The sequence below is a fragment of the Streptomyces sp. NPDC088254 genome (assembly GCF_044740925.1).
In the GTDB taxonomy this organism is placed as follows: Bacteria; Actinomycetota; Actinomycetes; order Streptomycetales; family Streptomycetaceae; genus Streptomyces.
The window spans coordinates 225,014-282,221 of record NZ_JBIURQ010000009.1; the positions used below are offsets into that span (position 1 = coordinate 225,014).

The following is a 57,208-nucleotide window of genomic DNA, read 5'->3' on the forward strand; positions in this document are numbered from 1 at the left end:
TGCCCGGCGAATGCCCGGCAACGGAGACCCGGCTGCCCGGTGCCGGATCAACGCGCGCGAGGGCCATGACGACGATGCGCGGCCGACGCGGCCGACCGGCACGAGGCCCAGGCGCGGCAGTCGCCGCCGCTCGGCACAGGGCCGAAGCACGGGGGCGGGGGCCCGCGAGGCGGGGGCAGGCAACGTAGACGCGGCTGCCCGGCGAATGCCCGGCAACGGAGACCCGGCTGCCCGGTGCCGGATCAACGCGCGCGAGGGCCATGACGACGATGCGCGGCCGACGCGGCCGACCCGGCCGACCGGCACGAGGCCCAGGCGCGGCAGTCGCCGCCCCGGCACGGCGCCGGCTTACAGGGGGCACGGCCGGTCAGGGGTGGCCGAGAGGGGTGTGGCTCGGGGGCAGGTCCACGATGAAGATCGTGAGGCGGCGGGCCGTGCGGGGCCTGAGGCGTCCGCGCAGGGCGCTCAGGGCGCCGAGGGCGAGAGCGACGTAGCCGTGGATCACGTCGACCCGCGGCCGTCGCCGTGGGCTGACCCGGGCCAGGAGGCCGAGCCCCCGGCGACCCAGTCGTACGGCCACGGAGGCCACCTCGGCGGCCAGGGCGACGGGGACACGGGGACGGGCCGCGCCGGGCGCGAGGGCGGGGAGCGGTCGTCGCCCCCGGGGCCTCGCCCCGGGGCCGGCCTGCGGCTTCGCGGCGGCCATGGCGTGCACGCGTGCGGGGGCCGTCCGGCGATGAAGCATGCGTATACCCATGGCGGCATCCTGACGGCCCGGCGTCCCGGGGGCGTTCTGACGGGGGCCGGCCGGGTGAGGCTCCTCGGGAGCACGCCGGGCCTGCCGACGGGTGACGGAGGGCTTCGGGGGCGGCGTCCGTCGCCCCCTGCGTCCGCCCGTGCCGTCCGCAGGGGGCGGGGTGGGGCTCCCCCGCCCCCGCAAGGAGCGTCGCGTGCCGGTGGTCAGTGGGCCGCCGACTCCCAGTCGTGGCCCGAGCCCACCGAGACGTCCAAGGGGGCCCGGAGGCGGACCGCCGTGGACATCTCGCGGCGGACCAGTTCCTCCACCGCCGCGCGCTCGCCGGGTGCGATCTCCAGGACGATTTCGTCGTGGACCTGGAGCAGCATCCGGGACGTCAGGCCGGCCTGACGCAGTGCGCCGTCCACCTTCAGCATGGCGATCTTGACGATGTCCGCGGCGGTGCCCTGGATGGGGGCGTTGAGCGCCATCCGCTCGGCCGCCTCGCGTCGCTGGCGGTTGTCGCTGTTGAGGTCGGGGAGGTAGCGGCGGCGGCCGAAGAGGGTCGCCGTGTAGCCGGTGGCCCGCGCCTCGTCGACCGCGCGGCGCAGATAGTCCCGTACCCCGCCGAAGCGCTCGAAGTAGGCGTCCATCAGGGCGCGGGCCTCCGCCGCCTCGATGTTGAGCTGCTGAGAGAGCCCGAACGCCGACAGCCCGTACGCGAGCCCGTACGACATCGCCTTGATCTTGCGGCGCATCTCCGCGTCCACCGCCGACTGCTCGACGCCGAAGACCTGGGAGGCCGCCGTGGTGTGGAGGTCTTCGCCCGAGGTGAACGCCTCGATCAGGCCCTCGTCCTCGGAGAGGTGGGCCATCACGCGCAGTTCGATCTGGCTGTAGTCGGCCGTCATCAGGGACTCGAAGCCCTCGCCGACGACGAAGCCACGGCGGATCGCCCGGCCCTCGTCGGTGCGGACGGGGATGTTCTGCAGGTTGGGGTCGGTCGACGACAGACGGCCGGTCGCGGCGACGGTCTGGTTGAAGGTGGTGTGGATGCGGCCGTCGGCGGCGATCGTCTTGATCAGGCCCTCGACGGTGACGCGGAGCTTCGCCTGCTCTCGGTGGCGCAGCATGATGACCGGCAGTTCGTTGTCGGTCTGCGTCGCCAGCCAGGCCAGCGCGTCGGCGTCCGTGGTGTAGCCGGTCTTCGTCTTCTTCGTCTTGGGCAGGGCCAGCTCGCCGAAGAGGACTTCCTGGAGCTGCTTGGGCGAGCCCAGGTTGAACTCGTGCCCCGCCGCCGCGTGCGCCTCCTTCACCGCCTGCTGGACGGCGCCGGCGAACATCTGCTCCATGGCCTCCAGGTGCGACCGGTCGGCGGCGATGCCGTGCCGCTCCATCCGGGCGAGGAGGACGGACGTGGGCAGCTCCATGTCGCGCAGCAGGTCCGCGGCGCCGACCTCCTCCAGCCGACTCCGGAACGCCTCCCCGAGGTCGAGGATCGCGCGGGCCTGCACCATCAGCGCCTCCGCCTCGGCGCCGTCGTCCGCGCCGAAGGCGAGCTGCCCGTCGGCGGTGGCGGCGGGGGCCAGCTCCCGGTGCAGGTACTCCAGGGACAGCGCGTCCAGGTCGAAGGAGCGGCGGCCCGGCTTGACGAGGTAGGCGGCCAGGGCGGTGTCCATGGAGACGCCGGCGACGCTCCAGCCGTGCTCGGCGAAGACCCGCATGGCGCCCTTGGCGTCGTGCAGGACCTTGGGGCGGTCCTCGGCGGCCAGCCAGGCCGCCCACGCGCGGTCGTCGGCCTCGTCCAGCTCGGACGGGTCGAACCAGGCCGCGGCTCCGCCGGCCGCGGCGAGGGCGACCTCGGCGACCGAGCCGGTGCCCAGCGCCCAGGTGTCGACGGTGGCGACGCCCAGCGGGCCGTCGCCGTGCTCGGTGAGCCAGCCGGTGAGCTCGCCGGTGCCGAGGACCGTGCCGTCCAGGTCGACGCCGGCGGCGACGACCGGGCTCACCTCGGCCTCCTGGCCGCCGGGGTCGACGGCGAGGAGCCGCTCGCGCAGCGAGGGGTTGCGGATCTCCAGGGTGTCCAGGACCAGCGCGACGGCCGTACGGTCGTACGGGGCGCGCGCGAGGTCGGCGACCTCCTTGGGCAGCTCCACGTTCCGCTCCAGCTCGGTGAGGCGGCGGTTGAGCTTGACGGACTCCAGGTGGTCGCGCAGGTTCTGCCCGGCCTTGCCCTTGACCTCGTCGACACGCTCGACCAGCTCGGCGAACGAACCGAACTGGTTGATCCACTTCGCGGCGGTCTTCTCGCCGACCCCGGGGATGCCGGGCAGGTTGTCGGACGGGTCGCCGCGCAGGGCCGCGAAGTCCGGGTACTGCGCGGGCGTCAACCCGTACTTCTCGACGACCTTCTCCGGGGTGAACCTCGTCAGCTCCGAGACGCCCTTCGTCGGGTAGAGCACCGTGGTGTGCTCGCTGACCAGCTGGAAGGAGTCGCGGTCGCCGGTGACGATGAGCACCTCGAAGCCGTCGGCCTCGGCGCGGGTGGCGAGCGTGGCGATGACGTCGTCGGCCTCGAAGCCGTCGATCGCGAACCGCGAGACGTGCATCGCGTCGAGCAGCTCGCCGATCAGCTCGACCTGGCCCTTGAACTCGTCGGGGGTCTTGGAGCGGTTCGCCTTGTACTCGGTGAACTCCTGAGAGCGCCATGTCTTGCGGGACACGTCGAAGGCGACCGCGAAGTGCGTCGGCGCCTCGTCACGCAGGGTGTTCGCCAGCATCGACGCGAAGCCGTAGATCGCGTTCGTCGGCTGGCCCGTCGCGGTGGTGAAGTTCTCCGCGGGCAGCGCGAAGAACGCGCGGTAGGCCAGCGAGTGCCCGTCCATGAGCATCAGGCGGGGCCGGTCGCCGCCGGTGTTGGTCTCGGTCTTCTTCGCTGCTGTCTCTGCCACGCCCCCGATCCTGCCACGCCCCACTGACACCCGGCCCCGCGCTCCTCCCCCACCGCCCTCTCGCTGTCAGTGCGGCGTGCGAGGATCGCTGTCGGAAGAGACCCGTGCCAGCGAAGGGGAGCGCGCGATGGCAACGAAGCCGCCCAAGGCCGATCCGGTTCAGGACGCGCCGCAGGTCGCCGAGCCGAAGCACGCGGCGGCGGGCCTGCCGGCGGTCGGGCACTCACTGCGGATCGCCCAGCGGCAGATGGGCGTGCGGCGCACCGCGCTGACGCTGCTGCGCGTCAACCAGAAGGACGGCTTCGACTGCCCGGGCTGTGCCTGGCCGGAGCCGGAGCACCGGCACACCGCGGAGTTCTGCGAGAACGGCGCGAAGGCGGTGGCCGAGGAGGCGACGCTGCGGCGGGTCACCCCGGAGTTCTTCGCCGCGCACCCGGTGGCCGACCTGGCCGCCCGCAGCGGCTACTGGCTCGGCCAGCAGGGGCGGCTGACGCACCCCATGTACCTGCCGGAGGGCGGCGAGCGCTACGAGCCGGTCAGCTGGGAGCGCGCCTTCGACATCGTCGCGGAGGAGATGTCCGCCCTCGCCTCCCCCGACGAGGCCGTCTTCTACACCTCCGGCCGCACCAGCAATGAGGCCGCGTTCCTGTACCAGCTGTTCGCGCGCGAGCTGGGCACCAACAACCTGCCGGACTGCTCCAACATGTGCCACGAGTCGTCGGGCTCGGCCCTGTCGGAGACGATCGGCGTCGGCAAGGGCAGCGTCCTGCTGGAGGACCTCCACCGGGCGGACCTGATCATCGTGGCCGGCCAGAACCCGGGCACCAACCATCCGCGCATGCTCTCCGCCCTGGAGCGGGCGAAGGCGAACGGCGCGAAGATCATCAGCGTCAATCCGCTGCCCGAGGCGGGCATGGAGCGCTTCAAGAACCCGCAGACCGCCAAGGGCCTCACGGCCGGCGCCGCGCTCAACGACCTGTTCCTGCAGATCCGCATCGGCGGCGACCAGGCCCTCTTCCGCCTGCTCAACAAGCTGATCCTGGAGGCGGAAGGCGGTGTGGACGACGCGTTCGTCCGGGAGCACACCCACGGCTTCGAGGAGTTCGCCGAGGCCGCCCGCGCCGCCGACTGGGACGAGACGCTCGCCGCGACGGGACTCACGCGCGCGGAGATCGAGAGCGCCCTGCGGATGGTCCTCGCCTCCGAGCGCACCATCGTGTGCTGGGCGATGGGCCTGACCCAGCACAAGCACTCCGTGCCCACGATCCGCGAGGTCGTCAACTTCCTGCTGCTGCGTGGCAACATCGGCCGCCCGGGCGCGGGCGTGTGCCCGGTGCGCGGCCACTCGAACGTGCAGGGCGACCGCACCATGGGCATCTTCGAACGTCCGGCGCCGGCGTTTCTTGACGCCCTGGAGAAGGAGTTCGGCTTCGCGCCCCCGCGCGCGCACGGCTTCGACGTGGTGCGGGCGATCCGCGCGCTGCGCGACGGCGAGGCGAAGGTGTTCTTCGCGATGGGCGGGAACTTCGTCGCCGCCTCCCCCGACACGGAGGTCACCGAGGCGGCCATGCGGCGCGCGCGGCTGACCGTGCACGTGTCGACGAAGCTCAACCGCTCGCACGTGGTCACGGGCGCGCGGGCGCTCATCCTGCCCACCCTGGGCCGGACCGAGCGCGATGTGCAGGAGGGCGGCGAGCAGTTCGTGACCGTGGAGGACTCCATGGGCATGGTGCACGCCTCCCGGGGCCGCCTGGAGCCGGCGAGCGCGCGTCTGCTGTCGGAGCCGGCGATCGTGTGCCGTCTCGCACGCAGGGTGCTCGGCGAGGACAGCCGGGTGCCGTGGGAGGAGTTCGAGAAGGACTACGCGACGATCCGTGACCGCATCGCGCGCGTGGTCCCCGGTTTCGAGGACTTCAACGCGCGCGTGGCGCGTCCCGGCGGCTTCGCCCTCCCGCACGCCCCGCGCGACGAGCGCCGCTTCCCCACGGTCACCGGCAAGGCCAACTTCACGGCCGCGCCGGTGGAGTACCCGAGGGTGCCCGAGGGCCGGCTGCTGCTGCAGACGCTGCGCTCGCACGACCAGTACAACACCACGATCTACGGCCTGGACGACCGCTACCGGGGTATCCGAGGCGGACGCCGGGTGGTCCTCGTCCACGCCGAGGACGCGCGGGAGCTCGGCGTGGCCGACGGCTCGTACGTCGACCTGGTGAGCGAGTGGCGGGACGGCACGGAGCGGCGGGCGCCCGGTTTCCGGGTCGTCGTGTATCCGACGTCGCGCGGGTGTGCGGCGGCGTACTACCCGGAGACGAACGTCCTGGTGCCGCTGGAGGCCACCGCCGACACCAGCAACACACCGGCCAGCAAGTCCGTGGTGGTCCGTCTGGAACAATCGACGACCGACTGAGCGTTTGCTCAGCCAGTAGGGCAGTCGTTCTGCCGTACGGGTCACGACGAACGGAGCAGGTCCGCGATGGGCGAGCAGCAGCACGTGAAGTTCCCGCAGGAGGTCCTCGACGAGTACGCGGCGCTCGGCGTCGACCTGACGGCCCTTTTCTCCGCCGGTCACCTCGGCACGCGCATGGGCGTGCAGATCGTGGAGGCGTCCCCGGAGCGGGTCGTGGGCACGATGCCGGTCGAGGGCAACACCCAGCCGTACGGTCTGCTGCACGGCGGCGCCTCCGCGGTCCTCGCCGAGACCCTCGGCTCGGTCGGCTCGATGCTGCACGGCGGCAGCTCCAAGATCGCCGTGGGCGTCGACCTCAACTGCACGCACCACCGCGGGGCCCGCTCCGGCCTGGTCACCGGCGTGGCCACGCCCGTCCACCGCGGCCGCTCGACGGCGACGTACGAGATCGTGATCACCGACGAGTCGGACCGCCGCGTCTGCACGGCCCGTCTGACCTGCCTCCTGCGGGACGTGAACCCGGGCGACGAGGTGCCGGCGGGCGCGAAGGGCTGACACCTCACCCGTCAGCAGCCGTTGCCTGCCGCCGCCGGACGGCCTAGCGTCGGCACATGGCAACGGGAGGGCCCCTCTCGCCGAGGGCGGCGTGTCTGCTCGCGCTGGCCTTCACGGTGAGCTTGTCGACGGCCGGCTGCGGCGGTTCGGGCGGCCCCGCGGCCGGCAGCACGCCGTCGCCCGCCACGCCGCCTCCCGAGGCGCTGTGCGCCCGAATCGTCGCCCACTGGTCGCGTGAGGTGCTGGACAGCGGCACGTACGGGGACTACCAGTCGATGGGGCTGTCCAACGGGCAGTACGACATCCTGCGCACGGTCGTGGACGCCGCGCGGGCCGCCCGCAGGAGCCAAGGGGCCCGAGCGGCGGACGAGTTGATCGACCGTCAGGCCCGTGCGGGCTGCGTCCGGTGGTACCGCTCGGGCGGACCCGGCGACGGGCCGTGGAGTTGAGCGGTACAGGCCCCGTGGAACCCGGAGAGGGCACCCGCCGGGAGGCCGAGGACGAGCCGTCCACGGCGCTTCCCGCACGCCCTCCGGGCCGTGCGGCCCGCCTGTACGCCCGCCGCCGACGGGCCGTCCTCGCCGCCGCGGCGACCGCGGCACTCCTCACCGGCGCGGGGCTCCTCTACGCGACCCGCCCCGAGGGACCCGAACCGCCCCCCACCCCACCGCCGCCGTCCCCGTCGCAGGTCGTGGACATCCGCTACGTGGGCCTGCGCGCCGGGCAACCGGCCGGCCGCTCCCACTCCTTCGCGTTCGAGGTGCTGCTGAGCGTGGCCTCCGGCCCGCCGGTCACCACGACCCGCCTGTCCCAGCCGTACGCCGGAATCACGCTGGCCTCCGCCCCGCGGACGCCTTTCCGCACCGCGCCGGGCTCCGCCCGCAAGATCGTCATCACGATGCGGGTGACCGAATGCGGGAAAGTGCCCAAGGACGCCGCCCTCCCTTTCCTCGACGTAACTCTGCGTAATACGCACGCAATGGAAGACCACAGCTACATCCTGGGCCCCCGCTATGCGCGGGACCTCTCCCATGTCCTGCAAGTCGCCTGTAGCAACGATTTCGGGTAATCACCAAAACGCCCGAGACGCCTGAACCCCTCGGCGCGCGTCCTGCGATTTCTCACTATGCGGACAGGGCGAATCAGGCTGAATTCCTCTCTTCCACCCCCTGAGTACCGCTCTGCATTACCTCGTGTCATAACAAGAGCGTCACAGCCTTGGTCAGGACCTCCTCCACGTTCCCTTCACCCGTTTAGAGTCACGCCCAGTCACCGCACGGCCGGAAAACCCCTTCCCGACCGAGCGTTCGACTCGGCCTCTTCCAGGGGGGAGGGCCGTGCCAGGGAAAGGACTGGATCGTGCGTCAACGTTCGTTCATCGCCATCACCGCCGCGCTGGCTGCCGGAGCACTCACCCTCACCGCGTGCGGCTCGCGCGGCGACGACGGCGACAAGGGCACCGACTCGGGCAGTGGCGGCACCACCGTCACCATCGGCGTCGACGCGCCCCTGACCGGCGACCTGTCCGCGCTGGGCCTCGGCATCAAGAACTCCGTCGACCTCGCCGCCAAGACGGCCAACAAGGAGAAGACCGTCGCCGGCGTGACCTTCAAGGTCGAAGCCCTCGACGACCAGGCGCAGCCCTCCTCGGGCCAGCAGAACGCCACCAAGTTCGTCGCGGACAAGAAAGTCCTCGGAGTCGTCGGCCCGCTGAACTCCTCCGTCGCCGAGTCGATGCAGAAGGTCTTCGACGACGCCAAGCTCGTCCAGGTCTCGCCGGCCAACACCAACCCGGCGCTCACCCAGGGCACCGACTGGGCCAGCAGCAAGAAGCGCGTTTACAAGTCGTACTTCCGCACCGCGACCACGGACGCCATCCAGGGCCCGTTCGCCGCTCAGTACGTCTTCAACGACGCCAAGAAGAAGAAGGTCTTCGTCATCGACGACAAGAAGACCTACGGCGCCGGCCTGGCCTCCACCTTCACCGCGGAGTTCAAGAAGCTCGGCGGCACCGTCGTGGGCACGGAGCACATCGACCCCGACACCAAGGACTTCTCCGCGGTCGCCACCAAGGTGAAGACCGCCGGCGCCGACGTCGTCTACTACGGCGGCGAATACCCGCAGGCCGGCCCGCTCAGCAAGCAGATCAAGGCCGCCGGCGCCAAGGTCCCGCTGGTCGGCGGCGACGGCATCTACAGCGCCGACTTCATCAAGCTGGCCGGCGCCAGCGGCACCGGCGACCTCGCCACCTCGGTCGGCGCACCGGTCGAAGAACTCCCCTCCGCCAAGGAGTTCGTCGCCAACTACAAGACCGCCGGCTACAAGGAGGCCTACGAGGCCTACGGCGGCTACTCCTACGACTCCGCCTGGGCGATCATCGAGGCCGTGAAGAAGGTCGTCGAGGCCAACGACGGCAAGCTCCCCGACGACGCCCGCGCCAAGGTCACCGAAGCCATGCAGGGTGTCTCCTTCGACGGCGTGACCGGCAAGGTCTCCTTCGACGAGTACGGCGACGCGACCAACAAGCAGCTCACCGTCTACGCCGTCGAAGGCGGCGCGTGGAAGGCCGTGAAGTCCGGCACCTACACCGGCTGACCCACACCCGCACCCATCCATGAGCCGCGCGGGGCGCCGCACCACTGGCGCCCCGCGCGGACTCACATCCGGTCACATCCCTCGATTATCCGAAGTCTCGGAGGACATGCGGTGAACGAACTGCCGCAGCAGCTGGTCAACGGCCTGCTACTGGGATCCATGTACGGGCTGGTCGCCATCGGCTACACAATGGTCTACGGCATTGTCCAGCTCATCAACTTCGCCCACGGCGAGATCTTCATGGTGGGCGGCTTCGGCGCCCTCACCATGTACCTCTACGTGCTGCCCGACGGCACGTCGATGTGGGTGGCACTCCCCCTCATGCTCGTCGGCGGCATCCTCGTCGCCGTCCTCGTCGCCGTAGGAGCGGAACGGTTCGCCTACCGTCCGCTGCGCACAGCGCCGCGCCTGGCCCCCCTCATCACGGCCATCGGCCTCTCGCTCGCCCTCCAGCAGGCGGTGTGGGCCTGGTACCCGGACGCCCGGTCCGCGATCACCTTCCCGCAGATCGAAGGCGGCCCCTTCGAGATCGGCAGCGTCACCATCCAGACCGGTGACCTCTTCCTGCTGATCGCCGCCCCCATCAGCATGGCGATCCTCGCCTACTTCGTCATGAAGACCCGCACCGGCCGCGGCATGCAGGCCACCGCGCAGGACCCGGACACCGCCAAACTGATGGGCATCAACACCGACCGCATCATCGTGGTCGCCTTCGCCCTCGGCGCCGCCTTCGCCGCCGTCGGAGCCGTCGCCTACGGCCTGAAGTACGGCGAGGTCCAGTTCCGCATGGGCTTCATCCTCGGCCTCAAGGCCTTCACCGCCGCCGTCCTCGGCGGCATCGGCAACATCTACGGCGCCATGCTCGGCGGACTCGTCCTCGGCGTCGCCGAAGCACTCTCCACGGCCTACATCTCCGACATTCCCGGCATGGAACAGTTCGGCAGCCAGTCCTGGGCCAACGTTTGGGCGTTCGTACTCCTCATCCTCGTGCTGCTGTTCCGGCCACAGGGCCTGCTCGGCGAGCGCGTGGCGGACAGGGCGTGACACCGATGACCACACAGACCACCGCGACCCAGACGCCCGACCACACCACGGGCACCGCCACCCACAGCCTCGTGGGCATCCCGCCGCACATCGGCCGCGCCCTCGCCACCGGTGGCGGCGTCCTCACCGTCGCCTCCACCTTCCTCGCCTGGACCTGGACCTCCGCCTTCCCCGGCGACCTCACCGTCTACGGCTACCCCGGCGGCCTCCAAGTCCTCGTCCTCATCGGCGGCGCGCTCACCACGCTCTTCGGCCTCGCCTCCTACGGCGTCAAGGGCCTGCGCTGGCTCGTCCCCGGCAGCGCCGACAGCGCGCTCAAACTGGCCGCGCTCGGCGCCTTCGCCACCGCCTGGTACACCATCCTCGCCATCAGCTCCAAGCTCGGCGGCCTCGTCAACCTCGAGCCCGGCGGCTGGATCGTGGCGGTGACCACCCTCGTCACCCTGCTCGGCGCCCTCGCCCTGCCCTTCGAACGACCGGCCACCGACCCCGCCGACCCCGAGGACAGCACCTGGGAGCAGTTCCGCCACAACAGGCGGAACAACTGGACCGTCGTCAAGGCCGCCGTAGCCAGCGGTCCCGTCACCCCCGCCCGCAAGCTGCCCGCCTACGCCGAAATCCTGGTCATCGTCGCGAGCCTCGCCCTCGGCCTGCTCGTCTTCACCTACGGCATCGGCACCGAGTACGACGAGCAGTTCATCGGCTTCCTGATCACCGCCGGCTTCGGCTTCGGCGCCACCGCCAAGGCAGGACTCGCCGCCCGCGTCTCCGCACTCACCGCCAAGCACCGCAACGTGACGATGATCGGCGCGTTCGCCGCCGCCGCCGCCTTCCCCTTCACCCAGTCCGACGACCAGTACGCGACCATCGGCGTCTACATCCTCATCTTCGCCACCGTCGCCCTCGGCCTGAACATCGTCGTCGGCCTCGCCGGCCTCCTCGACCTCGGCTACGTCGCCTTCCTCGGCGTCGGCGCCTACACCGCGGCCATGGTCTCCGGCTCCCCCTCCTCCCCCTTCGACATCCACCTGCCGTTCTGGGCCTCCGCCATCCTCGGCGCCGTCGTCGCAATGATCTTCGGCGTCATCATCGGCGCCCCGACCCTGCGACTGCGCGGCGACTACCTCGCCATCGTGACACTCGGCTTCGGTGAGATCTTCCGCATCACCGTCCTCAACATGGACGGCACCTCCGGACCCGACATCACCAACGGCTCCAACGGCATCTCCTCCGTCCCGAACCTCAACATCCTCGGATTCGACTTCGGCCAGGAACACACCTTCCTCGGCTTCACCATCGCCCGCTTCGCCAACTACTTCCTGCTGATGCTGCTCATCACGCTGGTCGTGGTCATCGTCTTCCGGCGCAGCAGCGACTCCCGCATCGGCCGAGCCTGGATCGCCATCCGCGAGGACGAGACCGCCGCACTCGCCATGGGCATCAACGGCTTCCGGGTCAAGCTCATCGCCTTCGCCCTCGGCGCCGCCCTCGCCGGCCTCGCCGGCACCGTCCAGGCACATGTCACCTACACAGTGACCCCCGAGCAGTACCAGTTCGCGCACGTCGTCCCCCCGAACTCGGCATTCCTCCTGGCAGCCGTCGTCCTCGGCGGCATGGGTACCATCAGCGGCCCGCTCGTGGGCGCCGCTCTGCTCTACCTGATCCCCGCCAAGCTCCAGTTCCTCGGCGACTACCAGCTCCTCGCCTTCGGGCTCGCACTCGTGCTGCTGATGCGCTTCCGCCCGGAAGGCCTCATCCCGAACCGGCGCCGCCAGCTCGAATTCCACGAAGAGGCCGAAGCGCCCGCAGTCCTCAGCAAGGCAGGGGCCTGACACACCATGACTACCGACACCACCACCAAGGACACCGCCCCCGGCGCCACCGCACCAGGCGAGACCGTCCTCGACGCCCGCGGCGTCACCATGCGCTTCGGCGGCCTCACCGCCGTCCGCAACGTCGACCTCACCGTCAACAGCGGCGAGATCGTCGGCCTCATCGGACCCAACGGAGCCGGCAAGACCACCTTCTTCAACTGTCTCACCGGCCTCTACATCCCCACCGAGGGCGAAGTCCGGTACAAAGGCCAGGTCCTGCCCCCCAAGTCCTTCAAGGTCACCGCCGCCGGCATCGCCCGCACCTTCCAGAACATCCGGCTGTTCGCCAACATGACCGTCCTGGAGAACGTGCTCGTCGGCCGCCACACACGCACCAAAGAAGGCCTCTGGTCCGCACTGCTGCGCGGCCCCGGCTTCCACAAGGCAGAGAAGGCCTCCCGCGAACGCGCCATGGAACTCCTCGAGTTCGTCGGCCTCGACGCCAAAGCCGAACACCTCGCGCGCAACCTGCCCTACGGCGAACAGCGCAAGCTCGAAATCGCCCGCGCCCTCGCCAGCGAACCCGGCCTGCTCCTCCTGGACGAGCCCACCGCCGGCATGAACCCCCAGGAGACGCGGACCACCGAGGAACTGGTCTTCGCCATCCGCGACAAGGGCATCGCCGTCCTCGTCATCGAGCACGACATGCGGTTCATCTTCAACCTCTGCGACCGCGTCGCCGTTCTCGTGCAGGGCGAAAAGCTCGTCGAGGGCGACAGCGCCACCGTCCAGGGCGACGAACGCGTCGTCGCCGCCTACCTCGGTGAGCCCTTCGAGGACGCACCCGGCAAGGACGAGGTCGTGGAAGTCGAGGCCGCCGAGGCCAACGCCGAAACCACCGCCGACGCCGACGCCACGACGGACGCCGCGCCCGGCAAGGAGAACGACCGATGACCGCACTGCTCGAAGTCGAAGACCTCCGAGTCGCCTACGGCAAGATCGAAGCCGTCAAGGGCATCTCCTTCAAGGTCGACGCCGGCGAGGTCGTCACCCTCATCGGCACCAACGGCGCCGGCAAGACCACCACCCTGCGCACCCTCTCCGGCCTGCTCAAGCCCGTCGGCGGCCAGATCAAGTTCGACGGCAAGTCGCTGAAGAAGATCCCCGCCCACAACATCGTCAGCCTGGGACTCGCCCACTCCCCCGAGGGACGGCACATCTTCCCCCGCATGACGATCGAGGACAACCTCCGCCTCGGCGCCTTCCTCCGCAACGACAAACCCGGCATCGAGAAGGACATCCAGCGCGCCTACGACCTCTTCCCCATCCTGGGCGAACGCAGGAAGCAGGCCGCGGGCACCCTCTCCGGCGGCGAACAGCAGATGCTCGCCATGGGCCGCGCACTCATGTCCCAGCCCAAACTCCTCATGCTCGACGAACCGTCGATGGGCCTCTCCCCCATCATGATGCAGAAGATCATGGCGACCATCGCCGAGCTGAAGTCGCAGGGCATGACCATCCTGCTCATCGAGCAGAACGCCCAGGCCGCCCTCTCCCTGGCGGACCACGGCCACGTCATGGAAGTCGGCAAGATCGTCCTCTCCGGCAGCGGCCGGGACCTCCTGCACGACGAGTCCGTCCGCAAGGCCTACCTCGGCGAGGACTGACCCAGCGCTCCCCCGCACACACGGCGAGGCCCGCACCCCCAGCTCGGGGTGCGGGCCTCGCCGCAGTGCCGGCCGATTCAGCCCTTGGACGCCTTCTTCTCCTCCGCGTCCTCGATGACCGCCTCCGCCACCTGCTGCATCGACATCCGCCGATCCATCGACGTCTTCTGGATCCACCGGAACGCCGCCGGCTCCGTCAGCCCGTACTCCGTCTGCAGGATCGACTTCGCACGGTCCACCAGCTTCCGCGTCTCCAGCCGCTGGGTGAGATCCGCGATCTCCTTCTCCAGCTCCTTCAACTCCGTGAACCGCGACACCGCCATCTCGATCGCCGGCACGACGTCGCTCTTGCTGAACGGCTTCACCAGATACGCCATCGCACCCGCGTCCCGCGCCCGCTCCACCAGGTCGCGCTGCGAGAACGCCGTCAGCATCAGCACCGGCGCGATCCGCTCCTCCGCGATCTTCTCCGCCGCGGAGATGCCGTCCAGCTTCGGCATCTTCACGTCCAGGATCACCAGGTCCGGCTGGTGCTCACGCGCCAGCTCGATCGCCTGCTCGCCGTCACCGGCCTCACCGACGACGCTGTAGCCCTCTTCCTCCAGCATCTCTTTGAGATCGAGCCGGATCAGGGCCTCGTCCTCGGCGATGACGACACGGGTCGTCAGCGGAGGCACGTGCGACTTGTCGTCGTCGGGCGCGTCTACGGGCTGGGGCGACTCGGGGGCGGTCACGGGGGCTCCTCGTTCAGGGGCAGGGGTACTGCTGACAAGAGCGTACCTAGCTGCGGTAAGGTGGGGGCACGGCGGGTGGCCGTCGACCTTCGATTCATAAGCCCCGGTATTCCAATCGGTTAGAGAAACGGTGCTCAAACCACCGACAGTGTGGGTTCGAATCCCACCCGGGGCACTTTTCCTTCATTTCGAAGGTTGATCTTGGAAAGCGGATGTTCCCGTTCTCGTGAACATCCGCTTTTTGCTGCGTGTCTTCGCAATCACTCTCGCAGAGTGGCCGCATGGAACAGCACAGCCCTTCGGCTCGTGCCCGAGCCGTCTCACTCATGCGCCGGGGTGTCACCGACCGCGAAGTCGCAGAACGGCTCAACATCCCGCGCGGCACGGTCGGTTGGTGGCGAAGCGAGGACAGAGAAGTGCGTGGTCTCCGACGGGTGCCGGCTCACCGACTGGACGACCCGCACGGTCGACGGCGTGCGCAAGCGCTACGAATATCCCCGGTACTTCTTCACCAACGTGCCCGACGACATCCGCCGCCTCTACACCGACACCCTCGACAAGCTGGGCGTCGAGTGGACTCAGTGCACCCGCAACGGAAACCCGTTCAACATCTCCGTCGCCCTGCTCGACGCCCACGTGGGGCCCGAGGCACTGACACCTACCGGGGGCTGTCGTCCTCGCCGACGTGGTGCACCCGTACCAGGTTCGTCGAGCCGGAGACTCCCGGTGGGGAGCCGGCCGTGATCACGACGATGTCACCCTTCCGGCAGCGGCCGTACCGCAACAGCATCTCGTCCACCTGGTCGACCATCGCGTCCGTCGAGCCGGCCTGCGGGCCCAGGAACGTCTCCACGCCCCAGGTCGCGCTGAGCTGGGAGCGGGTCGCCGGTTCGGGGGTGAAGGCGAGGAGCGGGATGGGCGAGCGGTAGCGGGAGAGGCGCCGGGCGGTGTCGCCTGACTGGGTGAAGGCGACGAGGAACTTGGCGTCGAGGAAGTCACCGATCTCGGCGGCCGCGCGGGCGACCGCGCCGCCCTGGGTGCGGGGTTTGTTGTTCTCGGTGAGGGGCGGGAGCCCTTTGGCGAGGATGTCCTCCTCGGCCGCCGTGACGATCTTGGCCATGGTGCGGACGGTCTGGACGGGGTGCTTGCCGACGCTGGTCTCGCCGGAGAGCATCACCGCGTCGGTGCCGTCGATGACGGCGTTGGCGACGTCGGAGGCTTCGGCGCGGGTGGGGCGGGAGTTGTCGATCATGGAGTCGAGCATCTGGGTGGCGACGATGACCGGCTTGGCGTTGCGCTTGGCGAGTTTGATCGCGCGTTTCTGGACGATGGGGACCTGTTCCAGTGGCATTTCGACGCCGAGGTCGCCGCGGGCGACCATGATGCCGTCGAAGGCGGCGACGATGTCGTCGATGTTCTCGACGGCCTGTGGTTTCTCGATCTTGGCGATGACGGGGAGGCGGCGGCCTTCCTCGTCCATGATGCGGTGGACGTCGGTGATGTCGTTGCCGGTGCGGACGAAGGACAGGGCGATGACGTCGAAGCCGGTGCGCAGCGCCCAGCGCAGGTCGTCCTCGTCTTTTTTGGAGAGGGCGGGGACGGAGACGGCGACGCCGGGGAGGTTGAGGCCTTTGTGGTCGGAGATGACGCCGCCGTCGAGGACGCGGGTGTGGACGCGGGGGCCGTCCACGTCGGTGACTTCGAGGGTGACTTTGCCGTCGTCGACGAGGATGCGTTCGCCGGGGGTGACGTCGGTGGCGAGGCCGGCGTAGGTGGTGCCGCAGGTGTGGCGGTCGCCTTCGACGCCTTCTTCGACGGTGATGGTGAAGGTGTCGTCGCGTTCGAGGAGGACGGGGCCTTCGGTGAAGCGGCCGAGGCGGATCTTGGGGCCCTGGAGGTCGGCGAGGAGGCCGACGCTGTGGCCGGTCTCGTCGGCGGCCTTGCGGACGCGCCGGTAGCGCTCCTCGTGTTCGGCGTGGTCGCCGTGACTGAGGTTGAATCGGGCGACGTCCATTCCGGCTTCCACGAGGGCTTTGAGGCGGTCGTAGGAGTCGGTGGCGGGGCCTAGGGTGCAGACGATTTTTGCTCGGCGCATGGGGGTGAGCCTATGTCTTACCGCCGGGTAAGGCTTTGGCGACAGGTGGCTGGTCAACGTCCTTTGGGTGAAGGGTGGTTGACGGGCGCGGAATTGTGCGGGTGGCCGCTCCGATGAGCATGTTTTCGCGTTCTTCGAATTCCCCGAAAGGGTGAATCGGGGGCTGTGGGGAGGTCTTCTCGTTGGCGGCTCCGGGGTGAATGCGCGGGGGTGAGGGGGTGGGCCGTGCGGGCGTCCGGCGGGCGTTCGCGTGCGGTCGTGGGGTGGTGTGGAGTGATCGGGATCACCAGATCGCAACCTCCGGGGTCTGTTCCGGTTCGCCATGGGCAGGTCAGAATCTACGCGCGTTGCCGGTTTGGCCGGCAGGCGTTCGGGATCGTCCTTCGAGGAGAGCAACACATGCCGTTCAACCGCCGGAAGTTCTTGAAGAGGTCCGCCGTGACGGGCGCGGGGGTGGCGATCGGGGGGGCTGCCGCGGCTCCGGCGGCCCAGGCGGCGGAGGGGACGAAGCCCGCGAAGCCGGCTAAGCGGTACGCGTTCACCGTGATGGGGACGACGGACCTGCACGGCAATGTCTTCAACTGGGACTACTTCACGGACCAGGAGTTCGACGACAAGGCGCACAACGACGTCGGTCTGGCGAAGATCTCCACGCTGGTGAACCGGATCCGTGAGGAGAAGGGCCGTGGGAACACGCTGCTGATCGACGCGGGCGACACCATCCAGGGCACGCAGCTGTCGTACTACTACGCGAAGGTCGACCCGATCACCGCCAAGGGCGGTCCGGTGCATCCGATGGCGCAGGCGATGAACGCGATCGGCTACGACGCGGCGGCGCTCGGCAACCACGAGTTCAACTACGGCATTCCGGTGCTGCGCAAGTTCGAGAAGCAGTGCGATTTCCCGCTGCTGGGTGCGAACGCGCTGGACGCGAAGACGCTGCTCCCGGCGTTCGCGCCGTACAGCATGCACCGGCTGCGCAACCCGCACGGTCCGGACGTGAAGGTGGCGGTGCTGGGGCTGACCAACCCGGGGATCGCGATCTGGGACAAGGCGAACGTGCAGGGGAAGATGACGTTCCCGGGTCTGGAGGAGCAGGCGGCGAAGTGGGTGCCGAAGCTGCGGTCGATGGGTGCGGACGTGGTCATCGTGTCGGCGCACAGCGGTTCGTCGGGGACGTCGTCCTACGGTGACCAGCTGCCGTACATCGAGAACGCGGCGGCGCTGGTGGCGGAGCAGGTGCCGGGGATCGACGCGATCCTGGTGGGTCACGCGCACACGGAGATTCCCGAGTACTTCGTCACGAACAAGGCGACCGGCAAGCGGGTGGTGCTGTCGGAGCCGTTGAAGTGGGGGCAGCGGCTGACGCTGTTCGACTTCGAGCTGGTGCGGGCCGACGGCGGCTGGACGGTGGAGAAGGTGGGCGCGCAGGTCCTGAACTCCAACACGGTGGAGGAGGACCAGAAGATCGTGCGGCTGCTCGGTGACGAGCACAAGAAGGTCGTGGCGTACGTCAACCAGGTCATCGGGTCGAACGCGGCGGAGATGCGGTCGGTGGAGGCGCCGTACAAGGACGTGCCGATCATCGACCTGATCAACCACATCCAGGCCGACACGGTGAAGCAGGCGCTGGCGGGTACGCAGTACGCGGCGCTGCCGGTGTTGTCGCAGGCGGCGGCGTTCTCGCGCACGGCGGTGATCCCGGCGGGTCAGGTGACGATCCGGGATGTGGCGGGTCTGTACGTGTTCGAGAACACGCTGGAGGCGCGTCTGATGACGGGTGCGCAGATGAAGGCGTATCTGGAGTACTCGGCGAACTACTACGTGCAGACGGCGGCGGACGCGGTGGTGGATCCGGCGAAGCTGACGAACGCGAACGGCACTCCGGACTACAACTACGACGTGGTCAGTGGTCTGACGTATGAGATCGACATCGCGAAGGCTGCGGGGTCGCGGGTGGCGAACGTGCGGTTCGGGGGTGCGCCGCTGGCTGATGACGCTCAGTTCGTGTTCGCGGTGAACAACTACCGGGCGAACGGCGGTGGCAACTTCCCGCATGTGGCGGCGGCGAAGTTGGTGTGGTCGAACTCGGACGAGATCCGCAACACGATGATCGCGTGGGTGAAGGCGAAGGGGTCGATCGACCCGGCGGAGTTCGCGTCGGTGGACTGGAGGCTGACGCGGAACGGGACGCCGGTGTTCTAGGCCGGGTGTTTCGTCGGTAGGTGGTTGTCGGTAGGTGGTGTCAGATCCCGTCGGCCAGGGGGATGAGCTCTGCGGGGCGGCGGGCGGGCGGGATCTGGGGCCGGTGTTGTTCGAGGCCGAAGGTGGTGAAGGCGGCTCGGTGCGGGAGGGGGTAGTGCTCCTTGCCGGTGAGGGTGTTGAGGATGGAGGCGCTGCGCCAGGCGGCGAGGCCGAGGTCGGGTGCGCCGACGCCGTGGGTGTGGCGTTCGCCGTTCTGTACGTAGATGTGGCAGCCGGTGGTGGTGATGGCGGGGTCGAGGATCAGGCGGAAGTCGGCGTCGATGCGGGGGCGGTGGGCGTTGTCGCGGCGGAGGTAGGGGTCGAGGCCGGCGAGGAGGGTGTCGAGGGGGCGTTCGCGGTGGCCGGTGGCGAGGACGACGGCGTCGGTGGTGAGGCGGGCGCGGGTGTTCTGCTGGATGTGTTCGAGGTGGAGCTCGATTTTGGTGGTGGCGATGCGTCCGGCGGTGCGGACGCGGACTCCGGGGGTGAGGACGGCGTCGGGCCAGTCGCCGTGGAGGGTGCGGCGGTAGAGCTCGTCGTGGATGGCGGCGAGGGTGTCGGCGTCGATGCCTTTGTGGAGTTGCCATTGTGCGGCGACGAGGCGGTCGCGGGTGGTTTCGGGGAGGGCGTGGAAGTAGCGGGTGTGGTCGGGGGTGAAGTGTTCGAGGCCGAGTTTGGAGTACTCCATGGGGGCGAACGCCGGGGTGCGGCCGATCCAGTGGAGACGTTCGCGGCCGGTGGGGCGGTGGCGCAGGAGGTCGAGGAAGACTTCGGCTCCGGATTGTCCTGAGCCGACGACGGTGACGTGGCCGGCGGCGAGGAGTGCGGTGCGGTGGTGGAGGTAGTCGGCGGTGTGGACGACGGCTGTGCCGGGGGTGTCGGCGAGGGGGCGCAGGGGGTCGGGGATGTGGGGTTCGGTGCCGATGCCGAGGACGACGTTGCGGGTGCGGGTGCGGCCGGGGGTTCGGGCCTGTCCGTCGGTATCGAGGTGGATGTAGTCGATTTCGAAGAGTTCGTGTTCGGGGTTCCAGTGGACGGCGTCGACGTGGTGGCGGAAGTGGAGTGCGGGGAGGTGGTCGGCGACCCAGCGGCAGTAGGCGTCGTATTCGGTGCGTTCGGGGTGGAGGCGTTCGGCGAAGTAGAAGGGGAAGAGGCGGTCCTGGGCTTTGAGGTAGTTGAGGAAGGACCAGGTGTTGGTGGGGTCGGCGAGGGTGACGAGGTCGGCGAGGAAGGGGACTTGGACGCGGGTGCCGTCGAGGAGGAGGCCGGGGTGCCAGGTGAAGGCGGGGCGTTGTTCGTAGAAGGCGGTGTCGAGGTCGGTGAGGGGGTGGGCGAGGGCGGCGAGGGAGAGGTTGCAGGGGCCGATGCCGATGCCGACGAGGTCGCGGGGGGTGTCGGTGTCGTGGGAGGGGTCGGCTTGTGGGGGTGGCGTGTTCATGCGTGGGGGGCTCCTCGGTGGCGCGGGGAGTCCCAGTGTGTCGCCGGTGGTGGCGACACGCCGTGGCCGGAGGGGAAGTGGACCCGAAAGAGGGAGGGCGGGCCCATGGCCGCCCTCCCTGGTGCTTTGGGGCCCGCCCCCGGGTGCTTTCGGGCCCGCCCTCGGGTGGTGGCCGGCCCGCCCTCGGGTGGTGGCCGGCCCGCCCCTGGCGGCCGTTGTCAGGCGCCGCGTACCCGCAGGGCCCGTGCGAGGTCGTCGAGCTGGTCGTGGAGCTTGCGGCGCAGTGACGGGGTGAGGTCGGCGTCGCGCAGGCACGTCTCGCCCAGGGCGAGGTTCTCGGCGTCGACAGCGTAGGCGGGGAAGGCCCAGCGGCCGGCGGCGTCGGCGATGGCGGGGCCCCGCCGGGTGGCGAGGGCGGCCGCGTCGTCGTAGAAGCGGGGCACGTACGCGCGTACCAGGTCGGCCTGTTCGGGCTGCCAGAAGCCCTGGGCGGTGGCGGTGAACAGGTAGTTGGAGAGGTCGTCGCCGTCGAACATCGCCGTCCACGCCCGTTCCTTGGCGTGTGGGTCGGGCAGGGCGGCGCGGCAGCGGGCGGCGCCTTCCTGGCCGTCGGCGGAGGGGTCGCGTTCGAGTTCGGCGGCGATGGCTGTTTCGTCGGTGGCGCCGAGGACGGCGAGGCGGGCGAGGACGCGCCAGCGCAGGTCGGGGTCGAGTTCGGGGCCGCCGGGGACGGTGCCGTCGGCGAGCCAGGCGGCGAGGGTCTCGGGGTGTGCGGCGGCGTCGATGAAGTGGCGTACGGCGACGAGGCGCAGGCCGGGGTGGTCGCCGTCCTCGGTGCGGCGGATGAGGTCGCGGCAGAGGGAGGAGAGGGTGGCGAGGGCGGCGGGGCGTTCTTCGGCGGTGACGTAGCGGTCGGCGATCTGGCCGGCGGCGAAGGCGAGGACGCCTTGGACGAGGGCGAGGTCGGTTTCCTGGGGGAGGTGGGCGCGGGCGGTGTCCAGGTAGGCGGTGGGGGTGAGTTCGCCGTCGCGGACGGCGTCGCGCAGGGCGTTCCAGACGACGGCGCGGGTGAGGGGGTCGGGGAGGCCGGAGAGGGCGGTGCGGACGGTGTCGTGGGAGGCGGGGTCGAAGCGGATCTTGGTGTAGGTGAGGTCGCGGTCGTTGAGGAGGAGCAGGGCGGGGCGTTTGCCGATGGGGTGGGGGGTCGTCTGGGGGATGTCGATCTCGAGGTGTTCGCGCAGGGTGAGGCGGCCGTCTTCGTCGGAGTGGTCCTGGTCGTAGAGGCCGACGGCGATGCGGTGGGGGCGGTTGCCGGTGTGTGCGACGGTGAGGGCGCACTGTCCGGCGTCGGTGGTGACGGTGGGGGTGAGGGTGTCGACGCCGGTGGTGCGCAGCCAGGCGTCGGCCCAGGCGTGGACGTCGCGTCGGGTGCTGGAGGCGAGGGAGTCGATGAAGTCGGCGAGGGTGGCGTTGGCGAAGCGGTGGCGGGCGAAGTGGGTGTTGATGCCGGCGAGGAAGTCCTTCTCGCCGAGCCAGGTGACGAGTTGGCGTAGTGCGGAGGCGCCCTTGGCGTAGGAGATGCCGTCGAAGTTGAGGAGGGCGGAGGCGGTGTCCTCGACGTTCTCCGGGGCGACGGGGTGGGTGGAGGGGCGTTGGTCGGCGTCGTAGCCCCAGGCTTTGCGGACGACGCCGAACTCGGTCCAGGTGGCGGTGAAGCGGGTTGCTTCGGCGGTGGTCTGGTAGCCCATGTATTCGGCGAAGGACTCGTTGAGCCAGATGTCGTCCCACCACTTGAGGGTGACGAGGTCGCCGAACCACATGTGGGCCATTTCGTGGGCGATGACCATGGCGCGGGTCTGGCGTTCGGTGTCGGTGACGGCGGAGCGGTAGACGAAGTCGTCGCGGAAGGTGACCAGTCCGGGGTTCTCCATGGCGCCGGCGTTGAACTCGGGGACGAAGGCCTGGTCGTAGGAGTCGAAGGGGTAGGGCTCTTCGAACTTCTCGTGGTAGCGGTCGAAGCACGCGCGGGTGACGTCGAGGATTTCGTCGGCGTCGGCGTCGAGGTAGGGGGCGAGGGAGCGGCGGCAGTGGATGCCGAAGGGGAGGTCGCGGTGTTCGGTGCGGACGGAGTGCCAGGGGCCGGCGGCGACGGCGACGAGGTAGGTGGAGATGGGTGGGGTGGGGGCGGCTTTCCAGGTGCCGTCGGTGTGTTCGGTGATGCCGTTGGCGAGGACGGTCCAGCCGTCGGGGGCTTTGACGGTGAGGGTGAAGACGGCTTTGAGGTCGGGCTGGTCGAAGGCGGCGAAGACGCGTTGGACGTCGTCCATGAACATCTGGGTGTAGACGTAGGTTTCGCCGTCGGAGGGGTCGGTGAAGCGGTGCATGCCCTCGCCGGTGCGGGAGTAGCGCATGGTGGCCCGGACGGTGAGTTCGTGGTCGCCGGCGGTGAGGTTCTTCAGGGGCAGGCGGTTGTCGTCGAGGAGTTCCGCGTCGAGGGGTTTCCCGTCGAGGGTGGCGGTGTGCAGGGTGGCCGGCTTGAGTTCGACGAAGGTGTCCGCGCCCGTGCGCGCGGTGAACCGGATGACGGTCAGGGACTCGAAGGTCTCGTCGCCGGTGGTGAGGTCGAGTTCGACGGTGTAGTCGCGGACGTCGAGGAGCTGGGCACGGGTCTGCGCTTCGTCGCGCGTCAGTACGGACATGGGGGCCATGCTGCCTGATGGCGCGGCGGGGGCACAGGGGCGGATCGGTACGCGCGGTTTGTCGCTTCTCGCGCCGGAGCCGCCGTACTAGGGGGCTGTGGGGAGCGGGGGGTGGGGGTCGTTCTCGCGTTGGAGGGGGACGCGGGTGTCGTGGATGGTGTCCGCGGGGTCTTTGACCAGTGCGCGCAGGGCGCGTACTTCGTGTTCGAGGGCGAGGTGGCGTCGGTGGGCGTCGTAGAGGTAGCGGACTTTGGTGCGCAGTGCCCAGGGGTCGACGGGTTTCATGACGAGGTCGGCGACGCGTAGTTCGAAGGCGGCGGAGGTCAGTTCGTGGTCGGGTCCGAAGCCGGTGAGCAGGATGACGGGGATGTGCTGGGTCTGTTCCAGCCGTCGCATGTAGCGCACGACGTCGAGTCCGCTGACGCCGGGCATGCGCACGTCGAGGAGGAGCAGGCCGACCTGTCCGCGCAGTACCTGCTTGAGTGCTTCGTCGCCGCTGGTGGCGCGGGCGAGGCGGTACCCCAGGGGGGCCAGTGCGCTTTCGAGCGCGTACAGCGTGTCCTGGTGGTCGTCGACGATGAGGATCTTGGCATCCGGCGGCATGACCCGACGTCCCTCCGCGATGGGACCACCAGCTTACGTCGGAACGCTGACGGGCAGTGCTCGTCGGCTGACACGGCGTACCGGCCGGTTCGTACGGGTGGGTGGTGCGCGGCGGGCGCCGGCGGGGGTGCGGGGTGTGCGGGGGCCGGCGTGGAGGGGGGCGTCCGTCGAGGTCAGCCGGTGGTGGGGGCCGCGCCGTTGACGGTGTCGTCGGCGATGCGCTCGTGGTGGCGGATGACCTCGGCGACGATGAAGTTGAGGAACTTCTCGGCGAAGGCCGGGTCGAGTTTGGCGCTCTCGGCGAGGGCGCGCAGCCGGGCGATCTGGCGCGCCTCTCGCGCGGGGTCGGCGGCGGGCAGCTGGTGGCGGGCCTTGAGGTGGCCGACCTGCTGGGTCGCCTTGAAGCGTTCGGCGAGCATGTGGATGACGGCGGCGTCGATGTTGTCGATGCTGGCCCGCAGCCGTTCGAGCTCTTCGCGGACGGCGGGGTCGACGTCGCCGGTTGCGGTGCTGCTGGTGTCGCTGGTCGTCATGGGCGTTCACCCTAGTCCGTCGTCCCTGGTGGCGGGTTGGGCGGGCGGTGGGATCGGCGGCGGTCGGGGGTTGTCGTGCCGTCGGATCCTCGTACGGTTCGGATCCTCGTCCGGTTCGGATCCTCGTACAGTGGAGACGGCTGCACGGCGTGCCGGGACGTCTTGGGGGTACGGACGTGGCGAACGGTGGTCCGGTCGAGCACGGCTTTCCGCATCTGGAGACGGTGCGGGCGGCCGTCACCGCGCTGTACAGGCGGTTGTCGTACGACACGGTGCACCGGTTCGCGGTCAGCGTGGCCCCGGCGGACGTGGCGTTCTGCGACTCCGACGACCTGTATCTGGGGGCGCAGCGGGTGGCGCGTGAGCTGGTGCGGCACTACCGGCTGCCGGACGCCCGGATGATCGTGGGGTTCCGTGAGATGCGGCACGCGGCGAACGTGGAGCTGGCGGCGGGCCCGGAGTACTTCGTCGAGCTGAACGAACGGTTCCGGGCGCATCGGCGGGACATCGGCGCGGCGCTGGCCCACGAGATCATGCATGTCTTCCTGCACCGTCTGGGCCTGTCGTTCGCCGGGACCCGGGAGAACGAGATCCTCACCGACACGGCGACGACGTATTTGGGTGCGGGCTGGTTGCTGCTGGACGCCTATCGGGAGGACGCGGTCTCGTCGCAGAAGCTGGGGTATCTGACTCCGGAGGAGTTCGGGTACGTGCTGGCGAAGCGGGCGCTGGTCTTCGGGGAGGATCCGTCGACGTGGTTCACCAGTGCGCAGGCGTACACGGCGTATGTGCGGGGTCGGGAGCGGGCGCGGCTCGACGAGCGGCAGCCGCCGTTGTCGGCGGCGGGGTGGTCGGGGCGGCGGCGGTACGTGCGTGACCGGCGGCACGCGCAGGATCACCGGCCGCTCGCCGTCGTCGCGGACGCGCCGTACGACTTCGTCCCGGACGCGGGCGGTCCGCTGCGGGTGGCGTTCTCGTGTCCGACGTGTCTCCAGCGGATCCGGGTGCCGGTGCGCGGGCGGGTGCGGGCGCGGTGCGGGTTGTGCCGGACGGTGCTGGAGTGCGACACGTAGTCGGAGGCGGCCGGCGCCGGGACAGGGGCGGGGCCGGGCAGCTCCGGGGCCCGGGTGTCATGTCCCGTACACCCTCCCCGGCGGTTCCGCCCGCTCCAGCAGCATGCGTGCCGTCTCCCCCGCGTCCGCCGGGGTCCAGCGTGCGCCTTTGTCCACGGTCGGGCCGGCGCGCCAGCCCTCCATGACGGTGATGCGGCCGCCCTCCGCCTCGAACACGCGGCCGGTGACGCCGTCGCTGGCGGCGGAGCCGAGCCAGACGACCAGCGGGGAGACGTTCTCGGGGGCCATCGCGTCGAAGCCCGCGGCCGGTGCGGCCATGGTGTCGGCGAAGGTGCGTTCGGTCATACGGGTGCGGGCGGCGGGGGCGATGGCGTTGACCTGGACGCCGTAACGGGCGAGTTCGGCGGCGGCGACCAGGGTCAGGGTGAGGATGCCGGCCTTGGCGGCACTGTAGTTGCCCTGTCCGACCGAGCCGAGCAGTCCCGCGCCGCTGCTGGTGTTGATGATCCGGGCGCCGGGTGCGCGGCCGGCCTTGGCCTCGGCGCGCCAGTGCGCGGCGGCGTGCTTGAGGGGCAGGAAGTGGCCCTTGAGGTGGACGCGTACGACGGCGTCCCAGTCGTCCTCGTCGAGGTTGACGAGCATCCGGTCGCGCAGGAAGCCGGCGTTGTTGACGAGGGTGTCGAGGCTGCCGTACGTCTCCAGCGCGGTGGTGACGAGGGAGGCGGCGCCCTCGGCGGTGGCGATGTCGCCGGTGTGGGCGACGGCCTCGCCGCCGGCGGCGCGGATCTCGGCTGCGACGCGGGCGGCGGGGCTGCCGAGGCCGGGAGCCCCGCCGGGGTGGGAGGCGTCGCGGGGGTCGGATGCGCCGTCGAGGCCGACGTCGAGGTCGTTGACGACGAGCCGGGCGCCCTCGGCGGCGAAGGCGAGGGCGTGGGCGCGGCCCAGGCCCCGTCCGGCGCCGGTGACGACGACGACCCGCCCCGTGCACAGTCCTGTCATCTCACTCCTCCTTGTCTGACGTCGTCGCGTCTGCCGTGTCTGCCGCGTCGAGGAACGCGGGCCGCTCGCCGCCCCCGTGGACGAGGAGGCCGGCGCCGCTGATGTAGGCGGCGGCGTCGGAGGCGAGGAAGACGGCCGCCGCGCCGATGTCGCGGGGCTCGGCGAGGCGGCCGAGGGGGACGGTGCGGGCGACGGCGGCGACGCCGCCGTCGTCCCCGTAGTGGAGGTGGGACCGCTCGGTGCGGACCATGCCGGGGACGACGGTGTTGACGCGGACGTCCGGCGCCCATTCGACGGCCATCGAGCGGGCGAGGCTCTCCAGGCCTGCCTTGGCCGCGCCGTAGGCGGCGGTGCCGGGCGAGGGGCGGGAGCCGCTGACGCTGCCGATCATCACGATCGAGCCGCGGGCGCGCCGGAGCTGCTCGTAGGCGGCGAGGGACACGGTCAGCGGCGCGACGAGGTTGAGTTCGAGGACGCGGACGTGGTGTCCGGCGTCGGTGGGGGCGAGGGGGCGGTGGGGGGCGCCGCCCGCGTTGTTGACGAGTACGTCGAGGCGGGGCAGGTCGGTGAAGAAGCGCCGTACGGCTTCGGTGTCCCGGACGTCCAGTTCGGCGAACTCCGTTTTGGGCAGCGGGAGTTCGGGGGGACGGCGGGCACAGACGATGACGTGGGCGCCGGCTTCGGCGAAGGCCTGTGCGATGCCGGCGCCGACTCCGCGGGTGCCGCCGGTGATGACGGCCGTTCTGCCGTGCAGCGAGTTATCCACAGGCCCTCCCGCTCGTCCGCGGCGACTGCTAGCTTCGAAGCCTCACACCTAACAAATGTTTGGTGGAAAGGTAGCTGAGTGCGAAGGTAGCTGATGCGTCCATGGGTGTCTCCACCTCGTCCCCGGAAAAGGGGATTTCCGTCGTCACGGTCGACTTCCCGCCGGTGAACGCCGTGCCGGTGGCCGGCTGGTTCGCCCTGGCCGAGGCGGTGCGCACGGCAGGCAGCGATCCTGAGGTGCGGTGCGTGGTGCTGGCCGCCGAGGGGCGGGGCTTCAGCGCGGGCGTGGACATCAAGGAGATACAGGCGCGGGGGGACGGTGCGCTGGTGGGGGCCAACCGCGGCTGCTTCGAGGCGTTCGCCGCGGTGTACGAGTGCGAGGTACCGGTGGTGGCGGCGGTGCGGGGTTTCTGTCTGGGCGGCGGGGTGGGTCTGGTGGGGAACGCGGACGCGATCGTGGCAGGTGAGGACGCGGTGTTCGGGCTGCCGGAGCTGGACCGGGGAGCCCTCGGCGCGGCCACGCATCTGGCCCGGCTGGTCCCCCAGCATCTGATGCGCACGCTGTACTACACCTCGCGCACGGTCTCGGCCCGGGAGTTACGGGCGCACGGCGCGGTGTGGCGGGTGGTGCCGCCCGACGAGGTGGTCGCGGGCGCGCTGGAGCTGGCCCGGGAGATCGCCGCGAAGGACGGGGAGTTGCTGCGGCTGGCCAAGGCCGCTCTCAACGGGATCGATCCGGTGGACGTGCGCCGCAGCTACCGCTTCGAGCAGGGGTTCACCTACGAGGCGGGGGCGAGCGGGGTGGGCGAGCGGGTCCGGGCGCGCTTCGGAGTGGCCGAGGGGGCCGGGAAGGGGGAACGCGGGTGAGCGACAAGACGATGACCGCCGAGGAGGCGGTGTCCCGGCTGGAGAGCGGGATGACGCTGGGGATCGGCGGCTGGGGTTCACGGCGCAAGCCGATGGCATTGGTCCGCGCGCTGCTCCGCTCCGATGTCGGGGACCTGACGGTGGTGTCGTACGGCGGCCCGGACGTGGGCATGCTCGCGGCGGCCGGCCGCATCAGGAGACTGGTGACGGCGTTCGTCACGCTGGACTCGATCCCGCTCGAACCGCACTACCGGGCGGCGCGGGAGCGGGGGGCCTTCGAGCTGACGGAGGTCGACGAGGCGATGTTCATGTGGGGGCTGCGGGCGGCCGCCCACCGGATGCCGTTCCTGCCGGTGCGGGCGGGGCTGGGTTCGGACGTGATGCGGGTCAACCCGGGTCTGCGGACGGTGACCTCGCCGTACGAGGACGGGGAGACGTTCGTGGCGATGCCCGCGCTGCGGCTGGACGCGGCGCTGGTGCACGTCAACCGGACCGACCGGCTGGGCAACGGGCAGTATCTGGGGCCCGACCCCTACTTCGACGACCTGTTCTGCGAGGCGGCGGACGCGGCTTACGTGTCCTGCGAACGGGTCGTCGACACAGCCGAGTTGACGAAGGAGGCGGCGCCACAGTCGCTGCTGCTCAAGAGGCACACGGTGACGGGTGTGGTCGAGGCCCCGAACGGGGCGCACTTCACGTCCTGCGCGCCCGACTACGGCCGGGACGAGGCGTTCCAGAAGCGGTACGCGACCACGGCGTGGCCGCAGTTCTCGGCGCGGTACCTCGCCGGGGACGAACGGGCGTACCAGTCGGCGGTCGGGGAGGAGCCGTGAAGGAGCGGGAGCGGACCGGGCGCGGATCGGCGGCACACGGAGGGCCGGCGGAAGCGCGGGGCCACAAGGCGGAGGCGCGGGACGGCTCGGCGGGGGTGGGGGCCGGTTCGACGGAGGTGGGGGCCGGTTCGGCGGAGGTGGGGACCGGTTCGACGAAGGTGGGGGCCGGTTCGGCGGAGGTGGGGGCCGGTTCGGCGGAGGTGGGAACCGGCTCGATGGCGGTCACCCGGGCCGAGTACTGCGTCGTCGCCTGCGCGGAGGTGTGGCGAGGGGCGGGTGAGGCCCTGGTGAGCCCGATGGGGCTGATCCCCTCGGTCGGCGCCCGGCTCGCCCGGCTCACCTTCGCTTCCCAGGTGCTGCTCACCGACGGCGAGGCGCTGCTCGTCGACCCGGCCGGCGCCGTCGAGGGGTGGCTGCCCTACCGGCAGCATCTGGCGCTGGTGACGGGAGGGCGGCGGCACGTGATGATGGGGGCGAGCCAAATAGACCGGTTCGGCAACCAGAACATCTCGTGCATCGGCGACTGGGCGCGGCCGACGCGACAGTTGCTCGGGGTGCGGGGAGCGCCCGTCAACACCCTGAACAACCCTACGAGTTACTGGGTGCCGAGGCACTCGCGGCGGGTCTTCGTGGAGAAGGTCGACATGGTGTGCGGGGTGGGGTACGACCGAGCCGGCGACGCCCCTCACCACCGTCTCGTGCGGGTGGTCACCGACCTGTGCGTCCTGGACTTCGGCGGCCCCGACCGTTCGATGCGGCTGGTCTCGCTGCATCCGGGGGTGAGCGTGAAGGAGGTGCGGGAGGCGACGGGGTTCGCGCTCGCCGTCCCGGACGAGGTGCCGTACACGCGGGAGCCGACGGTGGAGGAGTTGCGGCTGATCCGTGAGGTGATCGATCCGGGGGGCGCCCGGGTGCGGGAGGTCGCGCACTGATGGAGACCGCGTTCACCCGGCTGGTCGGCGTCCGGTGTCCGATCGTGCAGACGGGGATGGGGTGGGTGGCCGGGCCGCGTCTGGTGTCGGCGGTGGCGAACGCGGGTGCGCTGGGCGTCCTCGCCTCGGCGACGATGACCGTCGACGGGCTGCGGGAGGCGATACATGAGGTGAAGTCCCGTACGGACGCACCGTTCGGGGTCAATCTGCGGGCGGACGCGCGGGATGCCGGGGACAGGGTGCGGGTGATGGTGGACGAGGGGGTGCGGGTGGCGTCGTTCGCGCTGGCCCCCTCCCGGGAGCTGATCGCCGAGCTGAAGGAGGCCGGTGTCGTCGTGATCCCGTCCGTGGGGGCGCGCCGGCACGCGGAGAAGGTCGTGGCATGGGGTGCGGACGCGGTGCTGGTGCAGGGCGGTGAGGGCGGCGGGCACACCGGGGACGTGGCGACGACGGTGCTGCTGCCGCAGGTCGTGGACGCCGTGGACGTGCCGGTGGTGGCGGCGGGCGGCTTCTTCGACGGCCGGGGCCTGATCGCGGCGCTGGCGTACGGGGCGGCGGGGATCGCGATGGGCACGCGGTTCCTGCTGACGTCGGACTCGACGGTGCCGGACGCGGTGAAGGCGCGGTATCTGGCGGCGACGGTCCGGGACGTGACGGTGACGCGGGCGGTGGACGGCCTGCCGCACCGCATGCTGCGTACGGAGCTGGTGGAGTCGCTGGAGCGGTCGGGGCGGGTGCGGGCGCTGTCGCGGGCGGTGCGGCATGCGGCTCGGTTCCGGCGGCTGTCGGGGCTGGGGTGGGGGCAGATGGTGCGTGAGGGATTGGCGTTGCGGCACGGCAAGGACCTGTCGTGGAGTCAGGTGCTGCTCGCCGCGAACACGCCGATGCTGCTGCGGTCGGCGATGGTGGACGGGCGGACGGATCTGGGGGTGATGGCGGCGGGGCAGGTGGCGGGGGTGATCGAGGATCTGCCCTCGTGCGCGGAGTTGGTGGAGCGGCTGATGGACGAAGCCCGGTCGGCCGTGGACGCGTTGCCGGTGTCCGGTGGTGCCGGGCCGGCATGACAAGGACGGTCGTCGAGCGGTGGTCGGGCTCGGGGGGCGAACGCCGTGGGTGAAGGCGTCGGCGAGGGTGCAGGCGCGGACGACATCCGCCCCGGCCCGAGTGTGCTGACGCTCGCTCAGACTCGTTCGACGATGGTGACGTTGGCTTGGCCGCCGCCCTCGCACATGGTCTGGAGGCCGTAGCGGCCGCCGGTGCGTTCCAGTTCGTTCAGGAGGGTGGTCATGAGTTTGGCGCCCGTCGCGCCGAGCGGGTGGCCGAGGGCGATCGCGCCGCCGTTGACGTTGACCTTGGAGGGGTCCGCGCCGGTCTCCTTCAGCCAGGCCAGGACGACGGGTGCGAACGCCTCATTGATCTCGACGAGGTCGATGTCGTCGAGGGACAGGCCCGTCTTCTTCAGGGCGTGGGCGGTGGCGGGGATGGGGGCGGTGAGCATGCGGACGGGGTCCTCGCCGCGCACCGACAGGTGGTGGACGCGGGCGCGGGGGGTCAGGCCGTGTTCGCGCACCGCGCGTTCGGAGGCGAGCAGCAGGGCGGCCGCTCCGTCGGACACCTGGGAGGAGCAGGCGGCGGTGACGGTTCCGCCGGGGATGACGGGCTTGAGTTGGGCCATCTTCTCCAGGGAGGTGTCGCGGCGGGGTCCTTCGTCGACGGTGACGTCGCCGTAGGGGACGGTCTCGCGTTCGAAGCGGCCCTCGTCGACGGCGCGCAGCGCCCGCCGGTGGGAGCGCAGCGCGAACTCCTCCTGGTCGGTGCGGCTGATGCCCCACTTGGCGGCGATCATCTCGGCGCCGGCGAACTGGTTGACGGGCCGGTCGCCGTAGCGGGCGCGCCAGCCTTCGCTGCCGGCGAAGGGGCCCTGGGTGAAGCCGAGCGGTTCGGCGGCCTGCCGGGTGGCGTAGGCGATGGGGATCTGCGACATGTTCTGCACGCCGCCGGCGACGACGAGGTCCTGGGTGCCGGAGAGCACGCCCTGCGCGGCGAAGTGCACGGCCTGCTGGGAGGATCCGCACTGCCGGTCGACGGTGACGCCGGGCACCTCCTCGGGCAGTCCGGCGGCGAGCCAGCAGGTGCGGGCGATGTCGCCGGCCTGCGGGCCGACGGCGTCCAGGCAGCCGAAGACGACGTCCTCGACGGCGGCCGGGTCGACGCCGGCCCGGGCGACGAGGGCTTTGAGGACGTGCGCGCCCAGGTCGGCGGGATGGACGCCGCTGAGTCCTCCCCCGCGTCGCCCGACGGGCGTGCGGACCGCTTCGACGATGTAGGCCTCGGCCATGTCATCCACTCCCCTGGGGAATCTGCTTGCGCGGTCATTCGCGTACGGCGATCCCGTCCAGCACCATCGACAGGTACTGGCGGGCGATGTCCTCCGGGCTGTGCTGTCCGCCGGGCCGGTACCAGGAGGCGGCGACCCAGACGGTGTCGCGGACGAACCGGTAGGTGAGCCGGACGTCGAGGTCGGCGCGGAAGGCCCGGTCGGCGACCCCGCGTTCCAGGGTGGACAGCCACGTCTTCTCGAACCTGCGCTGTGATTCGGCGAGGAACGCGAACCGTTCCTGGGCGACGAGTTGCCGGCTCTCCTTCTGGTAGATGGCGACGGCGGCGCGGTGCCGGTCGATCTCCCGGAAGGATTCGGTGACGAGCGCTTCGAGTGTCTCGCGGGGGCCGAGCCGGGCGCCGAGGACGGTGTCGTAGCCGTCCCAGAGTTCGTCGAGGAAGGTGCGCAGGATCTCCTCCAGCATCGACTCCTTGGAGTCGAAGTGGTAGTAGAGGCTGCCGGCGAGCATGCCCGCGTGGTCCGCGATCTTGCGGACGGTGGTGGCGTTGTAGCCCTGTTCGGCGAAGACCTCGGCGGCTGTGTCGAGGAGTTCGCCGCGGCGGTCGCGGGCGCCGCCGGCCGCGGCCGGTTCCGGGGCGGTCACCTGGGGCTTCTTCTTGGTAGGCACGGGTTCATTGTCGCCTCCGCCTCAGGCGCGCTGGCTGCTGACCGACAGGACTTCGCCGGTCAGGTAGGAGGAGTAGTCGGAGGCGAGGAAGACGATCACGTTGGCGACCTCCCAGGGCTCTGCGTAGCGTCCGAAGGCCTCGCGCGCGGTGAGCTCCTGGAGCAGTTGGGGGGTGGTGACCTTGGCGAGGTGCGGGTGCATGGCGAGGCTGGGGGCCACCGCGTTGACGCGTACGCCGTAGTCGGCGGCTTCGACGGCGGCGCAGCGGGTCAGTGCCATCACGCCGGCCTTGGCGGCCGCGTAGTGGGCCTGTCCGGCCTGGGCGCGCCAGCCGGCGACGGAGGCGTTGTTGACGATGACTCCGCCGCCGGTGGACCGCATGCGTCTGAGGGCGGCGCGCGTGCAGCGGAAGGTGCCGTTCAGTGTGACGTCCAGGACGCGGGTCCACTGCTCGTCGCTCATGTCGGTCAGGTGTGCGGTGCCGCCGAGGCCGGCGTTGTTGACGACGACGTCGAGCCGTCCGTGCCCGTCGACGGCGGCGTCGAACAGGGCGCGGACCTGGTCCTCGTCCGTCACGTCGCACGGCAGGGCGGTCACCGCGGCGTCGCCGAACTCGGCGGCGAGTGCGGCGTGGTGTTCCTTGAGGCGGCGCGTGTGGGCGTCACTGATCAGTACGCGGGCGCCTTCCTGGAGGAAGCGGCGGGCGGTGGCGCCGCCGATGCCCGCGCCGGCGGCGGCGGTGACGACGGCGGTGCGGCCCGCCAGAAGTCCGTGTCCGGGGACGTAGGCCGGAGTCTCGACGCCTGTCATAGGACCACGCTAACCTACCAAACACTTGTTAGGGAAGGAGGTCGTCGATGGATCTCGCCTTCACGCCCGAAGAGGAAGCGCTTCGGGCCGGGGCCCGTGCCTGGCTGGCGGCGCATGTGCCGTCGTCGCCCCTGCCCTCGCTCGAGACCGAGGCCGGTTTCGCCGCGCACCGCGCCTGGGAGGCCGAGCTCGCCGCGGACCGCTGGTCGGTGGTGAACTGGCCGACGGCGTACGGGGGGCGGGACTGCGGGCTGATCGGCTGGCTGCTGTTCGAGGAGGAGTACTACGCGGCCGGCGCGCCCGGACGCGTCAACCAGAACGGCGTGAGCCTGCTGGCCCCCACCCTGTTCGAGCACGGCACCGAGGAGCAGCGCGACCGCGTCCTGCCGTCGATGGCGACCGGCGAGGTGGTGTGGGCGCAGGCCTGGTCGGAGCCCGAGGCCGGCTCGGACCTGGCGTCCCTCCGGTCCAGGGCGGTGCGCACGGCCGGCGGCTGGCTCCTGAGCGGGCAGAAGACGTGGTCCTCCCGCGCCGCCTTCGCCGACCGGGCCTTCGGGCTGTTCCGCAGCGACCCCGACGCGCCGAAGCCCCACCAGGGCCTCACCTACGTCATGTTCGACCTGCGGGCGCCGGGCGTCACGGTCCGTCCGATCGGCCGGCTCGACGGGAAGCCGGCGTTCGCCGAGGTGTTCCTGGACGAGGTGTTCGTGCCGGACGAGGACGTCATCGGCGAGCCCGGGCGGGGCTGGCGGATCGCCATGGCGACGGCCGCCAACGAACGCGGTCTCACCCTGCGCTCCCCCGGCCGCTTCCTGGCGAGCGCGGACCGGCTGCGGGACTTGTGGCGGGCACGGGGTGCCCCCGAGTGGGCACGGGAGCGGGTCGCCGACGCCGTGATCGGAGCCCGCGCCTACCGGTTGTTCACCTTCGCGGCCGCGTCCCGCTTCCTGGCGGGCGAGTCCCTGGGGCCCGAGTCCAGCCTGAACAAGGTGTTCTGGTCCGAGTACGACATCGCGCTGCACGAGACGGCCCTCGACCTGCTCGGCGGGGACGGCGAGCCGGCCGACGCCGACTGGGCCGAGCGGTACGTGTTCGCGCTCGCCGGCCCGATCTACGCCGGGGCCAACGAGATCCAGCGGGACATCATCGCCGAACGCCTGCTCGGCCTGCCGAAGGGGCGCCGCTGATGCGTTTTCTCCTCGACGACCTGCAGCGGGACTTCGCGGCCTCGCTGCACGCGATGCTCACCGCGGCGGGCACGCCCTCGGTGATACGGGACTGGAGTCGCGGCGACCCGGCGGGCGGCCGTGCGCTGTGGTCCCGTGTCGCGCAGGCGGGCGTCTTCGCGCTGGCGGTTCCGGAGGAGTACGAGGGGCTGGGGCCGCGGCCCGTCGAAGTCGCCGTCGCCTTCGTCGAGTTGGGGCGGCACGCGGTGCCGGGGCCGCTCGTGGAGACGGTGGCCGCCGCCGCGCTGCTGGCGCGGACCCCGCACGCGAAGCGCTTCCTGCCGGGGATCGCGGCCGGGGAGACGATGGCGACGCTGGCGTACGACGGTGTGCGCGCCCTCGACGGCGACGCGGCGGCGCTGCACCTGTCGCTCTGCGCCGAGGGGCTGCGACTGGCCCCCGGCGCGGGCCCCGTCCGCACCGGCCTCGACCCCGCCCGCCGCCTCACCGCCCTCCTCCCGGGCGGCGAACTCCTCACCCCCGCGCCGGCGTCCCCCCTGCTGTGGGCGCGCCTCGCCACCGCTGCCCAGGCCCTGGGCGTCGGCCTGACTCTGCTCGAGCGCACCGTGGCCCACGTCGGGCGGCGCACCCAGTTCGGCGTGCCGATCGGCTCCTTCCAGGCGGTCAAGCACCGGCTGGCGGACGCGAAGATCGCCCTGGAGTTCGCCCGCCCGCTGGTCCTGGGAGCCGCCCTCACCATGACCCCGGCCGACGTGGCCGCCGCGAAGGTCAGCGCCTGCGAGGCGGCGTACACCACCGCCCGCGCCGCCCTGCACCTGCACGGCGCGCTCGGCTACACAGCCGAACACGACCTCTCCCTGTGGCTCACCAAGGCCCAAGCCCTCCGCCACTCCTGGGGCACCCCCCAAGCCTGCCGCACCACAGTCCTCGGCACAGCCTGACTCAACGGCCCCGCACGATGCCCTGGCTGCGCGCCGCCGCCGGCCACTGGGGGAACTCACCGAGGAGCCGGTCGTACAGCTCCGCGTCGGTCATCCGCCGCGGGTCGGAACCGGCGTGGAAGAAACCGGCGTTGTCGACGACCCGCTTTGCGCGGCCGTGCGCGAGGTGGTCCGCCGTACCGGCGCGCAGCTCACGCTGGCCGCCGGCGACCGTGCTCGGCGAGGGACGCCCCGGCGCTCTTGTACAGGCGGCCCAGCGCGGGCGCGGTCTCCTCCACCTTGCTGAGACTGATCGCGACCACGGGCTCGCTCTCCCACACCCGCACACAGTGCGACGGCGCCTGCCCGGGGTCCGGTCGGGGACTGGGCAGGCGCCGTCTGTGTTCCGCACGCCTTTGTACGGGACGTGTGTGAGGTGCCGTCAGACCGTCAGGGCGCGGTCCGTCGGGCGGATCGGGGCCGGCAGGTCGCTGGCTCCGCTCAGGTGGCGGTCGACGCCGCGGGCGGCCGAGCGGCCTTCCGCGATCGCCCACACGATGAGGGACTGGCCGCGGCCGGCGTCGCCGGCGACGTAGACGCCCGGGACGTTGGTCTGGAAGTCGGCGTCGCGGGCGATGTTGCCGCGCTCGTCGAGCTCCAGGCCGAACTGCTCGACCAGGCCGTTCTCGCGGTCGGTGCCGGTGAAGCCCATGGCGAGGGTGACCAGCTGGGCGGGGATCTTGCGCTCGGTGCCCGGCTTCGGGGTCAGCTTGCCCTCGATGAACTCCACCTCGGTGAGGTGCAGCCACTGGACGTTGCCGTCCTCGTCACCCTCGAAGTGGGTGGTGGAGACGGCGTAGACCCGCTCGCCGCCCTCCTCGTGCGCCGAGGTGACCTTGTAGAGCATCGGGAAGGTCGGCCACGGCTGGGCGACGGCGTTCCGCTCCTCGCCCGGGCGGGGCATGATCTCCAGCTGGGTGACGGAGGCCGCGCCCTGGCGGTGGGCGGTGCCCACGCAGTCCGCGCCGGTGTCGCCGCCGCCGATGACGACGACATGCTTGCCCTCGGCGGAGATCGGGGGCGCCACGAAGTCGCCCTCCTGCACCTTGTTGGCCAGCGGCAGGTACTCCATGGCCTGGTAGACGCCCTTGAGCTCGCGTCCGGGGACGGGCAGGTCGCGGGCTGTGGTGGCGCCGGCGGCGATGACGACCGCGTCGTAGCGCTTCTTCAGGTCGGTCGCCTTGAGGTCGCGGCCGATCTCCACGCCGGTGCGGAAGCGGGTGCCCTCCGCGCGCATCTGCTCGATACGGCGGTTGATGTGCCGCTTCTCCATCTTGAACTCGGGGATGCCGTAGCGCAGGAGGCCGCCGATACGGTCCGCGCGCTCGTAGACGGCGACGGTGTGGCCGGCCCGGGTCAGCTGCTGGGCGGCGGCCAGACCGGCCGGGCCCGAGCCGATCACGGCGACCGTCTTGCCGGACAGACGCTCGGGCGCCTGCGGGGCGACGTCACCGGTCTCCCACGCCTTGTCGATGATCGAGACCTCGACGTTCTTGATGGTCACCGGCGACTGGTTGATGCCGAGCACGCACGCCGACTCGCACGGGGCCGGGCACAGCCGCCCGGTGAACTCCGGGAAGTTGTTCGTCGCGTGGAGCCGCTCCGAGGCGGCCGCCCAGTCCTCACGGTAGGCGTAGTCGTTCCACTCGGGGATCAGGTTCCCCAGCGGACAGCCGTTGTGGCAGAACGGGATGCCGCAGTCCATGCACCGGCTGGCCTGCTTGCTGATGATCGGCAGCAGCGAGCCGGGGACGTAGACCTCGTTCCAGTCCTTGATGCGGACGTCGACGGGGCGGGACTTGGCGACCTCACGCCCGTGGTTCAGGAAGCCCTTCGGGTCAGCCATTGATCGCCGCCTCCATCATCTTCTCGGTGATCTCGGTCTCGGAGAGACCGGCCTGCTCGGCGGCGACCTTGGCGGCGAGCACTGACTTGTACGTGCTGGGGATGATCTTGCTGAAGCGCTCCACGGCGTCGTCCCACTCGGCGAGCAGCTTCTCGGCGACCGTCGAGCCGGTCTCCTCGGCGTGGCGGCGCACCACGTCGTGCAGCCACTGCTTGTCGGTGTCGTCCAGGGCCTCGATCGCGTCGACGTTGCCCACGTTGACGTTGTCGCGGTCCAGGTCGATGACGTAGGCGATGCCGCCCGACATGCCGGCCGCGAAGTTGCGGCCCGTCTCGCCGAGGACGACCGCGTGACCGCCGGTCATGTACTCGCAGCCGTGGTCGCCCACGCCCTCGGAGACGACCGTCGCGCCGGAGTTGCGGACGCAGAACCGCTCACCGGTGCGGCCGCGCAGGAACAGCTCGCCGCCGGTCGCGCCGTAGGCGATCGTGTTGCCCGCGATCGTCGAGTACTCGGCGAGGTGATCGGCGCCCCGGTCGGGACGGACGATCACGCGGCCGCCGGAGAGGCCCTTGCCGACGTAGTCGTTGGCGTCGCCCTCCAGGCGCAGCGTGACGCCGCGCGGCAGGAACGCGCCGAAGGACTGGCCCGCGCTGCCGGTGAAGGTGATGTCGATGGTGTCCTCGGGCAGGCCCGCGCCGCCGAACTTCTTCGTCACCTCATGGCCGAGCATGGTGCCGACCGTGCGGTTGATGTTGCGGATCTGGACCTGGGCGCGCACCGGCTGGGCGTCGGTCGCGGAGTCCGCGGCCAGGGCGTCGGCGGCGAGCTTGATCAGCTCGTTGTCGAGCGCCTTGGCCAGGCCGTGGTCCTGGCCGACGACCTGGTGCATCGCCGCGCCCTCGGGCAGTTCGGGCACGTGGAAGAGGGGCTCCAGGTTCAGGCCCTGCGCCTTCCAGTGGTCGACGGCCCGCGTCACGTCGAGGACCTCGGCGTGGCCGACGGCCTCCTCGATGGAGCGGAAGCCCAGCTCGGCCAGCAGCTCGCGGACCTCCTGCGCGATGAACTGGAAGAAGTTCACCACGTGCTCGGCCTTGCCGGTGTAACGCTCGCGCAGCGTCGGGTTCTGGGTGGCGATGCCCACCGGGCAGGTGTCCAGGTGGCAGACGCGCATCATGACGCAGCCGGAGACGACGAGCGGCGCGGTCGCGAAACCGAACTCCTCGGCGCCGAGCAGCGCGGCGATGATCACGTCGCGGCCGGTCTTGAGCTGGCCGTCGGTCTGGACGACGATCCGGTCGCGCAGGCCGTTGAGCAGCAGGGTCTGCTGGGTCTCGGCGAGGCCGAGCTCCCAGGGGCCGCCCGCGTGCTTCAGCGAGGTCAGCGGGGAGGCGCCGGTGCCGCCGTCGTGGCCGGAGATGAGGACGACGTCCGCGTGCGCCTTGGACACGCCCGCCGCGACCGTGCCGACGCCGACCTCGGAGACCAGCTTCACGTGAATCCGCGCCTGCGGGTTCGCGTTCTTCAGGTCGTGGATCAGCTGGGCCAGGTCCTCGATGGAGTAGATGTCGTGGTGCGGCGGCGGGGAGATCAGGCCGACGCCGGGGGTGGAGTGCCGGGTCTTGGCCACCCACGGGTACACCTTGTGGCCGGGCAGCTGGCCGCCCTCGCCGGGCTTGGCGCCCTGGGCCATCTTGATCTGGATGTCGTCCGCGTTGACCAGGTACTCCGAGGTCACGCCGAAGCGGCCGGAGGCGACCTGCTTGATCGCGGAGCGGCGCGCCGGGTCGTACAGGCGCTCCGGGTCCTCGCCGCCCTCACCGGTGTTGGACTTGCCGCCCAGCTGGTTCATGGCGATGGCGAGGGTCTCGTGCGCCTCCTGGGAGATGGAGCCGTACGACATGGCGCCGGTGGAGAAGCGCTTGACGATCTCGGAGACGGGCTCGACCTCGTCGATGGAGATCGGCTGCCGGTCACCGGACTTGAAGCCGAACAGGCCGCGGAGCGTCATGAGCCGCTCGGACTGCTCGTTCACACGGTCCGTGTACTTCTTGAAGATGTCGTAGCGGCCGGTGCGCGTGGAGTGCTGGAGGCGGAAGACCGTGTCCGGGTCGAACAGGTGCGGCTCGCCCTCGCGGCGCCACTGGTACTCGCCGCCTATCTCCAGGGCCCGGTGGGCCGGCGCGATGCCGGACGCCGGGTAGGCCTTGGCGTGGCGGGCGGCGACCTCCTGGGCGACGACGTCGATGCCGACGCCGCCGATCTTGGTGGCGGTGCCGTCGAAGTACTTCTCCACGAAGGCCTCGTCGAGGCCGACGGCCTCGAAGACCTGGGCGCCGCGGTAGGAGGCGACGGTGGAGATGCCCATCTTGGACATGACCTTCAGGACGCCCTTGCCGAGGGCGTAGATCAGGTTGCGGATGGCCTTCTCGGCCTCGATGTCCGACAGGAAGGTGCCCGCGCGGACCAGGTCCTCGACGGACTCCATGGCCAGGTAGGGGTTGACGGCGGCCGCGCCGAAGCCGATCAGCAGGGCCACGTGGTGGACCTCGCGGACGTCGCCGGCCTCGACCAGCAGGCCCACCTGGGTGCGCTGCTTGGTGCGGATGAGGTGGTGGTGGACGGCCGCGGTGAGCAGCAGCGACGGGATCGGCGCGTGCTCGGCGTCGGAGTGCCGGTCGGACAGGACGATCAGACGGGCGCCGTTGTCTATGGCGGCGTCGGCCTCGGCGCAGATCTCCTCGATGCGGGCGGCCAGCGCGTCGCCGCCGCCGTGCACCCGGTACAGGCCGGAGAGGGTCGCGGCCTTGAAGCCGGGCATGTCGCCGTCGGCGTTGATGTGGATGAGCTTGGCCAGCTCGTCGTTGTCGATGACCGGGAACGGCAGGGTGACGCTGCGGCAGGAGGCCGCCGTCGGCTCCAGCAGGTTGCCCTCGGGGCCCAGCGAGGAGCGCAGCGAGGTGACGAGCTCCTCGCGGATGGCGTCCAGCGGCGGGTTGGTGACCTGGGCGAACAGCTGGGTGAAGTAGTCGAAGAGCAGTCGCGGGCGCGAGGACAGCGCGGCGATCGGCGAGTCGGTGCCCATCGAGCCGATCGGCTCGGCGCCGGCCTTGGCCATCGGCGCGAGGATGACGCGCAGCTCCTCCTCGGTGTAGCCGAAGGTCTGCTGGCGGCGGGTGACCGAGGCGTGGGTGTGCACGATGTGCTCGCGCTCGGGCAGGTCGACCAGCTCGATCTCGCCGGCCTCCAGCCACTCGGCGTAGGGGTGCTCGGCGGCGAGCTGCGCCTTGATCTCGTCGTCCTCGATGATGCGGTGCTCGGCGGTGTCGACGAGGAACATGCGGCCGGGCTGCAGCCGGCCCTTGCGGACGACCTTGGCGGGGTCGATGTCGAGGACGCCGACCTCGGAGCCGAGGACGACGAGGCCGTCGTCGGTGACCCAGTAGCGGCCGGGGCGCAGGCCGTTGCGGTCGAGGACGGCGCCGACCTGGGTGCCGTCGGTGAAGGTGACGCAGGCGGGGCCGTCCCAGGGCTCCATCATCGTGGAGTGGAACTGGTAGAAGGCGCGCCGGGCCGGGTCCATGGAGTCGTGGTTCTCCCACGCCTCCGGGATCATCATCAGCACGGAGTGCGGCAGCGAGCGTCCGCCCAGGTGGAGGAGTTCGAGCACCTCGTCGAAGGACGCCGAGTCGGAGGCGTCCGGCGTGCAGACGGGGAAGATCCGCTCGATGGCCTTGTCGTCCGTGCCGAACAGGTCCGAGACCAGCTGGGACTCGCGGGCGCGCATCCAGTTGCGGTTGCCCTTGACGGTGTTGATCTCACCGTTGTGCGCGACGAAGCGGTACGGGTGGGCGAGCGGCCAGCTCGGGAAGGTGTTCGTGGAGAAGCGGGAGTGGACCAGGGCGACGGCCGAGGCGAAGCGGCGGTCGGACAGGTCGGGGAAGAACGGCTCCAGCTGGCCGGTGGTGAGCATGCCCTTGTGGACGATGGTCCGCGCGGACAGCGAGGGGAAGTAGACGCCGGCCTCGCGCTCGGCGCGCTTGCGCAGCACGAAGGCCTTGCGGTCGAGGGCGATGCCCTCGCTGGCGCCGTCGGTGACGAAGATCTCCCGGAAGGCGGGCATCGTCGAACGCGCGGTAGCGCCGAGCAGCTCGGGGGCGACGGGGACCTCGCGCCAGCCGAGGACGGTGAGGCCCTCCTCGCCGGCGATCGTCTCGATGCGCGAGACGGCTTCCTGGGCGCCGTCCTCGGGGAGGAAGGCGATGCCGACGGCGTAGGAACCGGCCTCGGGCAGGTCGAATCCGGCGACCTCGCGGAAGAAGGCGTCCGGGACCTGGGTGAGGATGCCCGCGCCGTCGCCGGAGTCCGGCTCGGAGCCGGTGGCGCCGCGGTGCTCGAGGTTGCGCAGGACGGTCAGCGCCTGCTCGACCAGCGTATGGCTCGCCTCGCCCGTCAGAGTGGCCACGAATCCGACGCCGCAGGCGTCGTGCTCGTTGCGGGGGTCGTACATACCCTGCGCAGCAGGGCGAGCATCCATGAAGGACCAGTTTCGGCCATTCGTGGAGTGCTGGGACGGCTGGCGCGGCGTACGCATCGGCTCTCCCGTCGTCGTCAAGTGGCATATGCAGATTGCCGAGGGACGACGTTGGCCCTCTGCGTGGGTGCAAAATTTCGTGCAGGTTACATGATGGAGCGGTTCTCGGGAAGCGGATACTCCGTTCCAACATGCGGACACCGTGGGGGTGCGGAGGAGTGTCGCGGCACGGCTCGAAGTATGTGGGTGCCGACGCGGACGGGGATCGATCGGATCGGTGTCCATCGGCGGTGGAGGCGGAAGGAGCGATGTCGCTCATCCCGCGAGTGCGCGGCAGGCGTCATTGCCCACAGCGCTTACGGCTCATGCCCGGTGGTCATGCGGTCGAAACCAGCGAGTAACGGCTACTTATGCGGTCCCTCGCATAGGTAGCATCCGCGTCATCCTACGGCGGTTCCGAACAGGCTGCCCAGGGCGTACGTCACACCGGCGGCCGCTCCGCCGAGGGCGAGCTGGCGCAGGCCGCTGTACCACCAGCTGCGCGCCGTCACCCTGGCCACGACCGCACCGCACAGGAAGAGCCCGACCAGCGCGAGCAGCACGGCGGGCCACAGGGCGCTCGCCCCGAGCAGATACGGCAGGACGGGCAGCAGCGCGCCGAGCGCGAAGGCGCCGAAGCTCGACACGGCGGCGACCGCCGGCGAGGGCAGGTCGCCGGGATCGATGCCCAGCTCCTCGCGGGCGTGTATCTCCAGGGCCTGTTCGGGATCGCGCGACAGCTGCCGGGCGACCTGCCGGGCGAGGGAGGCCTCGACGCCCCGTGCCTCGTACAGCGCGGCGAGCTCCGCCTCCTCGTCCTCGGGGTGCTTGTGCAGCTCCCGGCGTTCGACGTCGAGCTCGGCCTCGACGAGCTCGCGCTGCGAGGCGACGGAGGTGTACTCGCCGGCGGCCATGGAGAACGCGCCGGCCGCGAGTCCGGCGAGCCCGGTGAGCACGATGCCCGCGCGGCCGACCGACCCGCCGGCGACGCCGGTCATCAGGGCGAGGTTGGAGACCAGGCCGTCCATCGCACCGAAGACGGCGGGACGCAGCCAGCCTCCGTTCACGTCGCGGTGGGTGTGGTTGTCACGGTGCGCTTCGTGCAGCGCGGCTTCCGTCTCGATGATGGCCACGGGACTCCCCCATTAACTGAGCCTAAGCTAACTTTGGACTTCTTCTACCCTTTGACAACGTCCACCCTACGGCCGCGATTCCCCGCCCGCCAGCAAGGAGAGGCTGCCTTAACCTGCGCTTTCTCCGGTTTCGCTCACCTGAACGACTCGCTGTCGACCGGGTGACATGGCGGCCGCGCAGGCTCAGGTCAACCGCCGACGGTGGGACACATCCGCAAAGGGCTCCGCGCCCGTGCGCAGCCCCCTCAGGAGAGGCCCCGTATGGCATCGACCGCCTGCATCACCTCGGTGACGGCGCCGGGGGACGCCGTCGGACTGCGCGAACGGGCCCGCGGCGCGCTGCTCGGCCTCGCCGTCGGAGACGCCCTCGGAGCACCGGCCGAGAACATGAGGCCCTCGCAGATCCGCGCCCGCTGGGGCCGCGTCACGGGGTACGTCGCCGAGAAGCCGGCCGGCACGGACGACACCGAGTACGCGATCTTCTCGGGGCTGCTGTTGGCCCGGCACGGCTCGGCGCTCACCCCGGCGCATGTGGAGGCGGCCTGGCACCAGTGGATCGCAGGTCGCGCCGAGGGGCCCTTCCGCGGGGCGGGCTTCAGCGAGCGCGGCACCCTGGAGAACCTGCGCCGCGGGCTGGCCGCGCCCGTCTCCGCCCAGCACCGGCACGCCTGGAGCGACGGCCTCGCCATGCGCGCGGCGCCTTTCGGCGTCTTCGCCGCCGGCCGCCCCGCCGAGGCGGCCCGGCTCGTCGCCGTCGACGGCTCGGTCAGCCATGACGGCGAGGGCATCCACGGCGGGCAGGCGGTCGCGGCGGGCGTCGCGGCGGCGATGGCGGGCGCCTCCCCGGTCGCCGTCGTCGCCGCCGCGCTGGCCGTCATCCCCGAGGACTCCTGGACGGCCCGCTCCCTGCGCCGCGCGGTCACGGTCGCCCATCGCGGCGAACGGGCGGTCCGCTCGGCCGTCGTGATCGGCGGCTATCCGTGGACCGACCTGGCCCCCGAGGCCGTGGCGCTCGCCTTCGGCGCGTACGCGGCGGCGGACGGCGACTTCCGGGACGCCGTGCTGACGGCCGTGAACATGGGCCGCGACGCCGACACCACGGCTGCGGTGGCGGGCGCGCTGGCGGGGGCGACCCAGGGTGTCTCGGCGATCCCGCTGGAGTGGGCGGCCCCCATCGGCCCGGCGCGCGGCACGTGCCTGCCCTCCATGGCGGGCCACCACATCCTGGACGTGGCGGAACTGCTGATCCCCGACGAGGACCGCCGATGGGACACCACCGGCTCCACCCCCGCCCCCCACGAGGCGGAGGCCCTCTCATGACCCCACCGGCCCCCTGGACCGAAACCACCCCACCGGCGACACACCCCACCGAACCCACAACCGCGCCACCACCGGAGAAGGCCACACCCGGGACACCGCCAGAGGACGCCACACCCGGGACACCACCGGAGAAGACCACACCCGGAGGACCGCCGGAGAAGGCCACACCCGGGGCACCGCCGGAGAGGGCCGCATCCGGAGCACCGCCGGACGACGCCACGCTCGCGGCACCGCCGGGCCACGCCGCACACGCGGCGCAGTCTGTCGACGCCGCACTCACAGCACCGCCGAACAGCCCCCCACCCCTCGCCCAGCCGAACGAACCCGCACCCCAGGCACGACCGGACGAAACCGCACCCCTCGCACCGCCGGACGAAGCCGCACCCCCGGCACGACCGAACAGCCCCGCGCCCCCGGTGCAGCTCCACGGTCGCGCGGTCGCCGACGGTGGGGGCGCCCCACAGGGGCCACCCGCACCCGGCGACGAAAGCCGCACGGGCGGTGCGGGTGGAAAACACCGCCCGGCCGAAGGCGAAGCGGAGGCCGGAAAGCCGCCAGCCCGCGGTCAGGCACCCCGCACCGAGGGCCTCCTGCTGGGCCTAGCCGCAGGCGACGCCGCCGGATGGCCCGCCGCCCGCCACCGAGCCGCCCGCATGCCGGAGTGGACCCGCCGCCTCACCCGCGAGCTCGACATCTTCGCCGAGCAGAACGCGACGACCACGCTCCCCGTCCCCATCGCCCTCAACCAGTCCCCCGAACCCCTCCGCCTCGGCCCCTCCGACGACGCCGAATGGGCGGCCTTCGCCGCTGAGGCCGTCCTGCGCGCCGGCGACGACACCGCTCTGGGCGACCTCAGCCGGGACCGCCGGATGCGCGCCGCCATCGACCTCACCTGGAACGCCCTCGCCGCCGAGGTCGCCGCCGCGGCCGAACGCGCCCCGGAGACCGAGTCGGCCGTACTGCCCCTGCGCGCCCGCATCTCCGTACGGGCCGGGCTGGGCAACCTGGCCACCGGTCTGCGCCCGCCCGCGACCGGGCACGACAACCCGCACTACTTCGACGACGCCGCCTGCGTACGCGCGTGCGTGCTCGCCGTGGCCCACCCCGGCGACCCGCGACGGGCCGCCGACCTCGCCGAGTTCGACGCCCGCTACACCCAGGACGGCGACGGCGTGCACGGCGCCCGGGCGATGGCGGCGGCGCTCGCGCTCGCCCTGGCCGGCGCGCGGACGCGGGAGTGCGTGACGGCCGCCCTCGCCGAGCTGCCCGAGGAGACGGAGATCGGCCGCAACGCCCGCCACGCGCTGGAGCTCGCGCACCGCGCGGAGAGCGCCTTCGCGCTGGTGCCTTTGCTGGAACACCAGATCGTCGACCACGTGTACAGCTACGGCGTCGCGGCCGCCGAGACCGTCCCGGTCGCCCTGGCCCTCACTCTCGCCGCCGACGGCCGGATCGCCGAGGCGGTGCCGGCGGCGGCCTGTCTGTCGCGGGTGGCGGACTCCGCCCCCGCCCTCGCGGGCGCGCTCACCGGCGCGCTGGGCGGCGCCGCCGCGATCCCCGACTCCTGGCGCGCGGCCTGCCGCACCCTCTCCGGCTGTGCGCTCCCCCGCCTCACCGACACCGACCTCGTGGAACTCGCCGGGCTCCTGGAAACCACGCGACCGGCCCCACCGGAGGGATGATTCGGGCCATGACCCCCGAAAATCGGAGAACACCCCGCACACCACCCGAAGCGCTGCCCGAAACACCCGCCGGCGGGCCCCGCGGTCCCGGCCCGGCGCTGGAGGAGCGCGTCGCCGGCGCCCTCGTCGGCGCGGCCGTCGGCGACGCCCTCGGCGGTCCCGTCGAGGGATACTCCCCCGACCAGATCCTCCAGCGGCACGGCGGCCGCGTCCACGGCGTCGTCGGCCCGTGGCACGGCGCCGACTGGCGCACGGCCCGCCCCGTCGCCCCGTACCACAAGGGCGACGGGCACGTCACCGACGACACGTTGATGACGCACGCGCTGGTCCGCGTCTACACCACGGTCCGCGACCACCTCGACGCGTACGCGCTCGCCGACCACCTGGTGCCCGACCTGATGACGAACCCGCGCTGGATCCCGGAGCTGGAGGCGGAGACGCTCCCGCTGCACCGGATCTTCCTGGCGGAGAAGTGGCTGGTGGCACGGCTGCACTACGGACACGTCGATCCCCGCGAGGCGGGCGTCGGCAACATCGTCAACTGCGGGGCGGCGATGTACACGGCCCCCGTCGGCCTGGTCAACGCCGCGAACCCGGCGGCCGCGTACGCCGAGGCGATCGATCTCGCGGGCGCCCACCAGTCGTCGTACGGCAGGGAGGCGGCCGGCGTCCTCGCGGCGGCGGTCGCGGCGGCCTCGGCTCCGGGGGGGACGCCGGACTCGGTGGTGACGGCGTGTCTGGCCCTGGCGAAGGACGGCACCCGGACGGCGATCGAGAAGGTGTGCGAGACGGCGGCCCGGTACACCGACTTCGAGTCCGCCCTGGCCCCGCTGCGTGCGGCCGTCGCCCCCTACGACACCGTGGGCCCCGACTACAGGTCCCCGGCTCCGGACGCCCGCCGTCCCTCACGTGTGCGCGCGATCGAGGAACTCCCCGTGGCGCTGGGCATGCTGGTGGTGGCCGGTGGCGACTACCGGCACGCCGTCCTGGGCGCGGTGAACTACGGCCGCGACTGCGACTCGATCGCGACCATGGCCGGCGCGATGGCCGGCGCCCTGGGCTCCCCCGTCCCGGACGAGTGGTCCAAGCGGGTCGCGGAGGCGAGCCGGCTGGACCTGTGGGAGCCGGCCCGCACGCTCACCGAGGTCGCCCGGGAGGTCTTCGCCCGTGACGTCCGCGCCCGCCGGGCCCACGAGAGCGCCTTCGCCGCCCTCGGAGGCACGCGATGCTCCGACTGACCTGGACCCAGCCGGAGGACCTCCTCGGCCACGAGCTCCGGCAGGCCGCCCAGGACGGCCGCAACGCCTCGGCCGTCGCCGCCGTCGCGGCCCGCTGGAAGAGGGCCGGCGGCTGGGACCCCCCGGCCCGGGCCGGCGCCTCTCCCGAGCCCGCCTCCCCCTACCTCCGGCTGCTCGCGGAGGACCTCCTGGACGAACTGGCCGACCTGCCCGCCGCCACGGCGGAGGACGAGCCCACCGACCTGGACGGCGTCCGGCGCCTCTGCCCGCACTGGCCCCGCCCGGCCACCGCGGCCCCCGCCCCGGCCGTCACGCCCGCCGCCCTGGAAGCCGCCTGGCTCGGCCGGGCCGTCGGCTGCCTCCTCGGCAAACCGGTGGAGAAGCTGCCCCTGGACGGCATCCGCGCCCTCGCGAGGTCCACCGGGAACTGGCCGCTGAACGGGTACTTCACCGCCCGGGGCGTCCCGGCCGACCTGCTCGCCGCGCACCCCTGGAACCGCCGCTCGGCCGCCACGTCCCTCGCCGAGAACATCGACGGCATGCCCGAGGACGACGACCTCGACTACCCCCTGCTCAACCTGCTCCTGCTGCAACGCCACGGCCACGGCTTCACCACCGCCGACGTCGCCCGGCTCTGGCTGGACGAACTCCCCGCCGGCCGCGCCTTCACCGCCGAACGCCTCGCCTACCGCAACCTGCTCTGCGGCGTCGAACCCCCGCGCACCGCCGACCACCGCAACCCCTTCCGCGAGTGGATCGGCGCCCTCATCCGCGCCGACATGCACGGCTGGACCAACCCCGGCGACCCGGCCGCCGCGGCGGAACAGGCGCACCGCGACGCCACCCTCACCCACACCGCCAACGGCGTCTACGCGGCCATGTTCACGGCCGCCGCCATCGCCACCGCCGCGACCGGCGCGCACGACGTCCACGCCTGCCTCGCCGCCGGCCTCACCGTCGTACCGCCCCGCTCCCGGCTGGCCCGCGCCGTCACCCACGCCGTCCGGCTCGCCCGGTCCCACGACGACTTCGACACCGTCGTGGACGAACTCCACACCGTGTACGGCGCGACCCACCACTGGGTCCACGCCGTCCCCAACACCGCCCTGATCGCCGCCGCCCTCACCCACGCCGACGGGGACTTCACCGGATCCATCACCCGTGCGGTCGCGGGCGGCTGGGACACCGACTCCAACGGGGCCACCGCCGGCTCGGTCGCCGCGCTCCTCGCCGGCGCCCCCGCCGCCCTCCCCGACCGCTGGACGGCGCCCCTGAAGAACCGCCTCGCCACCTCGGTCGGCGGCTTCGACGGCGCCGGCTTCGACACCCTCGCCCACCTCACCCACCGGGAGGTCGCACGCCCATGACCGACATCGTCGTGCTCGGCAGCACCAACATGGACCTCGTCGCCTACGTCGCGAAGCCCCCGCAGCGCGGGGAGACCGTCACCGGGCGGGAGTTCCGCACGGTCCCCGGCGGCAAGGGCGCCAACCAGGCGATCGCCGCAGCCCACGCGGGCGCCAACGTCTCGATGATCGGCGCGGTCGGCAACGACGCCTTCGGCTCCCGACTGCGCTCCACCCTGGAGCACTCCGGCGTCGACACCGACCACCTGCGTACGGTGGAGGGCCCCTCCGGCACCGCGCACATCGTCGTCGACGACGAAGGCGGCAACGCGATCGTCGTCGTCCCCGGCGCGAACGGCACCGTCGACCACCTCGTGCCCGGCGACGAGGCCCTCATCGCCTCCGCCGACGCACTGCTGCTCCAGCTGGAGGTCCCCCTCGCGGCTGTCGTGGCCGGCGCGCAGGCGGCCCGCGACCACGGCGTGCGGACCGTCCTCACGCCCGCCCCCGCCCAGCACCTGCCCCCCGAACTTCTCGACACCACCGACCTGTTGGTGCCCAACGAGCACGAAGCCACCATCCTCACCGGCCGTATCGACCCGCGTGAGGCCGCCCTCGCCCTTCTGGACAGCGTCCCGGAGGTCGTCGTCACCCTCGGCGCGTCCGGCTGCCTGTACGCGACCCGCGGCGCCGAACCGCTGACCGTCCCCGCACCCCACGTCACCGCCGTGGACACCACCGGCGCGGGCGACACCTTCGTCGGCGCCCTCGCCGTGGCCCTCGGCGAGGAGCGTCCCGTGCGGGAGGCGCTCACGTGGGCGGCGGCCGCGGCGGCGCTGTCGGTCCAGCGATGGGGAGCGTCGGCGTCGATGCCGTACCGATCCGAGATCGACAAGCAGCACGCCTCATGACCGGGACCCGGACGGCCACCGCGTCCCCGGTGCCCGCCCCGCTGCACGGTCTGCGCGTCCTGGACCTGGCCACCCTCTTCGCCGGCCCCCTCGCGGCCACCATGCTCGGCGACTTCGGCGCCGAGGTCGTCAAGGTGGAGCACCCGGACAAGCCCGACCCCTCCCGGGGGCACGGCCCGGCCAAGGACGGCGTCGGGCTGTGGTGGAAGCTCCTCGGCCGCAACAAACGCGCGATCACGCTGAACCTGTCCCGGCAGGGCGGCCGGGCCGCCCTGCTGCGCCTCGCCGCCACCGCGGACGTGATCATCGAGAACTTCCGTCCTGGGACCCTGGAGAAGTGGGACCTCGGCTGGGAGGAGCTGTCGGCCGTCAACCCCCGGCTGATCCTCACCCGGGTCACCGCCTTCGGCCAGTTCGGCCCCTACGCCCACCGCCCCGGCTTCGGCACCCTCGCCGAGGCGATGAGCGGCTTCGCCGCGATCACCGGCGAACCGGACGCGCCGCCGACCCTGCCGCCGTTCGGCCTCGCCGACTCCATCGCGGCCCTGGCGACGGCGTACGCGGTGATGACGGCCCTCGCCGCCCGCGACCGCACCGGCGAGGGGCAGGTCGTCGACATGGCGATCATCGAGCCGATCCTGACCGTCCTCGGCCCCCAGCCCCTCTGGTACGACCAGCTGGGCTACGTGCAGGAGCGCACCGGCAACCGGTCCGCCAACAACGCCCCGCGCAACACCTACCGCGCGGCGGACGGCGGTTGGGTCGCCGTGTCGACGTCGGCGCAGTCGGTCGCCGAGCGTGTCATGCGGCTGGTCGGCCGCCCCGACCTGATCGACGAGCCGTGGTTCACCACGGGTGCCGGCCGGGCCGCCCACGCCGACGTCCTCGACGAGGCGGTCGGCCGCTGGATCGCGTCGAACACGGTCACCGACGTCCTGGCCGCCTTCGAGAAGGCGGAGGCGGCCGTCGCCCCGGTCCAGGACGTCCGGGACGTGATGACGGACCCGCAGTACCAGGCCCTGGACACGCTCACCACCGTCGATGACCCCGAACTGGGCCCGATCCGGATGCAGAACGTCCTCTTCCGGCTCTCCTCGACGCCCGGCTCGATCCGCTGGGCCGGCCGACCGCACGGCGCGGACACCGAGACCGTCCTCGCCGAGGCCGGCCTCACCCCCGCCGACCTGGCCTCCCTGCGCGCGGAGGGCGCCCTGTGACCTTCCCGCTCACCTGGCTCTACGCCCCCGGGGACCGCCCGCACGTGGTCGCCAAGGCCCTCGGCTGCGGCGCGGACGTCGTCGTGATCGACCTGGAGGACGCGGTCGCCCCGGACCGCAAGGAGTACGCCCGCGCGGCGACCGCCGAACTCCTTGCGGACACGCCGCCGGTCCCGGTCCACGTCCGGATCAACGGCCTGGACGGCCCGCTGGCCCCGGCCGACCTCGCGGCGGTGGCGGGACTGCCCGGAGTCTCGGGGCTGCGGCTGCCGAAGGTGACCTCGCCGGGGCAGATCACCCGGATCGCGGAGGCGACCGCCCCCTCGGGCGGCGGCGCGCCCCCGCTGTTCGCCTTGGTGGAGACGGCTCTCGGCATCGAACACGCCCACGCCGTGGCCTGCGCCCACCCGGCCCTGCGCGGCATCGCGCTGGGCGAGGCGGATCTACGGGCCGACCTGGGCGTACGGGAGGACGCGGGGCTCGACTGGTGCCGCTCCCGTGTGATCGTCGCCGCCCGGGCCGCCGGTCTGCCCCCGCCGCCGCAGTCCGTCCACCCCGACACCCGTGACCTGGAGGGCCTGGCGGCCTCCTGCGCCCGTGGCCGCACCCTGGGCTTCCTGGGCCGCGCCGCGATCCACCCCCGTCAGCTGCCGATCATCGAGCGGGCCTATCTGCCGACGCAGCGGGAGCTCGAGGAGGCGGAGACGATCGTGAAGGCGGCGGCGACCGAACAGGGGGCGCAGGCCCTCCCGGACGGCCGCTTCATCGACGCGGCGGTGGTGGCTGCGGCCCAGCGCACGCTGTCCCTGGCCCGCAGCGGCTGAACCCCGGCCCCGACACGCGGTGAGGGCGCCCGGAGACCCCGGGCGCCCTCACCGTCGTACCGCGTCAGCAGGCCCTGTTCAGCGGGCCGAGCGGCTGTCAGCTCTTCTTGCCGGCGGACTCGGCCTCAGTTCCGGTGCCGGCCTTGTCCTTGGCCTCGGCTTCCGCTTCGGCTTCGGTCTCAGCCCTGGCGTCGGACCCGGTCTTCGTCTTGGCGTCGGTCTTGGCCCCGGTCCCGGACTTCAGCTCCTTCGCCTCGCCGGAAGAGTCAGAAGAAGCGACCTTGTCGGCCTTCTCTGTCTTGTCCGCCTTCTCGGCCTTGTCCGGGCGCGGTCCGTCCTCTTCCTTCTCGGCCTCGCCGTCCCCGGCCGTCTCACCGTCGGAGGCGGCCTCGGGCTCCACGATCTCCTCGCGGCCCGGCCGCTTCTTCGCCGACACCACGAGGTAGACCACCGCGAGCAGGAAAACGATCATCGCGGTCCAGTTGTTGAGCCGCAGACCGAGGATGTGGTGGGCGTCGTCGACGCGCATGTACTCGATCCAGAAGCGGCCCACGCAGTACGCGGCGACGTACAGCGCGAACGCCCGTCCGTGGCCGAGCTTGAAGCGGCGGTCGGCCCAGATGACGAGGAGGGCGACGCCGACGCACCACAGCGACTCGTACAGGAACGTCGGGTGGTAGTACCCCGGCACCCGGCCGTCCGCGGCGGAGGTGATGTGCAGGGCCCACGGCAGGTCCGTCTCGCGCCCGTAGAGCTCCTGGTTGAACCAGTTGCCCCAGCGGCCGATGGCCTGGGCGAGGGCGATGCCGGGCGCGATGGCGTCGGCGTAGGCGGGCAGCGGGACGCCCCGGCTGCGGCAGCCGATCCACGCGCCCACCGCGCCGAGCGCGATCGCGCCCCAGATTCCGAGGCCGCCCTCCCAGATCTTGAAGGCGTCCACCCAGTCACGGCCCTCGCTGAAGTACAGCTCGTAGTCCGTGATCACGTGGTAGAGCCGGCCGCCGACCAGGCCGAAGGGCACGGCCCAGACCGCGATGTCGGCCACCGTGCCGGCCCGCCCGCCCCGGGCGATCCAGCGCCTGTTGCCGAGCCAGACCGCGACGAAGACGCCGATGATGATGCAGAACGCGTAGCCGCGCAGCGGGACGGGGCCGAGGTACAGCACTCCGCGCGACGGGCTGGGAATGTAGGCAAGTTCCATGGCAGGGTCGACGCTACCGTGCCGGGCCGGGCGCACGGCAGCCAGCCCGGCTACGGCTGCGTAACAGGCGGGGCGGGAGCACCGCCTCAGCCCTGGTCCGCCTCCTCCACCATCTTCTTGAGCTTCGCGGGCGTCATCGACCGGTCCGCGTAGATGTTCTTGCCGTTGAACAGCACGGTGGGGGTGCCGCCGAAGCCGCCCTTCTGGAAGGCCTCGTTGGACTTCACGACCCAGCTGTTGTGCTTGCCGTCCTCGACGCAGGCGCGGAACGCGGGCGTGTCGAGGCCGTCGACCTTGCCGGCCAGCTTGATCAGCTCGCTGTTGTCGGCGTAGGCGTCGTCGGTCTCGGGCGGCTGGTTGCGGAACAGCACGTCGTGGTAGGCGGGGAACTTCCCGGCGTCCTGGGCGCAGGCGGCGGCGTTGGCGGCGTTCCTGGAGCCGGTGCCGCCCATGTTGCCGTCGATGAGGGTGACGAGGTGGTACTCCGCCTTGAGCTTGCCGGCCTCGGTCAGTTCGTGGACCGTCGAGCGGTAGTTGTTCTCGAAGCCCTTGCAGGCGGGGCAGCGGAAGTCCTCCCACACGGTGAGCGTGGCCTTGGCGTCGTCCGGGCCGACCGGGATCGCCAGGGCGTCCTTGCCCTGGGCGCCCGAGGGCGCCACGACCGGGCCCGCGCTGTCCCGGCCGTCGTCCTTGCCGGCGTTCGCCGCGACCACGCCGATGACCGCCGCCAGGCCCAGCACGCACACCACGCTCGCGGTGACGATCAACGTCCGGCGCCGCCGCTCCCCGGCCTTCTGCTTCTCACGCTCGACCGCCAGCCGCTCCCTGGCGGTGCGCTTCCCTTCACGATTCTTCTCGCTCACACCCCGGAAACGAACCGGGGAGGCGCTGCGCGCCTCCCCGGCCCCATGTCCACCCGTTCGAGTGAGCGAACGAGGCGTTTTCTGTTGCGGATGCCCCTACGTCACGCCTGGCCGCGCACGCCCTTGGCCAGGTCACCGGCGAGCGCGCGCACCGCTTCGACGCCGGCCGCGTCGTCCGGGGCGTCCAGCATCCGCTTGACGAAGGCCGAGCCGACGATCACCCCGTCGGCGAAGCCGGCGACCTCGCGGGCCTGTGCCGCGTCGGAGACGCCGAGGCCGACGCAGACGGGCAGGCCGCTGCCGGTGGCCCGGGTGCGTTCGACGAGGTCCTGGGCCTGCGCGCCGACCGACTCACGGGTGCCGGTGACGCCCATCAGCGAGGCCGCGTAGACGAAGCCGCTGCCCGCCGCGGTGATCTGCGCGAGCCGCTCGTCCTTGCTGCTGGGCGCCACGACGAAGACCGTCGCCAGGCCGTGCTTCTCGGCGTGCTCCCGCCACAGCGCCGCCTCCTGCACGGGCAGGTCGGGCAGGATCGCCCCGGCCCCGCCCGCCTCGGCGAGCTCGGCGGTGAACCGCTCGACGCCGTAGCGGTCGATGGGGTTCCAGTACGTCATGACGAGCACCGGCTTGCCGGTGGCCGCGTGGGCCTCGCGGACCGTGCGCATCACGTCGGCGATCCTGACGCCGCCGCGCAGGGCGATGTCGTCGGCGGTCTGGATGACCGGGCCGTCCAGGACGGGGTCGCTGTGCGGCAGACCGACCTCGACGACGTCGGCGCCGCCGTCGAAGACGGCCTTGATCGCCTCGATGCCGCCGTCCACGGTCGGGAACCCGGCCGGGAGGTAGGCGATGAGGGCGGAGCGGCCCTCGGCCTTGGCGGCGGCGAGGGTGTCCGTCAACAGGTGGATGTTGCCGCTCACTTGGCGTCCCCCTCGATCTCGGCGGTGCCGGAGGCGTCGTCGGCGACCTCCGCGTCGATGTCGTACAGGCCGAAGTAGCGGGCGGCGGTGTCCATGTCCTTGTCGCCGCGGCCGGAGAGATTGACGACGATCAGCCCGTCCGGGCCCAGCTCCTTGCCGACCTCCAGGGCGCCGGCCAGAGCGTGGGCGCTCTCGATGGCCGGGATGATGCCCTCGGTGCGCGACAGCAGGCGCAGCGCCTGCATGGCGGCGTCGTCGGTGACCGCCCGGTACTCGCCGCGGCCGGAGTCCTTGAGGTAGGAGTGCTCGGGGCCGATGCCCGGGTAGTCCAGTCCGGCGGAGATGGAGTACGGCTCGGTGATCTGGCCCTCGTCGTCCTGAAGGACGTAGGAGCGGGAGCCGTGGAGGATGCCGGGCTCGCCCGCGGTGAGGGTGGCCGCGTGCTCGCCGGTCTCCACGCCGTGTCCGGCGGGCTCGCAGCCGATGAGGCGTACGCCGGTGTCGGGGATGAAGGCGTGGAAGAGGCCGATGGCGTTGGAGCCGCCGCCGACGCAGGCGATGGCCGCGTCGGGGAGGCGTCCGGCGCGTTCGAGGAGCTGGCGGCGGGCCTCGACGCCGATGACGCGGTGGAAGTCGCGGACCATGGCCGGGAAGGGGTGCGGGCCGGCCACGGTGCCGAACAGGTAGTGGGTGCGGTCGACGTTGGCGACCCAGTCCCGGAAGGCCTCGTTGATGGCGTCCTTGAGGGTGCGGCTGCCGGACTTCACCGCGACGACCTCGGCGCCCAGCATGCGCATCCGGGCCACGTTGAGAGCCTGGCGCCGGGTGTCGATCTCGCCCATGTAGATGGTGCAGTCCAGGCCGAACAGCGCGCAGGCGGTCGCCGTGGCGACGCCGTGCTGTCCCGCGCCGGTCTCGGCGATCACGCGGGTCTTGCCCATGCGCTTGGTGAGCAGGGCCTGGCCGAGCACGTTGTTGATCTTGTGCGAGCCGGTGTGGTTGAGGTCTTCCCGCTTCAGGAAGACCCGTGCGCCACCGGCGTGTTCGGCGAACCGGGGCACCTCGGTGAGGGCGCTGGGGCGGCCGGTGTAGTGGACGAGCAGGTCGTCGAGTTCGCGGGCGAACTCGGGATCGACCTTGGCCTTGTCGTACTCGACGGCGACCTCGTCCACGGCGGCGACGAGGGCCTCCGGGATGAACTTGCCGCCGAAGTCGCCGAAGTAGCCTTCGGCGGTGGGGACCCGACCCTCGGGGTCGGGAACGAAGAACTCGCTGGGCATGCGGATACCTCACGGTGAGTGCGTGGAAAGACACTGTTCGCCGTGGGGGCGGGGGTTGTCCGACGACGTCAGGCCGTCAGTGGCTGGTCGCGCCCGCGCGGCGGTAGCCGCACATCGGATGTCGCCCCGCGCCCCTGAAGGGGCGCTGCCATCGACGGCCGTTCACCTGTCCCGGTTCGTCTCCGATGACGTACCTGACCCTGCGGCCGTGCACCCGGCGGGCGGGCGCGCGGCAGCCTCGGGGACGGCAGCCGCGCGCGAGGCGGGCGTACCGGTCCACGGTCGTCATGGTGGGAGTCATCGCCGGCCAGCCTACCGAAAGCTCAGCCGCGGCCGTGCCGCAGTGCCGGGTGCTCGCCCGCGGCGACCAGGTCGGCGACCGCGGTCCTGGGATCGCGGCCGGTGACGAGGGACTCGCCGACCAGGACCGCGTCGGCGCCGGCGTTGGCGTACGCGATGAGGTCGTGCGGGCCGCGGACGCCGGACTCGGCGACCTTGACGATGTGGTCGGGGATCTCGGGGGCGACCCGGTCGAAGGTGCCCCGGTCGACCTCAAGCGTCTTCAGGTTGCGCGCGTTGACGCCGATCACCTTGGCGCCCGCGTCCACCGCGCGCTCGACCTCGTCCTCGTCGTGGACCTCGACGAGCGGGGTGAGGCCGATGGAGACGGCGCGCTCGATCAGCGACTCCAGGGCCGACTGGTCGAGGGCGGCCACGATCAGCAGCGCGAGGTCGGCGCCGTAGGCGCGGGCCTCCCACAGCTGGTACGAGGTGACGATGAAGTCCTTGCGCAGCACGGGGATGTCCACGCGCGCGCGGACCGCCTCCAGGTCGCCCAGCGAGCCGCCGAAGCGGCGCTGTTCGGTGAGGACGGAGATGACGGCCGCGCCACCCGCCTCGTAGTCGGCGGCCAGTGCGGCCGGGTCGGCGATCGCGGCCAGCGCGCCCTTGGACGGGCTGGAGCGCTTGACCTCGCAGATCACCTTGACGCCGTCGCCCCTGAGCGCGGCGACCCCGTCCTTGGCGGCGGGAGCCTTCGCCGCGCGCTCCTTGAGCTCGTCGAGGCTGACGCGCGCCTGCCGCTCCGCGAGGTCGGCACGGACTCCGTCGATGATCTCGTCGAGCACACTCACGCGAGCGGCCCCCTTCCAGACGGGTGACAGTTCGGGCGACCAGTGGAAGCCCCTTGGCCACTGCGATGGTATCCGGAGGAACCCGAAGGCCTCACATCCGCTTGACAGCGGCCCCACCACCTGGACTTTCGCCCGGCGATCACGGATGCAGC

Annotated in this window: 47 protein-coding genes, 1 tRNA gene and 2 pseudogenes (1 of these 50 only partly in view); 26 read left to right on the forward strand and 24 right to left on the reverse strand. The window is 71.6% G+C overall.

The features are described 5' to 3' along the window. Positions 1–367 precede the first annotated feature (367 nt). On the reverse strand, positions 368–757 hold the full coding sequence (locus tag ACIOC0_RS26075; protein ID WP_402157960.1) for a hypothetical protein: 390 nt from the start codon (positions 755–757) through the stop codon (positions 368–370). Positions 758–960: 203 nt separating this feature from the next. Next, the gene (gene polA, locus ACIOC0_RS26080; protein WP_402157962.1) at positions 961–3,687 is read right to left on the reverse strand and encodes a DNA polymerase I; all 2,727 of its coding nucleotides are present in this window, start codon (positions 3,685–3,687) and stop codon (positions 961–963) included. 127 nt (positions 3,688–3,814) lie between these two features. Here polA and ACIOC0_RS26085 point away from each other — a divergent pair, with 127 nt between their 5' ends. The 9 genes from ACIOC0_RS26085 (at position 3,815) to ACIOC0_RS26125 (ending at position 13,769) form a co-directional block, all read left to right on the forward strand. After that, positions 3,815–6,094, forward strand: coding sequence for an FdhF/YdeP family oxidoreductase (locus ACIOC0_RS26085; RefSeq protein WP_402157963.1), 2,280 nt, complete (start codon positions 3,815–3,817; stop codon positions 6,092–6,094). Positions 6,095–6,160: 66 nt separating this feature from the next. Next, the gene (locus ACIOC0_RS26090; protein WP_402157965.1) at positions 6,161–6,649 is read left to right on the forward strand and encodes a PaaI family thioesterase; all 489 of its coding nucleotides are present in this window, start codon (positions 6,161–6,163) and stop codon (positions 6,647–6,649) included. 56 nt (positions 6,650–6,705) lie between these two features. Continuing rightward, the gene (locus tag ACIOC0_RS26095; protein WP_402157966.1) at positions 6,706–7,098 is read left to right on the forward strand and encodes a hypothetical protein; all 393 of its coding nucleotides are present in this window, start codon (positions 6,706–6,708) and stop codon (positions 7,096–7,098) included. After that, entirely contained in the window at positions 7,095–7,718 is a 624-nt protein-coding gene (locus ACIOC0_RS26100; protein WP_402157968.1) for a Tat pathway signal sequence domain protein, read from the forward strand. Before ACIOC0_RS26095 ends, ACIOC0_RS26100 begins: the two co-directional genes overlap by 4 nt. Positions 7,719–8,008: 290 nt before the next feature. Next, positions 8,009–9,244: a branched-chain amino acid ABC transporter substrate-binding protein gene (locus ACIOC0_RS26105; RefSeq protein ID WP_402157969.1), complete on the forward strand. Its 1,236-nt coding sequence runs from the start codon at positions 8,009–8,011 to the stop codon at positions 9,242–9,244. A gap of 111 nt (positions 9,245–9,355) precedes the next feature. Next, complete coding sequence (locus tag ACIOC0_RS26110) at positions 9,356–10,288, forward strand: branched-chain amino acid ABC transporter permease (RefSeq protein ID WP_402157970.1); 933 nt, start codon at positions 9,356–9,358, stop codon at positions 10,286–10,288. Between the two features lie 5 nt (positions 10,289–10,293). Continuing rightward, positions 10,294–12,120 (forward strand): branched-chain amino acid ABC transporter permease, encoded by a 1,827-nt coding sequence (locus tag ACIOC0_RS26115; protein ID WP_402157971.1) that lies wholly within the window; start codon positions 10,294–10,296, stop codon positions 12,118–12,120. A gap of 6 nt (positions 12,121–12,126) precedes the next feature. Then, positions 12,127–13,056: an ABC transporter ATP-binding protein gene (locus ACIOC0_RS26120; protein ID WP_402157972.1), complete on the forward strand. Its 930-nt coding sequence runs from the start codon at positions 12,127–12,129 to the stop codon at positions 13,054–13,056. Then, positions 13,053–13,769 carry an ABC transporter ATP-binding protein gene (locus ACIOC0_RS26125; RefSeq protein WP_402157975.1) on the forward strand — a complete coding sequence of 239 codons (717 nt, stop codon included), beginning with the start codon at positions 13,053–13,055 and terminating at the stop codon, positions 13,767–13,769. The genes ACIOC0_RS26120 and ACIOC0_RS26125 overlap by 4 nt, the downstream gene beginning before the upstream one ends. Positions 13,770–13,846: 77 nt before the next feature. Here ACIOC0_RS26125 and ACIOC0_RS26130 read toward each other — a convergent pair whose 3' ends face one another. Next, on the reverse strand, positions 13,847–14,503 hold the full coding sequence (locus tag ACIOC0_RS26130) for an ANTAR domain-containing response regulator (protein WP_130437293.1): 657 nt from the start codon (positions 14,501–14,503) through the stop codon (positions 13,847–13,849). Positions 14,504–14,603: 100 nt separating this feature from the next. Here ACIOC0_RS26130 and ACIOC0_RS26135 point away from each other — a divergent pair. Together ACIOC0_RS26135 and ACIOC0_RS26140 are read left to right on the forward strand one after the other, a co-directional pair. After that, positions 14,604–14,678, forward strand: a tRNA-Leu gene (locus tag ACIOC0_RS26135). 251 nt (positions 14,679–14,929) lie between these two features. Further along, positions 14,930–15,151 (forward strand): annotated as a pseudogene (locus tag ACIOC0_RS26140) (hypothetical protein); the annotation flags it as partial. Between the two features lie 10 nt (positions 15,152–15,161). On the opposite strand, the gene pyk reads toward ACIOC0_RS26140, so the two are convergent. After that, positions 15,162–16,598 carry a pyruvate kinase gene (gene pyk, locus ACIOC0_RS26145; RefSeq protein WP_402157976.1) on the reverse strand — a complete coding sequence of 479 codons (1,437 nt, stop codon included), beginning with the start codon at positions 16,596–16,598 and terminating at the stop codon, positions 15,162–15,164. Between the two features lie 399 nt (positions 16,599–16,997). Here pyk and ACIOC0_RS26150 point away from each other — a divergent pair, with 399 nt between their 5' ends. Next, on the forward strand, positions 16,998–18,803 hold the full coding sequence (locus tag ACIOC0_RS26150) for a bifunctional metallophosphatase/5'-nucleotidase (RefSeq protein ID WP_402157977.1): 1,806 nt from the start codon (positions 16,998–17,000) through the stop codon (positions 18,801–18,803). A 40-nt stretch (positions 18,804–18,843) separates the two neighbouring features. On the opposite strand, the gene ACIOC0_RS26155 is transcribed toward ACIOC0_RS26150, so the two are convergent. The 4 genes from ACIOC0_RS26155 to ACIOC0_RS26170 form a co-directional block, all read right to left on the reverse strand. Continuing rightward, positions 18,844–20,280 carry a lysine N(6)-hydroxylase/L-ornithine N(5)-oxygenase family protein gene (locus ACIOC0_RS26155; RefSeq protein ID WP_402157979.1) on the reverse strand — a complete coding sequence of 479 codons (1,437 nt, stop codon included), beginning with the start codon at positions 20,278–20,280 and terminating at the stop codon, positions 18,844–18,846. Positions 20,281–20,498: 218 nt separating this feature from the next. Next, positions 20,499–22,979, reverse strand: coding sequence for an aminopeptidase N (gene pepN / locus ACIOC0_RS26160; RefSeq protein ID WP_402157981.1), 2,481 nt, complete (start codon positions 22,977–22,979; stop codon positions 20,499–20,501). 87 nt (positions 22,980–23,066) lie between these two features. Next, complete coding sequence (locus ACIOC0_RS26165) at positions 23,067–23,582, reverse strand: two-component system response regulator (protein WP_402157982.1); 516 nt, start codon at positions 23,580–23,582, stop codon at positions 23,067–23,069. A gap of 173 nt (positions 23,583–23,755) precedes the next feature. Further along, positions 23,756–24,115: a chorismate mutase gene (locus tag ACIOC0_RS26170; RefSeq protein ID WP_351093075.1), complete on the reverse strand. Its 360-nt coding sequence runs from the start codon at positions 24,113–24,115 to the stop codon at positions 23,756–23,758. A gap of 176 nt (positions 24,116–24,291) precedes the next feature. Between ACIOC0_RS26170 and ACIOC0_RS26175 the strand changes: the two genes are divergently transcribed. Next, on the forward strand, positions 24,292–25,188 hold the full coding sequence (locus ACIOC0_RS26175; protein WP_402157984.1) for a hypothetical protein: 897 nt from the start codon (positions 24,292–24,294) through the stop codon (positions 25,186–25,188). 57 nt (positions 25,189–25,245) lie between these two features. Here the strand turns inward: ACIOC0_RS26175 and ACIOC0_RS26180 are convergent, their stop codons facing one another. After that, the gene (locus ACIOC0_RS26180; RefSeq protein WP_402157986.1) at positions 25,246–26,187 is read right to left on the reverse strand and encodes an SDR family oxidoreductase; all 942 of its coding nucleotides are present in this window, start codon (positions 26,185–26,187) and stop codon (positions 25,246–25,248) included. A 1-nt stretch (position 26,188) separates the two neighbouring features. Then, positions 26,189–26,953, reverse strand: coding sequence for an SDR family oxidoreductase (locus ACIOC0_RS26185; RefSeq protein WP_402157987.1), 765 nt, complete (start codon positions 26,951–26,953; stop codon positions 26,189–26,191). Positions 26,954–27,054: 101 nt separating this feature from the next. Between ACIOC0_RS26185 and ACIOC0_RS26190 the strand changes: the two genes are divergently transcribed. The 4 genes from ACIOC0_RS26190 (at position 27,055) to ACIOC0_RS26205 (ending at position 30,648) form a co-directional block, all read left to right on the forward strand. Next, complete coding sequence (locus ACIOC0_RS26190) at positions 27,055–27,819, forward strand: enoyl-CoA hydratase family protein (protein ID WP_402157988.1); 765 nt, start codon at positions 27,055–27,057, stop codon at positions 27,817–27,819. Then, on the forward strand, positions 27,816–28,652 hold the full coding sequence (locus ACIOC0_RS26195) for a CoA transferase subunit A (RefSeq protein ID WP_402157989.1): 837 nt from the start codon (positions 27,816–27,818) through the stop codon (positions 28,650–28,652). Before ACIOC0_RS26190 ends, ACIOC0_RS26195 begins: the two co-directional genes overlap by 4 nt. Positions 28,653–28,867: 215 nt before the next feature. Continuing rightward, entirely contained in the window at positions 28,868–29,584 is a 717-nt protein-coding gene (locus tag ACIOC0_RS26200) for a CoA-transferase subunit beta (protein WP_402158218.1), read from the forward strand. Next, the gene (locus tag ACIOC0_RS26205; RefSeq protein WP_402157990.1) at positions 29,584–30,648 is read left to right on the forward strand and encodes an NAD(P)H-dependent flavin oxidoreductase; all 1,065 of its coding nucleotides are present in this window, start codon (positions 29,584–29,586) and stop codon (positions 30,646–30,648) included. The genes ACIOC0_RS26200 and ACIOC0_RS26205 overlap by 1 nt, the downstream gene beginning before the upstream one ends. Before the next feature lie 116 nt (positions 30,649–30,764). On the opposite strand, the gene ACIOC0_RS26210 is transcribed toward ACIOC0_RS26205, so the two are convergent. The 3 genes from ACIOC0_RS26210 to ACIOC0_RS26220 are packed head-to-tail and all read right to left on the reverse strand — an operon-like array spanning position 30,765 to position 33,402. Continuing rightward, positions 30,765–31,922, reverse strand: a complete 1,158-nt coding sequence (locus ACIOC0_RS26210) for an acetyl-CoA C-acetyltransferase (RefSeq protein WP_402157992.1) — start codon at positions 31,920–31,922, stop codon at positions 30,765–30,767. Between the two features lie 34 nt (positions 31,923–31,956). Then, positions 31,957–32,592 carry a TetR/AcrR family transcriptional regulator gene (locus ACIOC0_RS26215; protein ID WP_402157993.1) on the reverse strand — a complete coding sequence of 212 codons (636 nt, stop codon included), beginning with the start codon at positions 32,590–32,592 and terminating at the stop codon, positions 31,957–31,959. A gap of 21 nt (positions 32,593–32,613) precedes the next feature. Next, complete coding sequence (locus tag ACIOC0_RS26220; RefSeq protein WP_402157994.1) at positions 32,614–33,402, reverse strand: SDR family oxidoreductase; 789 nt, start codon at positions 33,400–33,402, stop codon at positions 32,614–32,616. 47 nt (positions 33,403–33,449) lie between these two features. Here ACIOC0_RS26220 and ACIOC0_RS26225 point away from each other — a divergent pair, with 47 nt between their 5' ends. Together ACIOC0_RS26225 and ACIOC0_RS26230 are read left to right on the forward strand one after the other, a co-directional pair. Next, positions 33,450–34,589, forward strand: a complete 1,140-nt coding sequence (locus tag ACIOC0_RS26225) for an acyl-CoA dehydrogenase family protein (RefSeq protein ID WP_402157996.1) — start codon at positions 33,450–33,452, stop codon at positions 34,587–34,589. Continuing rightward, positions 34,589–35,530, forward strand: coding sequence for an acyl-CoA dehydrogenase family protein (locus tag ACIOC0_RS26230; RefSeq protein WP_402157998.1), 942 nt, complete (start codon positions 34,589–34,591; stop codon positions 35,528–35,530). The genes ACIOC0_RS26225 and ACIOC0_RS26230 overlap by 1 nt, the downstream gene beginning before the upstream one ends. Position 35,531: 1 nt before the next feature. Here ACIOC0_RS26230 and ACIOC0_RS26235 read toward each other — a convergent pair. The 4 genes and pseudogenes from ACIOC0_RS26235 to ACIOC0_RS26250 form a co-directional block, all read right to left on the reverse strand. Next, positions 35,532–35,678: pseudogene (locus ACIOC0_RS26235) on the reverse strand (VWA domain-containing protein); the annotation flags it as partial. A gap of 273 nt (positions 35,679–35,951) precedes the next feature. Then, the gene (locus ACIOC0_RS26240) at positions 35,952–37,415 is read right to left on the reverse strand and encodes a glutamate synthase subunit beta (protein ID WP_402158000.1); all 1,464 of its coding nucleotides are present in this window, start codon (positions 37,413–37,415) and stop codon (positions 35,952–35,954) included. Beyond that, positions 37,408–42,009, reverse strand: a complete 4,602-nt coding sequence (gene gltB, locus ACIOC0_RS26245; RefSeq protein WP_402158001.1) for a glutamate synthase large subunit — start codon at positions 42,007–42,009, stop codon at positions 37,408–37,410. Before gltB ends, ACIOC0_RS26240 begins: the two co-directional genes overlap by 8 nt. Positions 42,010–42,389: 380 nt before the next feature. Then, positions 42,390–43,121 (reverse strand): VIT1/CCC1 transporter family protein, encoded by a 732-nt coding sequence (locus tag ACIOC0_RS26250; RefSeq protein WP_402158003.1) that lies wholly within the window; start codon positions 43,119–43,121, stop codon positions 42,390–42,392. A 261-nt stretch (positions 43,122–43,382) separates the two neighbouring features. Between ACIOC0_RS26250 and ACIOC0_RS26255 the strand changes: the two genes are divergently transcribed. The 7 genes from ACIOC0_RS26255 to ACIOC0_RS26285 all read left to right on the forward strand — a co-directional run bounded on the left by ACIOC0_RS26255 (position 43,383) and on the right by ACIOC0_RS26285 (position 51,659). After that, the gene (locus ACIOC0_RS26255) at positions 43,383–44,441 is read left to right on the forward strand and encodes an ADP-ribosylglycohydrolase family protein (protein WP_402158005.1); all 1,059 of its coding nucleotides are present in this window, start codon (positions 43,383–43,385) and stop codon (positions 44,439–44,441) included. A 416-nt stretch (positions 44,442–44,857) separates the two neighbouring features. Next, positions 44,858–46,123: an ADP-ribosylglycohydrolase family protein gene (locus ACIOC0_RS26260; protein WP_402158007.1), complete on the forward strand. Its 1,266-nt coding sequence runs from the start codon at positions 44,858–44,860 to the stop codon at positions 46,121–46,123. Positions 46,124–46,131: 8 nt separating this feature from the next. Further along, positions 46,132–47,361, forward strand: coding sequence for an ADP-ribosylglycohydrolase family protein (locus ACIOC0_RS26265; protein ID WP_402158009.1), 1,230 nt, complete (start codon positions 46,132–46,134; stop codon positions 47,359–47,361). After that, the gene (locus tag ACIOC0_RS26270) at positions 47,349–48,728 is read left to right on the forward strand and encodes an ADP-ribosylglycohydrolase family protein (RefSeq protein ID WP_402158010.1); all 1,380 of its coding nucleotides are present in this window, start codon (positions 47,349–47,351) and stop codon (positions 48,726–48,728) included. The genes ACIOC0_RS26265 and ACIOC0_RS26270 overlap by 13 nt, the downstream gene beginning before the upstream one ends. Continuing rightward, positions 48,725–49,618, forward strand: a complete 894-nt coding sequence (gene rbsK / locus ACIOC0_RS26275) for a ribokinase (protein WP_402158011.1) — start codon at positions 48,725–48,727, stop codon at positions 49,616–49,618. Before ACIOC0_RS26270 ends, rbsK begins: the two co-directional genes overlap by 4 nt. After that, positions 49,615–50,835, forward strand: a complete 1,221-nt coding sequence (locus ACIOC0_RS26280; protein ID WP_402158013.1) for a CaiB/BaiF CoA transferase family protein — start codon at positions 49,615–49,617, stop codon at positions 50,833–50,835. The genes rbsK and ACIOC0_RS26280 overlap by 4 nt, the downstream gene beginning before the upstream one ends. Continuing rightward, complete coding sequence (locus tag ACIOC0_RS26285; RefSeq protein WP_402158014.1) at positions 50,832–51,659, forward strand: HpcH/HpaI aldolase/citrate lyase family protein; 828 nt, start codon at positions 50,832–50,834, stop codon at positions 51,657–51,659. Before ACIOC0_RS26280 ends, ACIOC0_RS26285 begins: the two co-directional genes overlap by 4 nt. 97 nt (positions 51,660–51,756) lie before the next feature. On the opposite strand, the gene lgt is transcribed toward ACIOC0_RS26285, so the two are convergent. The 7 genes from lgt to ACIOC0_RS26320 form a co-directional block, all read right to left on the reverse strand. Next, entirely contained in the window at positions 51,757–52,860 is a 1,104-nt protein-coding gene (lgt, locus tag ACIOC0_RS26290) for a prolipoprotein diacylglyceryl transferase (RefSeq protein ID WP_402158016.1), read from the reverse strand. An 86-nt stretch (positions 52,861–52,946) separates the two neighbouring features. Continuing rightward, positions 52,947–53,723, reverse strand: coding sequence for a DsbA family protein (locus tag ACIOC0_RS26295; protein WP_402158018.1), 777 nt, complete (start codon positions 53,721–53,723; stop codon positions 52,947–52,949). 101 nt (positions 53,724–53,824) lie between these two features. Further along, entirely contained in the window at positions 53,825–54,643 is an 819-nt protein-coding gene (gene trpA, locus ACIOC0_RS26300; protein WP_402158019.1) for a tryptophan synthase subunit alpha, read from the reverse strand. Next, positions 54,640–55,923, reverse strand: a complete 1,284-nt coding sequence (gene trpB / locus ACIOC0_RS26305) for a tryptophan synthase subunit beta (RefSeq protein WP_402158021.1) — start codon at positions 55,921–55,923, stop codon at positions 54,640–54,642. Before trpB ends, trpA begins: the two co-directional genes overlap by 4 nt. A gap of 76 nt (positions 55,924–55,999) precedes the next feature. Further along, positions 56,000–56,224, reverse strand: coding sequence for a tryptophan biosynthesis modulator TrpM (trpM, locus tag ACIOC0_RS26310; RefSeq protein WP_130437261.1), 225 nt, complete (start codon positions 56,222–56,224; stop codon positions 56,000–56,002). Positions 56,225–56,246: 22 nt separating this feature from the next. Next, on the reverse strand, positions 56,247–57,056 hold the full coding sequence (gene trpC, locus ACIOC0_RS26315; RefSeq protein WP_402158022.1) for an indole-3-glycerol phosphate synthase TrpC: 810 nt from the start codon (positions 57,054–57,056) through the stop codon (positions 56,247–56,249). 139 nt (positions 57,057–57,195) lie between these two features. After that, positions 57,196–57,208, reverse strand: partial view of a DUF2752 domain-containing protein gene (locus ACIOC0_RS26320; protein ID WP_402158024.1) — the 3' portion only. 461 nt of this gene lie beyond the right edge of the window; the window shows 13 of its 474 coding nt (coding positions 462–474); the start codon falls outside the window, past its right edge; the stop codon is at positions 57,196–57,198.

Bases quoted from the DNA above. Each gene is read 5' to 3' on its own strand.
- ACIOC0_RS26075 (WP_402157960.1), bottom strand. From the start codon at position 757: ATGGGTATACGCATGCTTCATCGCCGGACGGCCCCCGCACGCGTGCAC.
- ACIOC0_RS26085 (WP_402157963.1), top strand. From the start codon at position 3,815: ATGGCAACGAAGCCGCCCAAGGCCGATCCGGTTCAGGACGCGCCGCAG.
- ACIOC0_RS26090 (WP_402157965.1), top strand. From the start codon at position 6,161: ATGGGCGAGCAGCAGCACGTGAAGTTCCCGCAGGAGGTCCTCGACGAG.
- ACIOC0_RS26095 (WP_402157966.1), top strand. From the start codon at position 6,706: ATGGCAACGGGAGGGCCCCTCTCGCCGAGGGCGGCGTGTCTGCTCGCG.
- ACIOC0_RS26115 (WP_402157971.1), top strand. From the start codon at position 10,294: ATGACCACACAGACCACCGCGACCCAGACGCCCGACCACACCACGGGC.
- ACIOC0_RS26120 (WP_402157972.1), top strand. From the start codon at position 12,127: ATGACTACCGACACCACCACCAAGGACACCGCCCCCGGCGCCACCGCA.
- ACIOC0_RS26125 (WP_402157975.1), top strand. From the start codon at position 13,053: ATGACCGCACTGCTCGAAGTCGAAGACCTCCGAGTCGCCTACGGCAAG.
- pyk (WP_402157976.1), bottom strand. From the start codon at position 16,598: ATGCGCCGAGCAAAAATCGTCTGCACCCTAGGCCCCGCCACCGACTCC.
- ACIOC0_RS26150 (WP_402157977.1), top strand. From the start codon at position 16,998: ATGCCGTTCAACCGCCGGAAGTTCTTGAAGAGGTCCGCCGTGACGGGC.
- ACIOC0_RS26155 (WP_402157979.1), bottom strand. From the start codon at position 20,280: ATGAACACGCCACCCCCACAAGCCGACCCCTCCCACGACACCGACACC.
- pepN (WP_402157981.1), bottom strand. From the start codon at position 22,979: ATGTCCGTACTGACGCGCGACGAAGCGCAGACCCGTGCCCAGCTCCTC.
- ACIOC0_RS26165 (WP_402157982.1), bottom strand. From the start codon at position 23,582: ATGCCGCCGGATGCCAAGATCCTCATCGTCGACGACCACCAGGACACG.
- ACIOC0_RS26170 (WP_351093075.1), bottom strand. From the start codon at position 24,115: ATGACGACCAGCGACACCAGCAGCACCGCAACCGGCGACGTCGACCCC.
- ACIOC0_RS26180 (WP_402157986.1), bottom strand. From the start codon at position 26,187: ATGACAGGACTGTGCACGGGGCGGGTCGTCGTCGTCACCGGCGCCGGA.
- ACIOC0_RS26190 (WP_402157988.1), top strand. From the start codon at position 27,055: ATGGGTGTCTCCACCTCGTCCCCGGAAAAGGGGATTTCCGTCGTCACG.
- ACIOC0_RS26200 (WP_402158218.1), top strand. From the start codon at position 28,868: ATGGCGGTCACCCGGGCCGAGTACTGCGTCGTCGCCTGCGCGGAGGTG.
- ACIOC0_RS26205 (WP_402157990.1), top strand. From the start codon at position 29,584: ATGGAGACCGCGTTCACCCGGCTGGTCGGCGTCCGGTGTCCGATCGTG.
- ACIOC0_RS26210 (WP_402157992.1), bottom strand. From the start codon at position 31,922: ATGGCCGAGGCCTACATCGTCGAAGCGGTCCGCACGCCCGTCGGGCGA.
- ACIOC0_RS26220 (WP_402157994.1), bottom strand. From the start codon at position 33,402: ATGACAGGCGTCGAGACTCCGGCCTACGTCCCCGGACACGGACTTCTG.
- ACIOC0_RS26225 (WP_402157996.1), top strand. From the start codon at position 33,450: ATGGATCTCGCCTTCACGCCCGAAGAGGAAGCGCTTCGGGCCGGGGCC.
- ACIOC0_RS26230 (WP_402157998.1), top strand. From the start codon at position 34,589: ATGCGTTTTCTCCTCGACGACCTGCAGCGGGACTTCGCGGCCTCGCTG.
- ACIOC0_RS26240 (WP_402158000.1), bottom strand. From the start codon at position 37,415: ATGGCTGACCCGAAGGGCTTCCTGAACCACGGGCGTGAGGTCGCCAAG.
- gltB (WP_402158001.1), bottom strand. From the start codon at position 42,009: ATGCGTACGCCGCGCCAGCCGTCCCAGCACTCCACGAATGGCCGAAAC.
- ACIOC0_RS26255 (WP_402158005.1), top strand. From the start codon at position 43,383: ATGGCATCGACCGCCTGCATCACCTCGGTGACGGCGCCGGGGGACGCC.
- ACIOC0_RS26265 (WP_402158009.1), top strand. From the start codon at position 46,132: ATGACCCCCGAAAATCGGAGAACACCCCGCACACCACCCGAAGCGCTG.
- ACIOC0_RS26270 (WP_402158010.1), top strand. From the start codon at position 47,349: ATGCTCCGACTGACCTGGACCCAGCCGGAGGACCTCCTCGGCCACGAG.
- rbsK (WP_402158011.1), top strand. From the start codon at position 48,725: ATGACCGACATCGTCGTGCTCGGCAGCACCAACATGGACCTCGTCGCC.
- ACIOC0_RS26280 (WP_402158013.1), top strand. From the start codon at position 49,615: ATGACCGGGACCCGGACGGCCACCGCGTCCCCGGTGCCCGCCCCGCTG.
- lgt (WP_402158016.1), bottom strand. From the start codon at position 52,860: ATGGAACTTGCCTACATTCCCAGCCCGTCGCGCGGAGTGCTGTACCTC.
- trpB (WP_402158021.1), bottom strand. From the start codon at position 55,923: ATGCCCAGCGAGTTCTTCGTTCCCGACCCCGAGGGTCGGGTCCCCACC.
- trpM (WP_130437261.1), bottom strand. From the start codon at position 56,224: ATGACTCCCACCATGACGACCGTGGACCGGTACGCCCGCCTCGCGCGC.